Raw genomic sequence first — 42,858 nt, 5'->3', positions numbered from 1 at the left:
AAATGATGGGCTTTAGCAGTATAATGTAGGTGGTTCATTTGGATTACCTCTGCTGTTTTTTTCTCATTTGCAGTATAATCCAAATGAACTTTTTTGTTAACTGTTTTTAACTAGCACCACAGGTAAAAAATATAAAAACAAGAAATTTAATAATTCACCGATTAATCTAGTGATGGAGAGAAAATATGCAAAGTGGTACTCTACCAATGGTGGATTAGTAAATAGAAGTTATACTACTATTTTTGAGATTGATAAAGTAATTTTTGAATTAAAGGAAGAATTTATAGTTAGTGGAATTACTAATAGTGATTTAAAACGTTATATTAAATTCTTAAATGCTGAAAAAACTTCCAACAAGTATAGTTTTAAGGATATTTTGCTAGCCATTTTTGGAATGTTTGGAACGAATTCGCTTATTTCACAACTTTTTCCAAATCTTTCCTTATCATCGGTTTATAAGTTTATAGAAGAGCAATATAAAAATTATAGACTAATTATAGGGATTATTTTTACGCTGATATTACTTTTTTTGATTATTGTATTATTAATTTGGGTTATGTACTTAATTGCAAACGTTGATAAATTATATAAAAATAAGCAACGTTTATTCTTTTTGGAAAGACTTGATAGCATTTGGGACTTTAAGATAAATAAAGATCTTTCTGAGCATGAAGATATACTAAAACACTTTGAAAAGCATCCCAAGACAATATATACAAATGTACAGTTTTCAAGACATTGGTTTGATAAATTAATGGATAAATCTATTGGAAAGAATTCATCTGTCTATTTCAGGTATGTTGAGAATAAACTGTTGTTTATAAAAAGGGGACTACAAGCTGTTAGAAAACTTACTCTGAGTTATTTATTTCCAGTATTGTTAGGAATTCTTCTTTTAATTATAAGATCTGGGTGGAGAAGGGCTCCTATAGTGGAGAAGATAGCCATAAGTTTTCTTTACTTATGTATCTTGTTGTTTTTCTTTTTTATGTATAGCTCTCAATTAGATTTGTATACTAAAGGATTAGAGGTTTTTAAGATTGACTCGCACAAAAAATATAAATATAGTTTTAAAAAGAGTCATCGAGGGTGTAAAGTTTTTCTGATTACTTTTAGTTATCTTGTGATTTTAATAACATTTTGGTATTTTAAGATTATGTCAAACATAGAGATTATTTTAATTGTTATAATCCTAATTTATGGATATTGTAAAACAATAAATGCTGAAGAGATTAGCACGGAAGAAACAACATGATATTAGAAAGTATAGGATGCTTCTGAGAAATGTATGTGTAGTAAGAGATAGTGAGAAATTAAAAATGTTTTGTCCTACTTAGATTTTAGACTATTAAACTATGGGAGGCGAGAATGACCTACACTATCAGGGAGATGAGAGACAATGAGTTTGGACGCTTGGATGATTTCTTATATGAAGCGATTTTTATTCCGGAAGGGGCGGAAAAACCTGATAAAGAGATTATCAAGCTTCCAGACCTGCAGCTATATGTCAAAGACTTTGGCAGTCAGTTTGGGGATTTTTGCCTGGTGGCAGAAATCAATCAAGAGCTAGTCGGTGCTGTATGGAGCAGGATAATAGAGGATTATGGGCACATCAATGATGACACGCCTTCTCTTGCCGTTTCTCTTTTCAAAGAATACAGAGGGCAGGGGATTGGAACAGCCCTGATGAGAGAAATGTTGACTTTGCTCAAAATAAATGGCTTTAAGGCAGCTTCTTTATCAGTTCAAAAGGCCAATTATGCCGTTAAACTGTACCGGAAACTCGGTTTCCACACAGTATCTGAAAAAGATGAAGAGTTGATTATGGTGGTTGAATTATAGTAGGTTATTCTAGTTTTTCAATTCGATATGACTTTTGAGAAAGTTAAGTAATGGCAAGGTATAAAGGAGTGCGATATGAAGGCTATTGAAGATCATCAGGCAGAAAAATATCAGCAAACTAATTATGAAAAAGTTGAATCAGGCATTTATCAGACCAAAGATGAGAGCGGAGAACTTCAGTATGTGACTTCATTGTCTTTTGTACAGGAGCCCGACTTGGGTGAGGGAGCTGGTGAGGCTATATCGCAGTATCCTCTTGAGGATATTCTTGATAAATTTTATTGTTACATAAATGATTTTTATCCTGAAATTAGTCATCAAGATTCAGAAAAAGCATATCTAGAATTTGCCAGTACTGACTTAGCAGATATTCAAAATCTTCGTTCTATTATTGGGAAACATGTCTACAATGCCGAAGAAGATGGTTTTGTAAAGTTGATGATTGACGAAGCCTAAGGGATGGGAGACGCCCATGCGGATTAGAACAATGATAATAGACGATTATGAATCTGTATACCAACTCTGGCTTTCCTGCAAGGGCATGGGGCTTAATAATCTGGATGATTCAAGAGAAGAGATCGCTGTTTTTCTCAAGCGTAATCCGACAACTTGTTTAGTGGCTGTTGAGAAAAATACAGTTGTTGGTGTTCTTCTAGCAGGGCATGATGGCAGACGTGGCTATATTTATCATACAGCGGTTCACCCAGATTTTAGAGAACAGGGAATTGGACGACAGTTGGTTGGTCAAGGACTTGCTGAGCTTCAGCAAGAAGGGATTCACAAGGTGGCCTTAGTTGTTTTTGACCGCAATCAGGCCGGCAATGGCTTCTGGGAAAAGTGCGGCTTTACCGTTAGAGAAGATTTGGTTTACCGCAATAAGGCGCTGACGGATATTGTCAGGATTGATACTTAAAACCTAATGCGAGAGTAATCTAGGAAGAGCGTTCAATGTCAACGCCATCGCCGAATATGAGGTTACGGAATTTTTCCCAAGTAAGTTTGCAGAGGGTTTTGAAGACTTTGTTGAGTGAGAATATCTTAATCCGACAATCTCTGTTAGGCTTGTGCTGCCCTAGCTGCAGGAGCGATTGAACCATGAAAAATAATAGACTGTTTAAAATTCTATACTACGTACTGGAGAAGGGTAAAGTAACGGCTAATGAATTGGCTGAGAAATATGAAGTCTCAGTCAGGACCATATACCGAGATATCGATGTTATCAGCAGTGCAGGCATTCCGATTTATGCGACTCAAGGCAAGGGTGGTGGCATTGAAATTTCTGATGACTTTGTACTGAGGAAATCACTGCTCTCTGGGAAAGAACAAGAGCAGATTTTAATCGCCTTGAAAGGTCTGGAGGGAACAAGTAAAGAATATGAGAATGAGCTTCTGACAAAACTATCGGCTCTCTTTAAAATGAAAAACACTAACTGGATAGAGGTTGATTTTGATAGCTGGCAGGGGAATAAAGCCTATGATGAGTTATTTAGAGACATAAAGTCAGCTATTATCAATAAAAATATTGTGAGATTCCGATATTTTTCCAGCAGCAAAGAAGAGACCTATAGAGAAGTCAAACCCGTCAGGCTTTTATTTAAAAGCTGGGATTGGTATGTCTATGGTTTTTGTTTGCTCAGAAATGATTTCCGGTATTTTAAACTGTCTCGTATCAAAGGCTTTGAAACGTGTCGGGATTGCTTTAACGATCAATTCGACAGTATTGTTTTGCCAAGGGAAGTAAAGACTGAAGATACAGTAGCAATCAAAATGAAATTTGATAAAACCGTAGCTTTTAGGGTTTACGATGAAATGGCTGAACATGCTGCAGAAGATAAAGATGGCAACCTCTGTGCTGAGATAGAATTGCCCAATGACGACAACCTTTATCGTTATATTCTTTCATTTGGAGATGCGGTAGAAGTTTTAGAACCAGAGGATGTTCGAAAGCAAATGAGAGAAATGACTCATAAAATGGCCAAAAAATATAGAACCTGACAAATGGTGTCAAGTATCTTCCTGTACAATAGAACTATCAAAATACAGGAGGATTAGATCATGAAATACGAATGGAGAAAACAGGAAAAAGCTCTTTATGGTGTCAAGCAGACACCGGTCGTAGTAGAAGTACCCAAACAGCAGTTTATCCTGATAAAAGGCAAAGGTAATCCCAATGAAGCGGATTTTTCAGATAGGATATCCGCCCTATATGCGCTGGCCTATGCTATCAAGATGCAGTATAAGAAAGATATGAAAGACAGGTCCGATGCTGAAGTGACGGATTTTACCGTCTATCCTTTGGAGGGACTTTGGGAAAATGGTGATGAGTCAGCATTTGATAAAAACAAACTGACCTATACACTGATGATTAAACAACCTGATTTTATAAAGCAGAAGGATTTTACCAAGGCGCTTGAGACTGTTAGAAAGAAAAAGCCTAATGACTTGTATGATGAGATAGGCTTTGAAGAAGTAAAAGATGGCAAAGCTATTCAGATCTTACATATGGGAAGCTACGATGATGAACCCAAGTCTTTTGCATTGATGGAGCAACTTGCCAATGATCTCAACCTTACACGAACAGCCGATTTTCACAGAGAAATCTACCTAAGCAATCGCAACAGAACAGCTGAAGACAAGCAAAAAACTATACTTAGGTACTCCGTGAGGTAAATACATGGAAAACGTTATCCAATAGGTGTGTGAGGCAGGAATGATGAAAACTATTTATATGTACGTCCAAGATACTATGGCCGATTGGGAACATGGCTATCTAATGCAAGCTCTGAGTCTGCAGACTAAGCTGAAAAAGCCCAAAGTTTCTTTTAAGACGGTAGGCAGGACAAAAGCGCCGATTAGGACAGCCAGCGGAATGACTCTAGTACCAGATTTAAGTCTAGATGATATAGATGTTGCAAGTACAGCAGCTTTGGTGCTCATTGGCGGTGAGACTTGGCTGGATGAGGAACAAGCAGCTATTTTGAACCTTGCGGCCAAGTTGTTACAGGAGGGATTCTTGGTTGCCGCTATCTGCGGTGCTACCTTGGGGCTGGCTGACCGTAGTACCTTAAATACACGTTTCCATACGAGCAATGCTCCTTTTTACCCAGAAATGAGTCCTCATTATACTGGGCAGAGGTATTACAAAGAAGATGTGGCTGTTTGTGATAGCAATCTGATTACAGCAAGCTCTGCTGGTTCTTTACTGTGGGCAAAACTGATTGTTGAAAAACTGGACTTGTATGCTAAGAAAACTATCGAAGCCTGGTTTGACTATTTTTCTACGGGAGATGTTGCCGCTTATGCTAGATTGATGTCCTCATTTTCAGAGTAAGGAGAAAATTATATGCCAGCTTTTTACCTACTAGTTCTTTTCCTCTTCATTCGATTTATTTTTCTTTCACTCTTGGATAGGAAAGCAATAGGGCGGGCAGCCCATTTTGCTTCGATGCAAGGAAAAGAAATGATAGCTTACTGCCTTTATCAATTATCTACCCTGATGCTTCTGGTTGCTCCCTTCTTTCTAAAAGTCAGTCTTCATTTCTCTAGTTTTTTCTACTTAGGATTGGGAGTCTATCTTTTAGGCGACGTGCTTCTTATTTTGGTCATGAAGGATTTTGCCAACCCTGATGAAAAAGGATTGAATACCAAAGGGCTTTATGCTCTGTCCCGTCACCCAATGTATATCGCTTATTTTGTTTTCTTTTTAGGCGTGGCGATGCTGACTCGGTCATTAATGCTGCTTATTTTCTTAGCTATTTTTCAACTGTCAGCTCACGTTATCATACTAGCGGAGGAAAGAGAGTGTTTCATAAAATTTGGTGCTGCCTATCGAGAATACCAAAAACGTGTTAGGATGTATCTGTGAAGTTGCTTGTTACAAATCAGACTGTTTCTATAAGGAAGATTAGCTAATGAAAAAAATCGCCCTTTTACGCGGTGTCACACCTGTCGGACAAAATAAAATCCCCAAGATGGCTTATCTTAGGGAGATTCTAGAGATAGCAGGTTTGCAGTCCGTACAGACCTACATCCAGATTGGGAATATTATTTGCGAAACAGATTTAGCTGATGAGGACATCAAAAATCTCGTCCATGATACGATTTTTAAAAATATCGGGGCGAATTTATCCGTCATTATCAAAAGCCCTGAGCAACTAGCAAAGGTTACGCAGGAAAATCTTTTTGATGAGACCTATGATAGCTCACGTGTTCATCTGGTTTTCATCAATGATACCATTTCTTCCAATGAAATAGCAGAGCTTCTAGCACAAGATTTTGGTGATGAGGAATTTTACGTTGGAAGCCAGTGCCTTTATATGTATCTCCCCAGAGAAGCTAAAAAGAAAAAGCTGAATACGAATTTTTTGGAGAAATGGTTTGGTATTACCGCTACAATGAGAAAATTGGGAGTTGTGTTGAGATTGTTGCAGATGTAAAGAGGAGGAAATAGAGATGGGATTAACGACTAAAATATTTTTGATGGGGATGAGTATAGTTTTCAATAAATGATTAATTATTTATCGGAAAACCTGTTTTCTTTTAATAATAAGGCAAAATCATTTATATGAGGTAAAATAGATGTTGAAAAAGAGAACTTCAAAAGAGATATTTGCGTCTGTATTTCTTGAACTAGCTAAAAGTTACCCCGTTGACAAAATTACTGTTAGAATGTTGGTGGCTGAGAGTGGGTTATCTACAAAGACTTTCTATAATCATTTTCAAAATAAACTTGAACTGATGCTCTATGTAGAGGAGTCTGAGACAGAAAAAATATATAAAAAGCTCGAAAATAGTAATTACTCTTTTCATGACTTTTTAGTCATAGGTATCGAATCTTATAAGAAGATTCAATATTTTATAAAGAATGCTTTCGCCAATACCTCTGGACAGGAATCTTTCCAGACTATACATGCAAATCAGGCTTATGATGCCATTTTGGGATTGCTTTTAAAAATCAATAAAATAGATAAACTAGATTTTGAGATAGAAGCAGTACTTAGATTGTATGTTTGTGGCCTTGTAGAAATGTTTTACAGATTTTCTATGGATGAAATACCTATGTCAACTGAGAATTTTATAGAATTTTGTGAGGAAAATATGCCTCAAAAACTTAAACCATATTTATTATAATGACCATGTCGCTTTAACGACAAAATTACACACTTTCACATATTAGTGTAAAAGTACATATTTCAAATGTTTTGTTGATTGTTTTTGACTCTTTCATATGCTATATTCTAGCTAGGTATACAGACATATTTGGGAATCATAAAGTTACGATTTCTAGTCTTGTGAAAATAATTAGAGAGGATAGCAATTATGGGCAGAGTTGAAGGAAAAATAGCGGTCATTACAGGTGCAAGCTCAGGAATGGGGGAATCCGCAGCAAAGTTATTTGCCAAAGAAGGTGCATCGGTTGTTTTGGTTGCTCTAGAAGCTGATTTAATCGAAAAACTGGTCAATGAAATTAAGGATGCGGGAGGCAAGGCGATTGGTTTCGCTTATGATTTAAGCAAAGAAGAGGCTTGGGAAGATATCACTAAACAAGCTGAAGAGATGTTTGGGAAAATCGATATTCTTGTTAATAATGCTGGAATTAGCCCTAATGATGCAGGTATTGAAAATTGCAGCATGGAATTATGGGATAAAACAATGGATATCAATGTTAAGAGTGTTTGGTTGGGCATGAGAGCGGTTGTGCCTTATATGAGAAAAGCCGGCGGTGGCTCTATCGTAAACTGTGCCTCTGGTATTGTTCATCAAGGAGGCGTAGATACAGTAGCCTACTCAGCCTCTAAAGGTGGCGTTTACAGTATGAGTATTAATGCGGCTGTGACTCTTGCCAGTGATCATATACGTGTTAATTCGGTTAATCCAGGTTTCATCTATACGCCCCTCATTGAGAAAATGGGTATGGGTTCATTTGAGGAACTCTCAAATTCAATGAAGGGCAAGACTCCTCTACCGCCGTATGTTGGAAAGCCAGAAGATATCGCTTACGCCTATTTGTACTTGGCATCAGATGAGTCTTCATTTGTAACGGGAACTGAGATTGTTATTGATGGCGGTGCAAGTATTGTTTAAATATAATCATGTATTTTTAGGTGAGTCAATATAATAAAAGCATAGAATAAACGATTTTAACATCGTAATTCTATGCTTATTTTTTATCTTTTTAGGGAGCTGCGCTCACAAAGCGTGTGAACCAGTAAACCGCCCGCTATGCGGGGGTGGAGATGAAAAGTTAGACAAGTAGTTACGAAAAATTCTCTAAGTCATAGAGTAAAGTTATTGATGAGGCCTAAAACTTCACCCAGTATTTACCAACGATGATAGGCCTTCGGAGGAAATAGCAGAGCTCCTAGAGCAGGCCTTTAAAATAACCTAGTCCAATACAGTCACAATTGGTTCAGCTGATGACCAGTCAGACAATTGGTCGAAAAATTGGGTGAAGGCCGGTGTTTGGTTGTGGCTATCAATGGCTTCTTGATTTTCCCACTGTTCAATCATGATAAATTGATTGGGCTTGTCCACAGCTTGATAGAGCTGATAGCTGCGGTTTCCTTTTTCTTGTCTTGAGGATTCAATCAGTGGTTGAATCGCCTGCAAGAAATCTTGACGATTATCCTCTTTAATAAAGAACGTGGCGTTGATTGTTTTCATAAATGGCCTCCTTGTAATAGATAATACTGGTAACAGTCTATAAATTTATAGACTAAATGTCAATATTTTGTTGCTTTCTAACATAGAGGGCAGCTACATATTATCTTTACCCCATGTGTTGAGTTTGAGTAAAAGCTTCAATAGTTCTTGTCCTTTTGCTGTTAAGCGGTACTGAGTGTGAAAAGGTAAGGTTTGTAGGTCTGTTTTGAGCACTAGGCCATCGGCTATTAAATCGTTTAAAGCGCGTGTCAGCATGGTTTTGGTGATTCCCTCTACTTCACGCTTTAACTGGTTAAAACGAATAGACTCATGCTGTGAGATAATCCAGATAATATTGAGTTTCCATTTTCCCGAAATACTGTCCATTAATCTTGATACCCCACAGTTCCAGTGTGTGTTTGTTTGCATAGCAGGGTCTCCTAAGACAGTGGTCACAAAACAGTGACTACTGTTTTTTCATTATTAGCTTTATTATAATGAAATTGTTAAGAAACACAAAGGAGGATACAAGATTATGGAAAATATTTTAAGCTTTTTGGATGAACGTCGGTCTGTCAGACATTTTGATTCCCAAGCAATCTTGGAAAAAAGTGTGATCGTCGATATGCTGAAACATGCCAGCTATGCGCCATCTGGCAATAATTTTCAGCCTTGGCGCGTTTTAGTTGTTAAAAATAAAGAGAAGCAAAAAGAATTGAGGAAATTATCAGCTAATCAGCCGCAGGTTGAGACAGCCTCCGTAGTGTTTCTCTTATTTGGTGATAAAAAGGCCTATGACTTAGAGTGGTGGCAAGATTTTCATGTGGAAAAAGGTACTGTTACAAAAGTGGAGGCAGCTGTCCGCTCAGAGCGGATAGGTCAGTATTTTTCTCTTCACCCAGAGGATAAGGATGTTGAAGGCTTACGACTGGATGTTGGTCTCTTTGCTATGAACCTCATGCATGTTGTCCGTGCCTATGGTTATGACAGTGTGCCAATGAGAGGAGTGGATTTTGAAGCAATGAAGGACTACCTAAAACTCTCTTCTGATTGGGAACCTATTTTAATGCTGGCTGTGGGGAAAGCTTTGAAATCTGGTTACCCGCATATCAGACGTTCCCCAGACGATTTTGCGGTTATTATAGAAGAGTAAAGGGAGTAAGAGGGGAAGGGAAAGAATTCAAAAATGGAAAATTTGGGGTCGTATCCTCTTGTGTCAAGGGCTTACTCCAAATTAGGAAGACTGGACGAATTTTTGCCCAGTCTTCTTTTTATGGTAGAATAAATAGAAGATACTAGAACATCTTATGAAAATGACCTATTTAACGAGACAGACTGGCTTTTATTGTACTGTTACCAGAGGTAGTAGAAGCAATGAAAAGGAATCTAGAAGAAGTTTTATCTAGAGATAGGCTGCAGAAGGAAAACATTATAATGAAAAAACAAACATTTGTCTTTAAGGTTGGAACAAGTTCTCTGACTCAGAAAAATGGAAATTTGGATCGTATTAAACTAGCCCGTATCACTAACCAGCTGGCCCAGCTCCACCAACAAGGGCATGATATTGTTCTTGTTACATCTGGCTCTATCGCAGCGGGCTTTAGGCGTCTAGGATTTGAGAAGCGTCCCAGAAAAATTGCTGAAAAGCAAGCTAGTGCAGCGGTCGGTCAGGGGCTTTTGATTGAGGAATACACTCAAAATCTCATGAAAGACAGCATTGTGGCGGCCCAGATTTTATTGACTCAGGATGACTTTGCGGATGATCGTCGTTATAAGAATGCCTCTCAAGCTCTGCAGGTTTTACTGCGTCAGCGGGCTATTCCTATCATTAATGAAAATGATACCATTGCTATTGAGGAGATTAAGGTCGGAGACAATGATACGCTCTCAGCTCAGGTTGCTTCCTTGGTCAAGGCGGATCTTCTGGTTATCCTGACTGATGTCGATGGACTCTACTCTGACAATCCTAGTAAAAATCCTGAGGCTAAGCATTTTGATAAAGTCGTCAACATCACGGATGATCTCTTTGAAATGGCTGCTGGTACTGGCAGTAGCAATGGGACCGGTGGTATGACCACTAAACTTCAGGCTGCTCAGATTGCGACTAAGTCCGGTGTACCAGTTTATATTTGCTCGTCTAAGAAAGATACGGCTCTCCTGCAAGCGGTTGGTCAGACTAATCGGGGCACTCTTTTCTTGGCAGATGAAGCGGGGATGAGCCAACGTGAGCAGTGGATGGCTTTCTATGCCCGAACAGAAGCTTATGTAGAGATTGACAAGGGAGCCAAGGAAGCTTTGGATGACCATGGGAATAGTTTACTGGCAGCAGGCATTACCAAGGTCAGTGGTGATTTTGAGGTCGGCGATATTGTAGAGGTCTACAATCAGCCCCAGCATGATTTGCTTGGTAAAGGACGTGCCAAGATGTCTTCGCAAGAATTACGAGACCTGTTGCTTCAAGAGCATGCTAAGGGAGTTTTTATTCACCGCAATGACTGGGTGGCTCTATAAGAAAGGGATAATATGACATCAACACAAGAATTATTAGATAGTCTGCTAGCTCATAAAGCGGCTATCAATCTGGCCAGTACGACCCAGAAAAACGAGGCGCTTGAGGCCATGGCTGCAGCCTTGGAAGAGCATATACCAGCTATTTTGGCCGCAAATGAAGCAGATATGGCCGCAGCCCAGCAGGGTTCTATCAGTCCGGTTATGCAAGACCGCCTGCTGTTGACAGAAAAGCGCATCCAAGAGATGGCTGCAGGTATTCGAGCCCTGATCTCTTTGACTGACCCAGTTGGTCTGATTTTGGAAGAAAATATGGCTTCCAACGGGATGAAGATCGTCAAGCGCTCCCTACCTTTTGGATTGATTGGCATGATTTATGAAAGTCGGCCTAATGTGACCTCCGATGCAGCAGCCCTAGCCATCAAAAGCGGTAATGCTGTCATTTTGCGCGGCGGTAAGGAGGCTTTTCGCTCGGCCAATGCGATTGTTTTAGCCCTGAAGGCCGGTTTGGAAAAGGCGGGTATTGCTCCTGAAGTGATTGAATTGGTTCAGGATACCAGCCGTACTTCAGCGACTGAGTTAATGACTGCCAAGGGCAAGATTGATCTCTTAGTTCCTCGGGGCGGAGCAGGTTTGATTCGGGCTGTTGTGGAGCAGGCTACCGTGCCAGTTATCGAGACAGGGACGGGAATTTGCCATGTTTATGTAGATGCTGACGCTGATTTGGATAAGGCGGTAGCTATCGTTGTCAACGCTAAAACTAGCCGGCCATCAGTCTGTAATGCTGAGGAGGTCCTTTTGGTGCATGAGGCTGTTGCCAGCGACTTCCTGCCTAAGTTGGAGCAAGCTCTGGCCGGAGAGGTAGAGCTGCGTGCTGATGAGCAAGCTTTGGCCTATTTAAGCAGCGCTCATCCAGCCGGCGTAGATGACTTTGATACGGAATTTTTAGACTTTATTTTGGCTGTTAAGGTGGTTTCTGATGTAGCTGAGGCCGTAGAGCATATCGCCCAGCATTCGACGGGGCACAGTGAAGCTATTGTGACAGAGAATACTAAAGCTGCGGATTACTTTACCCAGTTGGTAGATTCAGCAGCTGTCTATGTCAATGCATCGACTCGTTTCACTGATGGCGGACAGTTCGGTTTGGGTTGTGAATTGGGAATTTCAACGCAGAAAATGCATGCGCGCGGCCCTATGGGCTTGCGTGAAATGACAACCTACAAATACATCATTACAGGTAATGGTCAAATTCGAGAATAGGAGACAGACATGAAGATTGGTTTTATCGGTTTGGGCAACATGGGGGGAGCTATTGCAGAGTCAGTAGCCAAGCTTGAAGTCCACGAACTCTTACTCAGTGATCATAACCAAGTCAAGGCCGAACAGATCCAAAAAGCCTGTGGTGGTGAGATTTTATCTAATGAGACGCTTATTGAACAGGCTGATCTAGTTTTTCTCGGCATTAAGCCACAATTTATAGCACCTATTTTGGAGGACTTATCAGAAACTATTGCTCATAATCCTGACACTGTTTGGGTCTCCATGGCTGCTGGTGTTACAATTGAGCAATTGTCAACTTATCTGCCAACTGAAAAGATTGTTCGTATGATGCCTAATACCCCAGTGGCTATCAGTCAGGGAATGACCACATTTACCACCCGCAATCCTCAATTGGAATTGCTTTTTGAAGAGGTGATGGTCGAATCTGGACAAGTTCAGAAGATTCCAGAAAAGCTGATAGATGCAGCAACAGCTATTGCTGGCTGCGGACCGGCTTTTGTCTATGAGATTATCGACACCTTGACTCAAGCTGGTGTACAAAATGGTCTCAGTGCAGTAACAGCTAGACGCTTGGCAGCTCAGACCCTGCTTGGAGCTTCTCAAATGGTGCTTGAGTCAGACAGGCATCCGTCTCAATTACGAGATGAAGTGACGTCACCCGGCGGTTCAACGATTGCTGGCTTGCTGGCTATGACTCAAGCTGGCCTGCAAGCTTCACTGATCCAAGGGATTAATCAAGCCTTGGAGCGCACTAAAGAACTGACTAAAGATAAGTAGCCCTCAGTTTACCAGTATTTAGTTCCTTAAGAGAAGAAAGATTAGTCATGAAAATCGCAGATAAAACCGTTACCCGCGCCATTTTAGAGCGTCATGGGTTTACCTTTAAAAAATCCTTCGGTCAGAACTTTTTGACCGATACCAATATTTTACAGAAGATTGTTGACGTGGCAGAGGTTGACCAGAACGTCAATGTCATTGAGATTGGCCCCGGCATCGGGGCTTTGACCGAGTTTTTGGCGGAGAAGGCTGCTGAGGTCATGGCTTTTGAGATTGATGAGCGTCTCATTCCGATTTTGGCAGATACCCTGCGTGATTTTGACAACGTGCAGGTAATCAATCAAGATATCCTCAAGGCGGACTTGCAAACACAAATTCAAAACTTTAAAAATCCTGACCTACCTATCAAAGTTGTAGCCAACCTGCCTTACTACATCACCACGCCAATTTTGATGCACTTAATTGAGAGTAGGATTCCCTTTCAAGGGTTTGTAGTCATGATGCAAAAAGAAGTAGCCGACCGGATTTCAGCCGAGCCTAACACTAAGGCTTACGGGTCGTTGTCGATTGCAGTGCAGTATTATATGGAGACTCAGGTTGCCTTTATTGTACCACGGGCGGTCTTTGTGCCTGCGCCAAATGTTGACTCAGCCATCCTTAAAATGGTACGCCGCAATCAGCCTTTGGTGGAAGTGCAAGATGAAGATTTCCTTTTTGATGTCGCAAAAGCCAGCTTTGTGCACCGTCGGAAAACCTTGTGGAATAATTTAACCAACCGCTTTGGCAAGTCAGAAGATATCAAAGCTAAATTGGAAGCCGCTTTGGAACAAGCTGAACTCCAGCCATCTATCCGTGGCGAAGCCTTGTCTATTATGGATTTTGCTAGATTGGCAGATGCGTTGAGAGAGACTGGATTAAAATAGAAATTGAGAGAGAAAATAATCAATGACCTTACAGCCTTTTACAAAATGAACAGGTGGGAAACGACAGTTACTACCAACATTACATGCCTACCGATCAGAAAGATTTAAAAGAATATATACAAGAAGGTCATTAGTCATATTATTTAGATTTAATTTGAAGACTTTTGTCACTATTAAAGTCATTTTGGGGTTCCTATGCAGTTACAATTCAATTTAGATTTAGTTGAAGGTTATAGCAATAATAGTCAAAAGGCTCGTATTCTAACTGAAGATTGGGTCGACAGGCAATCTTACTGTCCAAATTGTGGTCAAGAGCCTTTGACTCATTTTGAAAATAATCGTCCTGTGGCTGATTTTTTCTGTCCTAATTGTTCAGAAGAATTTGAGTTGAAAAGTAAACAGGGTAAATTTTCAACAATCATAACTGATGGTGCTTATACAACTATGCTTGAACGAGTCCAAGCTGATAATAATCCCAATTTTTTCTTTTTGACCTATTCAAAGAATTATGAGGTTCAAAATTTTCTAGTACTGCCAAAACAATTTATAACAAAAAGCGCTATTATCAAGAGAAAGCCTCTCGCACCAACCGCTAAAAGAGCAGGTTGGATAGGTTGTAATATTGATTTATCACAAGTACCCTCAAAAGGAAAAATATTTCTTGTTAAAAATGGTAAAGTTAGAGAACCTGAATTAGTTTCGAAAGAATTTGGAAAAACTCTCTTTCTAAGAACACAATCTCTTACTACTAGAGGGTGGCTTTTAGAAATCCTTAAATGCATAGACAAAATAGAAAAAAATGAATTTACTCTTGAAAAAATGTACAGTTTTGAGAGTGAATTAAAATTAATTTTTCCTAATAATAATCATATAAAGGACAAGATTCGCCAGCAGTTGCAAATTCTTAGAGATAAAGGAGTTATAGAGTTTATAGGGAGAGGACGATACAGAAAAGTATGAAATTGAAATTACTAAAATATTATCTCATGTTGTTTCGATTAAAAGTGATAGTGAAATAGAAGCAGGTGAGCTTATGAAACTAATAAAGATTTTAGCGGGTCTCTGTTCCAGTCTTTATATCATACAGGCTGGCTTACATTTTCTCATTTTGTTGGGACTTCCTTTGGGTGGCTTCTTTTTTGGCGGGCTTTATACCGTCTTTCCGCTTTGGCTAAGACCTGCCAATCTCTTTTTTTGTTTTGCCTGGTCGTTTTTTGCCTATTTTTATTTGGCTTATGGACAGATTCTTACCAGCTGCTGGACAAAAGAAGACAGGATCTTATCATGGTGATGATGACTAGTCTAGCCCTCATGGCTACTGTTTTTAATCTCTTTATTAGTAGCAGTCTGCTTGAGAAATATGGAACCGGCAGTATGACAGCCTTGACCTTTTTACTGAGTTGCTGCTTGCTCACCTTATCAAAAAAATCCCGCTGAACGAGCAGGATTTTTTAATTAGCTTAATTTTTCAGGCTCTTCCACAAAAAATCGAACAACCGTTCCACAGTTTTTACAGATTTCTAGGCAGAGCGATTGACCTAGCTTAGTGGCACTGCCCGAACGTGAAACACCAGCATAGCCTTTGTTTTGTTTAGCTGTAACAAATTGATTTTTCCCACAGTAAGGGCAAGTTTGTGTTTTCATGATTGTTCCTCCTTATTCAGTTGAAAAATATCTTCCACGGGCAGCTGGAAAATCTCGGCGATTTTGAGAGCCATTTCAAGAGAAGGATTATAGCGATTATTTTCCAGATGAACAATGGTTTCGCGGCGCACGCCGACTAATTGTGCCAGTTCCTGCTGGCTCATTTTTTTCGCCTTGCGTAATTCTTTGAGATTAGTTAGGATATTAGCCATCTTAACCACCTCTTTTCTCAAAGAGGAAAAAAGCAATATCAAAGGCCAAAATCATAACTGCGCCGAAGATCAAAATCATACCAGCTGTCAAGGTAAATGGGAAGAAGAAGACGATAACGCTCAAAATCATCAAGCAAGCTAAGATCAAACTCAAGGTCAGGCAAGCAGCCTTAGCCAAGTCAGCATAGAAGCGTTCATCAGGCTTTTCATCCACTTTTTTGAAAGCAAAGTAGAGGAAGAAAGCAACTAAAATCAAGAGCCCCAATCCTAAAAAGACATGCTTTATCCAGATAGGATTGCTATTTGGAGTAAGAGCCCAAATACCTTTGGTATAAACCCCCATAGCTGCAAAAAGTGTTAGGCTGTACAGTTTTTCAGTCAGTCCAAAATAACGATCTTCTGGATCTTGAAAGGCTTCTTTGCGAAAGAGCCAAAAAATGCCAGCTTGAAACAGTAAAACGATAATGAAGGCAGTAGTTTTTATCCAAGCAGGATGACTTTGCGGTGTTAGAAACCACAAAAGTAACATCAGAAGCCAGGAAATATAGAGCCATTTTTTATTTTTCATTAGTAAACAACCTCCCTATTCTTTTTTTGTGACGATTCATCAGCCAAACAGTAGTCGCGAAAATGACAGCTATCAAACCAAATGTTATGCCTAAAACAGCAAGCTTGATACTAACAGGATTTGAACTAACTGCGGCATTGACAATCATAATTGGGATAACAGATAAACTTGGTATCAAGTAGGTCCAGCGGAATTTTTGTTTTTGCTGAGGTACTTTTTAAGAGCAGACTTGGCAGGTTTATCAGGAAATTTGACGGTATTGACAATGATAAAAATAAGGAAAATCAAAGCCATTGTAATGCCAAAGGTGACATGTTTGATCCAGACAGGATGAGAGTCAGCTGAGATTAACCAGATGACAAATAGTTGAGGAAGCACAATAGCGAATGTCATCCGTTTGTAAATATCTTTTTTTATAAGTTATCCCTTCTTTCTATATAAGATAAATGTTAATTATTTCTAACTCTTTCTGTTATAAATATATCACTTCTTCAAAATACTGTCAATAAAAAGTGAATTATTTATCACATTTATGTCGTGAGCCATAAAGAACGCCCCCAATCCTTTTTATGACAAAAAACTCCCGTCTATATGAGACGAGAGCTCGCTAACAATAAGGAAAGGACGGGATTTGAACCCGCGCGTGAACAAAGTTCACTTGCCGGATTTCGAGTCCGGTGCCGTACCAAGCTGGGCCACCTTTCCAAAAGAGTCTTTTGAAAATGAATTGCTTCAGTATCAATTGTGAGTTACCTAAATCCATTTTTATCTGACTTTGTAAATGTATTGATTGAAAAGAAACATCACAGGAAGAAAACCAACCTGTGATTAATCTTTCTCAATCAAATGCGGAGAAAGGGATTTGAACCCTCACGCCCGTATGGGCACATGCGCCTGAAGCATGCGTGTCTGCCGTTCCACCATCTCCGCAGATAAAAATATTATACCTTAATTTTTTAAAAATGCAAGCTGTTTTACCCTTCCTAGCGACTGCCAGCCTTCTTTTTGTGATATAATAAGCCCATAAAATTGATAAAGGAGTTCATTTGCAAGGTAGAATTATCAAGGCTTTGGCCGGTTTTTATTACATCGAGGCGGACGGTCAGCTTTACCAGACAAGAGCCCGCGGAAACTTCAGAAAGAAAGGGCACACGCCTTATGTAGGGGATTTTGTTGACTTTTCGGCTGAAGAAAAATCAGAAGGATATATTCTGAAAATCCATAATCGCAAGAACAGTCTAGTGCGTCCCCCCATTGTTAATATTGATCAGGCTGTTGTCATTATGTCCGCCAAGGAGCCGGATTTTAATAGCAATTTACTCGATCGTTTCCTAGTCCTTTTGGAAGGGAAGCAGATTCGACCTATTATTTATATTTCCAAGATGGATTTGCTGGAAGATAGAGTAGCTATGCAAGAAATCCGTAGACAGTACCAGATTATCGGTTATGATTTTGTTTGGTCGTTAGATGAGCTGCTTCCTTATTTATCTGGAAAAGTGAGCGTTTTTATGGGGCAGACTGGTGTTGGTAAATCTACCTTGCTCAATAAAATTGCTCCTGAGCTAGACTTAGAAACCAAAACTATTTCTGATAGTCTGGGACGGGGACGCCACACTACTAGGGCAGTCAGTTTATATGACGCTTACGGTGGTAAAATCGCTGATACCCCCGGCTTTTCCTCTCTTAATTATGAGATTGGCAGTGCTGAGGACTTAAGCGAAGCGTTTCCTGAAATTCGTAAAGCTAGTCATGGCTGTAAATTCCGATCTTGCACCCATACGCATGAGCCTGACTGTGCTGTGAAGACAGCTCTTGAGGCCGGCCATATCTGGCAGGAACGCTATGATAATTACCTGCAATTCCTTAGTGAAATTGAGAATCGCCGAGAAGTCTACAAGAAAATTATTAAAAGAAAGTAGGAAATCCATGATAAAAAAGATTGCTCCTTCAATCCTTGCTGCTGACTATGCCAATTTTGCAAATGAGCTCAAACGTATTGACGCCACTAATGCTGATTATGTTCATATTGATATCATGGATGGTCAGTTTGTTCCGAATATTAGTTTTGGAGCAGATGTGGTTGCTAGTATGCGTAAGCACAGCAAAATGGTTTTTGATTGTCATTTGATGGTTGTTGATCCTGAGCGCTATGTTGAGGCCTTTGCTCAGGCTGGTGCTGATATTATGACCATCCACGTTGAAGCAACGAAACATATTCATGGCAGTCTGCAAAAGATTAAGACTGCAGGAATGAAGGCTAGTGTGGCAATCAATCCAGGAACGCCAGTATCGACGTTAGTTCCCTTGCTGCCCTTGGTTGACCAAGTGTTGATTATGACCGTTAATCCAGGTTTTGGGGGACAGGCCTTTATTCCTGAAATGCTGGATAAGGTTCAAACAGTAGCGGCTTGGCGGGAAGAAACGGGTTATGACTTTGATATTGAGGTTGACGGTGGTGTTGATAATCGTACGATTGCAGACTGTGCGGAGGCTGGAGCTAATGTTTTTGTGGCAGGCTCCTACCTCTTTAAAGCTGATGATTTAACAGCCCAAGTCCAAACCTTAGAGGATGCGCTCAATGACTGAGGTTGCCCTAGTTGCCGGTGGGAGGCCTTGCGCTCCTGCTAGGGATTTTGATGTTTATGTCGGAATTGATGGAGGCAGTCTCTGGCTTTTGCAGCATGGCTTTCCTTTAGATTTAGCAGTAGGGGATTTTGATTCTGTTACTGTCGAGGAGCTAGCCTTGATTAGGCAGCAGGCAGGGAAAATGATTCAAGCTCCAAGTGAGAAGAATGATACGGATACCGAACTAGCAGTCAAAACCGTATTGAGTCAGTATCCCAAAGCCGTCTTGACTATTTACGGAGCATTTGGCGGCCGTATCGATCATACCTTATCAAATATTTTCCTCCCTAGCGACCCAGCTATCGCTCCTTATATGCAGCAAATCAGTTTAGTAGATGAGCAAAATCGTATTTGCTTCCTTCCAGCGGGGACTCATCAACTCCAACCAGTGAGGGATATGACCTATATCTCTTTTATGACATCAGATAGCGCAGATTTAGCGATTAAGGGAGCTAAATATGAGCTGACGGGTGATAATTTTTTCAAAAAGAAAATATATTCCAGTAACGAATTTACGAATCAACCTATTGAGGTCACTGTAGCAACAGGCTACGTTATTGCTATTCAGAGTAAGGATAAGAAATGGTCGGATTTTTAATAATTATTGGTTTGGCTGGCTTGAGCCTTTCCGTTTATATAGTGAGGCACTTGATTGGTTTATCAGGTCAGTTGGAAAAAAAGCTGGATAATAATGCTGATAATCTCTCAGAACAACTTTCCTATCAACTGGATTTGGCAAAAAAAGATCAGGCGCTAGAACTTAATCAACAAATCGCTGCTTTAAAAACAGAGCTCTATCAGCAACTAGCAGATATTCGTGATGTCCTCCACCAAAACCTGACCGACAGTCGCGATCGTTCAGATCAGCGCTTGGAGCTTATTAATCAAAATTTGACGACTGCCGTTCAGGATATGCAAAGGTCAAACGAGAAACGTTTAGACCAGATGCGCCAGACTGTTGAAGAGAAGTTGGAGCAAACGCTTCAGAGTCGACTGAGAACCTCTTTTGAGACTGTATCGAAACAGTTGGAGTCTGTTAATCAAGGTCTGGGTGAAATGAAAAGTGTGGCTCAGGATGTCGGCACCCTAAACAAGGTGCTTTCCAACACTAAGACTCGTGGCATTATGGGAGAGCTGCAGCTAGGTCAGATTATTGAGGATATCATGACGGATAGTCAGTACGAACGGGAATTTGCAACAGTAAAGGGTTCTTCAGAGCGTGTAGAGTATGCGATTAAACTACCTGGCAGTCATGAGAATGATTACGTTTATCTGCCTATTGATTCTAAATTTCCGCTGGAAGACTACTATCGCCTAGAAGAAGCTTACGAATCTGGTGACAGTGAGCAGATTGACAATTATCGGAAGTCACTTTTAGCCAGCCTCAAACGCTTTGCCAAAGACATTCAAAAGAAATATCTCAATCCACCAGAAACAACCAATTTTGGTATCATGTTTTTGCCGACTGAAGGGTTATACTCAGAAGTGGTTCGCAACAGTACTTTCTTTGATGGTTTGCGACGGGAAGAACATATTGTTGTCGCTGGTCCTAGTACCTTATCTGCTCTTTTAAATTCCTTATCGGTTGGCTTTAAAACACTGAATATCCAGAAGAATGCTGATGATATTTCTAAAATTTTGGGCAATGTCAAAACGGAATTTACAAAATTTGGCGGTATGCTAACCAAGGCACAAAAGCAGCTCAATACAGCTAGTAAAACGGTCGATACGCTACTAACGACGCGAACGAATGCGATTATTAAGGCTCTGGATACAGTTGAGGATTATCAGGATGCTAGCACCCAATCTTTGCTTAGTATTCCGCAAATAGGAGGTGGAGATGACCATGAAGATTAACCAAATGAAAAAAGATGAGGCTTTCGAAGGTTTCTATCTGATCAAGAAAGCTGAACTTCGCAAAACTCGAGCCGGAAAAGATTATCTGGCGATGACCTTTCAAGATGACTCTGGTGAGATTTCGGGCAATCTCTGGGATGCTCAGCCTCATAATGTTGAAGAATTTACAGTTGGGAAGGTTGTCCATATGCAGGGACGACGGGAAGTCTACAATGGGACACCTCAAGTGAATCAAATTACCTTGCGCAACGTTAAGGAAGGTGAGCCTCATGATCCTGCTGACTTCCGTGAAAAATCACCTGTCGATATTGTCGAAATTAAAGACTACTTGGAAAATATGATGTTTAAGATTGAGAATGCGACATGGCAGCGAATTGTTCGTACCCTCTACCGTAAGTTTGATAAAGAGTTTTTCAGTTACCCTGCTGCAAAAACCAACCATCATGCCTTTGAAAATGGTTTGGCCTATCATACAGCCACCATGGTTCGTCTGGCTGACAGCATTGGTGATATTTATCCTACTCTCAACAAAAGCTTGCTTTTTGCCGGAATTATGCTCCATGATTTGGCTAAATGCATCGAGCTATCCGGTGTTGATGGGACAGAGTATACCATTCGCGGAAATTTGATTGGCCATATTGCTCTTGTCAATGAAGAAATTACCAAAACTATACTGGAGCTTAATATAGAAGATGAACGCGAAGATGTAACGCTTTTGCGCCATGTTGTTTTGAGTCACCACGGTCAGTTAGAATACGGCAGTCCAGTTCGTCCGCAGGTCATGGAAGCAGAAATCATTCACATGATTGATAATATTGATGCGGAAATGATGATGATGACAGCAGCACTTGCTCAGGTTGATGATGGCGAAATGACACGAAGGATCTTTCCACTGGATAATCGCGCTTTCTACAAGCCTAAATTATAGAATAAAAGACGAACATTCCTATAATGTTCGTCTTTTATTGATTTTTATGATAAAATAGAAATGAATCAATAGGAAATGAGAGTTAAAATGAAATTAAGAAGAAGTGAACGTATGGTTGTTATTTCGAATTACCTTATCAACAACCCTTATACTCTGACTAGTCTAAATACCTTTGCTGACAAATACGAAGCTGCTAAGTCTTCAATCTCAGAAGATGTTGCTATTATTAAGCGCGCTTTTGAGAATAGTCATATCGGTCATATCGAGACCGTTACAGGTGCCAGCGGTGGGGTTATTTTTACACCGACTATCTCAGAGCAAGAGGCCAAAGCAATTGTCGAAGGACTTTGTGAGCGTCTGTCGGAAAGCGATCGCATCCTACCTGGTGGTTATATTTACTTATCAGACTTGCTCAGTACTCCTCATATCTTGCAAAGTATTGGACGGATAATTGCCAGCAGCTTTGCGGGTCAAAAAATTGATGCTGTCATGACGGTGGCCACTAAAGGAGTTCCAATTGCGAATGCTGTAGCCAATGTTCTAAATGTTCCGTTTGTTATTGTTCGTCGAGATTTAAAAATTACGGAAGGCTCGACTGTGTCGGTTAATTATGCTAGTGGTTCCAGTGACCGTATCGAAAAAATGTTCTTGTCCAAGCGCAGCCTCAAACCCAGTAGCCGTGTTTTGATTGTGGATGATTTTCTTAAAGGAGGGGGCACAATCACTGGTATGATTAGCCTGCTTAAAGAATTTGAAAGTGAATTAGTCGGTGTTGCTGTTTTTGCTGACAATGGTCAAGAAAAACGTGATAATTTGTCCTATAAATCACTCTTAACAGTAACTAATATTGATGTGAAAGAGCAAAAGTTGGAAGTTGAACGGGGAAATATTTTTGATCAATAGAATGGCAGTTTCTTATTCGTATAAATCTCTCTTTGCTTGGTGCTGCTTGGAACTTTAAGGGTAAGTTTTGAAGCTTTAAAATAATCTTAAAATATTTCTTGTTTTTTTAGAAAGTTTATGATAGATTAAGATTATTATAAAAAAGGAGACTTTATATGAAAAACTTCCAAAAACTCGTTGTAACTGTTTTAACTCTAACACTGCTTGTTGGTCTTGCGGCTTGCGGTAATTCTAAAAAAGAATCTAGTGACAAATCTGATAAAACAGAAAAAACCAGCCAAAGCTCAGTGAAAAAGAGTGAAAAAAAGACTTCTGATGATAGTGCTGAGACCAACAGCGAGGACACTAAAGTCAGTGCTGGTGAAGAAGGCGTTGAAGTAAACGGCGGAGATTCCAACGTTAATGTTGGTGAAGAAGGTGTTGAAGTTAATGGTGGGGATACCAATGTCAAGGTTGGTGAAGATGGCAGTGTCGAAGTCAGTCCTTAGCGATAATTTGAGAGAACAGATATTAACCTATTTTAAAAGTTTCTAGCTGATTAAAATTATTAATGACTGCTTTCAAATTTTCTAATAAAAGCATTAAAAGGTAGGAGATTAATTCCGGCCTTTTTTAAAAAGTAAAGCAAGACATTGACAAAATAGTGCTACTGTAGTATTATGATAAATGGTACTTTTTACTTTTGGTCTCTCCAAAGTGTACAGGGACGTGCTGACAAATGTTGCAAAGTACACACAGATATAGGCTGTCACCAAGCGCTATATCAACCAAAAATAAAATTTTACAGGAGAAAGTGTAGATGCCTACAATCAACCAATTGGTACGTAAACCGCGTAAATCTAAAGTTGAAAAATCTGACTCACCAGCTCTGAATGTTGGTTATAACAGTCATAAAAAAGTAACAACAAATGTTTCTTCACCGCAAAAACGTGGTGTTGCCACTCGTGTTGGGACAATGACACCTAAAAAGCCTAACTCTGCCCTTCGTAAATTTGCTCGTGTGCGTTTGAGCAACCTTATCGAGGTAACTGCCTATATCCCAGGTATTGGCCATAATCTTCAAGAGCACAGTGTTGTCCTTATTCGTGGTGGACGTGTTAAAGACCTTCCAGGGGTACGTTATCATATCGTTCGTGGTGCGCTTGATACAGCGGGTGTAGCAGATCGTAAGCAAGGCCGTTCTAAGTACGGTGCAAAACGTCCTAAAGGATAAGAGAAGGGAGATAAGAACTAATGAGTCGTAAAAATCAAGCGCCTAAGCGCGAAGTATTACCAGATCCATTGTACAATTCCAAAATTGTGACACGTCTTATCAACCGCGTTATGCTTGACGGGAAACGTGGTACAGCTGCTACCATCGTTTATGGTGCTTTCGAACAAATTAAGGAAGCAACAAGCAATGATGCTCTTGAAGTCTTTGAGACAGCAATGGAAAATATCATGCCAGTCCTTGAAGTGCGTGCTCGTCGTGTCGGCGGTTCTAACTATCAAGTCCCAGTTGAAGTACGTCCAGAACGTCGTACAACACTTGGTCTTCGTTGGTTGGTTAATGCCTCACGTGCCCGTGGTGAACATACTATGAAGGACCGTCTTGCTAAAGAAATCATGGATGCTGCCAACAATACAGGTGCTGCTGTTAAGAAACGTGAAGATACTCATCGTATGGCAGAAGCAAACCGTGCCTTTGCACACTTCCGCTGGTAATTTAAGATGTGAGGACGTCAAGAAAATTCTAGGAAAAATAGGAAATGTGACGACGAGCCTTTGGGCTCTAGGAAGATTTGTCTTTTTTCCCGAATTTTAGTCCGAACTCAATTATTTAAGATACAGAGACGAAGAGAGCAGAGACAAAATAAGGGAAACTGCCAACAAAGTTGCAACTTCTAGGGGTTATCTTTTTAGACTGGTCGCTCTCGAATCGTGTTCAATTAAGCTGGTAAACAGTGGAAACGGGTAGGTCCCTGCCTATCCGTTTTTTACAAAAATTATAGATTATAGGAGAAAACCATAATGGCTCGCGAATTTTCATTGGAAAAAACTCGTAATATCGGTATCATGGCTCACGTTGATGCTGGGAAAACAACTACAACAGAGCGTATCCTCTATTATACTGGTCGTATTCACAAAATCGGTGAAACTCACGAAGGAGCTTCACAGATGGACTGGATGGAGCAAGAGCAGGAACGTGGTATCACAATCACCTCTGCCGCAACAACAGCACAATGGAATGATCATCGTGTTAACATCATTGACACACCGGGGCACGTTGACTTTACCATTGAGGTGCAACGCTCTCTCCGTGTCCTTGATGGTGCGGTAACTGTTCTCGATGCGCAATCAGGTGTTGAGCCTCAAACTGAAACGGTTTGGCGCCAGGCAACTGAGTACGGTGTTCCACGTATTGTTTTTGCTAACAAGATGGACAAAATTGGTGCTGATTTCCTTTACTCGGTAAGCACTCTTCATGACCGCCTTCAAGCTAATGCACATCCTATTCAACTTCCAATCGGATCTGAAGATGATTTCCGCGGTATTATTGATCTCGTTAAAATGAAGGCTGAGATCTATACTAATGACCTTGGAACTGATATTCTGGAAGAGGATATTCCAGCTGAATACCTTGAACAAGCGCAAGAGTATCGTGAAAAATTAGTTGAAGCGGTAGCTGAAACTGATGAAGACCTCATGATGAAGTACCTCGAAGGTGAAGAAATCACAATCGAAGAGTTAAAAGCAGGTATCCGTAAAGCAACGATCAATGTCGAATTCTACCCAGTTCTCTGTGGTTCAGCCTTTAAGAACAAAGGGGTTCAATTAATGCTTGATGCCGTTGTTGATTACCTTCCAAGTCCAGTTGATATTCCTGCTATTAAGGGTGTTAATCCAGATACGGATGAGGATGAAACACGTCCAGCATCTGATGAAGAACCGTTTGCAGCTCTTGCCTTCAAGATTATGACCGACCCATTTGTAGGGCGTTTGACATTCTTCCGTGTTTACTCAGGTGTCCTTAATTCAGGTTCTTATGTTATGAACACAACTAAAGGTAAACGTGAACGTATCGGACGTATCCTTCAAATGCACGCCAACAGCCGTAAGGAAATTGAAACTGTTTATGCTGGTGATATTGCGGCAGCCGTTGGTTTGAAAGAAACAACAACTGGTGATTCCTTGACTGATGAGAAGGCTAAAGTTATCCTTGAGTCTATCGAAGTTCCAGAACCAGTTATCCAGCTCATGGTTGAACCTAAGTCTAAGGCTGACCAAGACAAGATGGGTGTTGCCCTGCAAAAATTGGCTGAAGAAGATCCAACCTTCCGCGTTGAAACAAATGTTGAAACGGGTGAAACAGTTATCTCTGGTATGGGTGAACTCCACTTGGATGTCCTTGTTGACCGTATGAAACGTGAATTTAAGGTTGAAGCCAATGTTGGTGCACCTCAGGTATCGTATCGCGAAACTTTCCGTGCTGCTACACAAGCTCGTGGATTCTTTAAACGTCAATCAGGTGGTAAAGGTCAATTTGGTGATGTTTGGATTGAATTCACACCAAATGACGAAGGTAAAGGTTTCGAATTTGAAAATGCTATTGTTGGTGGTGTCGTTCCCCGTGAATTCATCCCAGCAGTAGAAAAAGGTTTGGAAGAAGCAATGGCAAACGGTGTCCTTGCCGGCTATCCTTTGGTTGATATCAAGGCTAAGCTTTATGATGGTTCATACCATGATGTCGACTCTTCTGAAACAGCCTTCAAGATTGCCGCTTCTCTGGCTCTGAAAGAGGCAGCTAAGTCTGCACAACCAACTATTCTTGAACCAATGATGCTGGTAACAATCACGGTTCCTGAAGAAAATCTCGGTGATGTTATGGGACACGTAACAGCTCGTCGTGGTCGTGTTGATGGTATGGAAGCACATGGTAACAGCCAAATCGTTCGTGCTTATGTACCACTTGCCGAAATGTTTGGTTATGCAACTGTTCTTCGTTCAGCATCTCAAGGACGTGGTACTTTCATGATGGTATTTGACCACTATGAAGATGTTCCAAAATCTGTTCAAGAAGAAATCATTAAGAAAAATTCAGGTGAGGCTTAATTCACCTGTGGTTAGCAGTAAAAGACCAGCGTGTTTGCTGGTCTTTTTGTCTGGTTGGGTGATAGTAAGTGGTTGCAATTTGCAGAAAAAGATTATATAATAATCATGTTGAAGGGGCTTTGTGAACGTTCGCAAGTTAACCTTTTCACAAATCGTTAAAGGGTTCGCCCTTAATAAAAAATTTTCTTGATTTTCATAAGGAGGAAATCACACATGGTAGTTAAAGTTGGTATTAACGGTTTCGGACGTATCGGTCGTCTTGCATTCCGTCGTATCCAAAACGTTGAAGGTGTTGAAGTTGCTCGTATCAATGACCTTACTGACCCAGCAATGCTTGCACACTTGTTGAAATACGATACAACTCAAGGTCGCTTTGACGGTACTGTTGAAGTTAAAGACGGTGGATTCGAAGTTAACGGTCAATTTGTTAAAGTTTCTGCAGAACGTGACCCAGAACAAATTGATTGGGCTAACGATGGTGTAGAAATCGTTCTTGAAGCAACTGGTTTCTTTGCTACTAAAGAAGCAGCTGAAAAACATCTGCATGCTGGTGGTGCTAAGAAGGTTGTTATCACTGCTCCTGGTGGATCAGATGTTAAAACAGTTGTATTTAACACTAACCATGATGTTCTTGATGGTTCTGAAACAGTTATCTCAGCTGGTTCATGTACAACAAACTGTCTTGCACCAATGGCAGATGCATTGAATAAAAACTTTGGTATCAAAGCTGGTACTATGACAACTATTCATGGTTATACTGGTGACCAAATGATCCTTGATGGACCACACCGTAAAGGTGACTTCCGTCGTGCTCGTGCTGCTGCAGCTAATATCGTTCCTAACTCAACAGGTGCTGCTAAAGCTATCGGTCTTGTATTGCCAGAATTAAATGGTAAACTTCAAGGTCATGCTCAACGTGTTCCAGTTCCAACTGGTTCATTGACAGAACTTGTTTCTGTTCTTGACAAGAAGGTTACTGCTGATGAAGTAAATGCAGCTATGAAGGCAGCAGCTACTGAATCATACGGTTACAACACTGACCCAATCGTATCTTCTGATATTGTTGGTATGTCATTCGGTTCATTGTTTGATGCAACTCAAACAGAAGTAACTGAAGGTGCTGATGGCACTCAATTGGTTAAAACAGTTTCATGGTACGATAACGAAATGTCATACACTTCACAGTTGGTTCGTACTCTTGAATACTTTGCAAAAATCGCTAAATAATTTTATTAATTAGTGATAGTAGGAGAGCCTGTGGGCTCTCTTTTTTGGTGTCTCTTTATCGAGTAGAATTTTGTGAAATGCTTCATTTGATTGTCTTATCCCCTTATGTTGTGATATAATACAGGTATTAATATAAAAAGGAGTCTTATGTAATGGCGAAATTGACTGTTAAAGACGTTGATTTGAAAGGTAAAAAAGTTCTCGTTCGTGTTGACTTTAATGTTCCTCTGAAGGATGGTGTCATCACTAATGATAATCGTATCTCTGCAGCGCTTCCAACCATCAAATACATCATCGAACAAGGTGGACGTGCAATTCTCTTTTCTCACCTTGGACGTGTGAAAGAAGAAGCTGATAAAGAAGGTAAATCTCTTGCACCAGTCGCTAAAGACTTAGCTGCTAAACTTGGTCAAGATGTTGCTTTCCCAGGAGCTACTCGCGGTAACGAATTGGAAGCAGCTATCAATGCTCTTGAAGATGGACAAGTTCTTTTGGTTGAAAACACTCGTTTTGAAGATGTTGACGGTAAAAAAGAATCTAAAAATGATCCAGAACTTGGTAAATACTGGGCTAGTCTTGGCGACGGCATCTTTGTAAACGATGCATTCGGTACAGCTCACCGTGCGCATGCTTCAAACGTTGGTATTTCGGCAAATGTTGAAAAGGCAGTTGCTGGTTTCCTTCTTGAAAATGAAATTGCTTATATCCAAGAAGCTGTTGAAACACCAGAACGTCCGTTTGTCGCTATCCTGGGTGGCTCAAAGGTATCTGATAAGATCGGTGTTATTGAAAATCTACTTGAAAAAGCAGATAAAGTTCTTATCGGTGGCGGTATGACTTATACCTTCTTCAAGGCTCAAGGTATCGAAATTGGTGATTCTTTGGTTGAAGAAGATAAGTTAGAAGTTGCCAAGTCTCTGCTTGAAAAAGCAAATGGTAAATTAGTCTTGCCGGTAGATTCAAAAGAAGCTAATGCATTTGCTGACTATACTGAGGTTAAAGACACTGAAGGTGAAGCTGTAGATGCTGGCTTCCTTGGTCTTGACATTGGCCCTAAATCAATTGCTAAATTTGACGAAGCTCTTACTGGTGCTAAGACAGTTGTTTGGAATGGTCCTATGGGTGTCTTTGAAAACCCTGACTTCCAAGCAGGTACAATCGGTGTGATGGATGCTATCGTTAAACAACCGGGTGTTAAATCAATTATCGGTGGTGGTGACTCAGCTGCAGCAGCAATCAATCTTGGCCGTGCTGATAAATTCTCATGGATTTCTACGGGTGGAGGCGCGTCAATGGAATTACTAGAAGGAAAAGTTCTCCCAGGACTTGCAGCACTTACTGAGAAATAGGCTTTGAAGGCTAGAAAAAAAGAGACGGATGTCTCTTTTTTTCTGTACATCGCGTAGAGTTTCTACGAAGCGGTGTGAGTTAGAAAATCTAGCAAGGTATAAAGTATTATCAGGCTTGGCTGCGTTGACAGAAAAATAAGATTGAGCCCGTCAGTCTCTGCAAAATCTTGATTTTGCAGAAAAGAAGCAGAGTCGATATCAAAAATAAGGCTGGAGGAAGTTCTCAGCCTTATTTATTTGGTTAATTTTATTTGCTAGGCCAGTGGTTGGGAAAAAAACTGGTTGGCCCTGTCAAGAAGTCTTTCCCTTGCACAGTTCATTAGGTGCTTTAGCACCAATGAACCACTGCTGATGGAGGAGGTCCTAAATCCTTGCTCCGCAATTGTTAGCGGCTATCCTAATCAACTGTGCGGAGGTGGGACGACGAAGTCGATTTTTTATATCAATTGACTTCTGTCCCACTCTCATTTTTGTGCTAATCCAAATAACCGTGATTACGGTACCATTTGATGGTAGCTAACATTGTCTCTTCAACTGGGCGGAAATATCCTCCCAGTTCTTTTTTGGTTTTAGTATGATCAAAGTGGGTGCGTTGGTATTCCTTGGCAAAAAGGCCTACTAAATCTTTACTGACTAAGACAGGTTTGCCGGTAATTGAATGATAGATTTCATTCCAAGTAGCAAGGGTTCGTAGCAAGGGACGAGGAATGTATCTTTTGGGGGCAGGAATTCCTGTCACGGCCTCCAAGGTATTCATTAGTTCCTGCATGGTCATGTATTGTCCAGCAGCCAAATAACGCTCGCCCTTGCGGCCATATTTCATAGCTCGGATATGGATGTCTGCCACATCTCTAGCATCAACTACGCTATAGCTGGCTTTGATAGTCCCTGGAAGTTTCTGTTGCATATAATTTAAAATCATCTGGCCTGTGGAAGTCGGTCCCATATCTCCCGAACCATACATGGATCCAGGCAGAACAAAGGTTAAAAATAAATCGGGATGCCTAGCCAGAAAATCTTTAGCAGCATTTTCACTGAGAATTTTACTGCGATAGTATTCTATTTTGGTATCGGGGCTGCGGGACATGGTCTCATCAATGAGCTGGTTAGGCTGGCCTGTAAGGACAGCAATGGATGAGGTGTGTACCACTTGGCGAATCCCAGCATCATAAGCGGCCTGCAAGAGATTTATAGTTCCTGTGATGTTGGTATCGTAAAGTTCTTGCCAGTGCTTGCCACCTTTATGGCTGTCACGAAAAAAAGCAGCTGTGTGAAAGAGGCTGTCACAATCGGATAGATGAGATTTATAATTTTCTGGATTGAGAATATCTCCTTGAACAAAACGGATAGGCAAGGTACCAAACTGTTGTCTAGCTTTGTCCATGGAGCGAACCAGAGCGGTCACTTGGATTTTCTCCTTCAATAGGGCGCGGACTAAATTGTTACCCAGAAGTCCGGTTGCCCCAGTAACAAAGGCGTGTTTGATAATTCGGGATGAAGTGGTTGTGGTCATGTAAGAGCTCCTTTTGATAAATCGCCAAATAGATGATATGTCATCTATTTAAATCTATTCTAGTTTTTAATTATTTTATTGTCAACAATTTACCTAATCTAGTGTAAAATAGTAGACAAGAATAATGAGGTGGGGAGAAACAATGGATTCGCTAGGAAAACAGTTTAGATATTTATTTAGAAGCGCTGATAATATAGCTATGAAGGAATACACTCACTTAATGTCATCTGCAGGTGTTACCCCTAATCAGAGTGAGGTTCTATTGGTGCTAAAGGAATATGGTCCATTATCTCTAAAGCATTTGGGAGAATTATTAATTTGTGAGGAAAGAAGCCCCAGTCGATTGGTGAAGAGTCTGATTCAAAAAGGATTAATCATAAAAGAAATATCGGAGTCCGATCGCCGCCGGTCTCTGCTGTCTTTGACACAAACTGGTGAGGATCTTATTGCTAAAATAAAAGAAGCTGAGCAAAGTTTTGATCGATCAATGGAAAAGCGCTATGCAACTGAGCTAAATATCCTTAATGACTTGTTGGCGGAGTATATTAAAGGAAGCCTCTATGAAGAAAAATTAAAGCGTCGAAGTCTGTGGGATGACTAAGGGAGATCTTATGAAAATATAGAAATTCGATAGTTCGATCGGCCCCGTTCTTCGTTAGAAAGCCTAACTATAAACTAAGTCTGACGCTTGAAAAACAGTATCCCCTTCTCTTAATGGCTGTATTATAAGTTGGAAATAGAGAAGGGAGGACAGCAGGAATTATCAGAAAATTTTGTGATTATCATCCAAAACTATGATAGAATGAATAAGGAAGTGAACTTTTGGAAGGTAGGATTCAATATTGGGACGATTTCGCTTTAATCCCCAAGAGTTTAAATTAGGGATGCGAACATTTAAGACGGGTTTAGCTGTATTTTTAGTTCTCTCCCTCTTTTCTTTATTTGGCTTTGAAGGGCTACAAATTGGTGCTTTAACGGCCGTATTTAGTTTAAGAGAGGATTTTGACAAGAGTGTCCATTTTGGGGCTTCTCGTATTTTAGGGAATACAATTGGTGGTGTTTATTCACTGTTATTCTTTGGCTTAACTGCTTTATTTGATAATCTCCTATGGGTGACGCTTGTATTCGTGCCGATTTTTACGATGTTGACGATTATGACCAATGTTGCTATGAATAATAAATCGGGTGTCATCGGTGGCGTTGCTGCTCTGTTAATTATTACTCTTTCAATTCCCGCAGGAGATACGTTTACCTATACTGTTGCTCGTATCTTTGAAACATTTATAGGAGTGTTTATAGCTACTTTAGTTAATATAGATGTGGATTGGCTACGTAAGCGCTTGATCAGGAAGGATTAATGTTATTGGAGCCAGATAACCAAACTAGACTAGTTACTTAAGCTTAGTTTTTATTTATAATCTGATCCTACTGACTTAAAAATACTTCTTATTATTGAAAACAGTTTTGCTGGTTTTTTCTCTTTGATTTTGTGTAGGAACCGTTCTTAATAAGGTTGTTTTGTCTATGTTAGAAAATGTAACATTCGAGCTTGACAAGACTGAATTTTCAGATATAATGGGATGTGAAAGGAGTTACAGTTATTATGCGAGAAAAAGAGTTCAGGCGTTCTCTAGCCGTTTTCCCAATTGGATCGGTTATGAAACTAACTGATTTAACTGCTAGACAGATCCGCTATTACGAGGATCAGGGTCTTTTAACTCCTGACCGTAGTTCTAGTAATCGTCGTCTCTATTCTTTAAATGATATGGATGTCTTGCTGGAAATTAAAGATTTTTTGGATGAAGGACTTAATATTGCTGCAATTAAGAAGGAGTACGAAAAACGTAAACAAGCAGTAAAAGACAAGCAAAAGCCATTAACTGATGCCGATGTCCGTCGTATCCTTCAGGACGAGTTGCGAAATCAGGCGCGTTTTACTTCACCCAATTCCAACATTGGTGGTTTTCGTATGTAAATGACGAAATCATATAGATTGATATTTTAGGAGACAGGGGCTTTACGTTTTTGTCTTCTATGGAAATTAGAAAAAGGAGGCCGTCATGGCAATCACAGCAGATGATATCCGTCGCGAAGTCAAAGAGAAAAATGTTACTTTCTTGCGTTTAATGTTCTCAGATATTGCAGGAACAATGAAAAATGTAGAGATACCTGCTACTGATGAGCAGCTTGATAAGGTTCTGTCTAATAAGGCTATGTTTGACGGTTCATCTATTGAGGGGTTTGTCCGCATCAATGAGTCAGACATGTATCTTTACCCGGATCTTAATACCTGGACCGTTTTTCCTTGGGGAGGGGAAAATGGGGCTGTTGCAGGTCTGATTTGTGATATCTATACTGCTCAAGGTGAACCTTTTGCAGGTGATCCTCGCGGTAATTTAAAACGTGCCCTTCGTCACATGGAAGAGTTGGGGTTCAAATCCTTTAATTTAGGGCCTGAGCCGGAGTTTTTCCTATTCAAAATGGATAGTATGGGAAATCCAACACTTGAAGTTAATGATAAAGGTGGTTATTTCGATCTTGCTCCAACTGATTTAGCAGACAATACGCGCCGTGAAATTGTTAATGTTCTGACCCAAATGGGATTTGAAGTAGAGGCTAGCCACCATGAGGTAGCTGTTGGCCAGCATGAGATTGATTTCAAATACAGTGATGTGCTGCAGGCTTGTGACCACATCCAAATTTTCAAGCTAGTGGTTAAGACGATTGCGCGTAAGCACGGTCTCTATGCGACCTTTATGGCTAAGCCTAAATTTGGTATTAATGGATCTGGGATGCATTGTAACATGTCTCTCTTCAATGCGGATGGTCAAAATGCCTTCTTTGATCCTGAAGATCCAAGAGGCATGCAGCTTTCCCAAAATGCCTATTACTTCCTAGGCGGTTTGATGGAGCATGCCTATAATTACACGGCTATTGTCAATCCTACAGTTAACTCTTACAAACGCTTGGTTCCCGGTTATGAGGCACCGGTATATATCGCTTGGGCAGGGCAAAATCGGTCTCCATTAATTCGTGTTCCAGCTTCACGCGGAATGGGGACGCGTTTAGAGTTGCGCTCAGTTGATCCAACAGCTAATCCTTATCTTGCTTTAGCTGTTTTACTTGAATCTGGTCTTGATGGTATTGAAAATAAGATCGAAGCGCCAGAGCCAGTCGAGTCCAATATCTACGTGATGACAGAGGAGGAACGTCAGGCAGCGGGAATCCGTGACTTGCCTTCTACTTTGCACAATGCGGTTAAGGCCTTGCAGGAAGATGATGTTGTTAAGGCCGCTCTTGGAGATCATATTTATCCTAACTTTGTAGAGGCCAAGCGTTTGGAGTGGTCTAGCTATGCAGCTTTTGTCTCTCAATGGGAAGTTGACAACTATTTAGATTTATATTGATCCTTAAGGAAAAAGTTCAGGGTTGGGGCATTTGTGTTTCAACTCTTTTTATATGTCATTTTGATTAAAAAAATAACAAATTTCAAGAGGAATGTCATTAGAATAACGATGTTTCTTAATTGGGAGTTAATGGAGTTGTTATTTTTTCCTGTTAAACTAATCACATAACCCAGTTAAAGAGTACTGAGCCTGTCTGCTAAGGCTCTTTTGCTGAGATTATAGTACTGATGAGAGGGAATAAACATGAATAAAAAATTAACAACTGCTAGCCTTTTTGCTGCAACAGCTGTATTAGTTGGTCTGGCTGGTCAAGTAGCTCACGCTGAGACTTACGCTGTTCAAAATGGTGATAGTTTCTTTAGCATTGCAGAACAGCACGGTATGGATCCTTATCAACTAGCAGCTAATAACGGGATGACTATTTCAAGTACGATTCTTCCAGGACAGACTGTTGAAGTGGCTGGTGTAGCAGCCCCAGCAGAAGCTGCAGCGCCTGCAACAGATGCAGCTGCCCCTGCAGCAGATCAGGGGTCTGTTGCATCAGTGGATACGGCTGTCAATACCTACCCTGTTGGTCAGTGTACGTGGGGTGTAAAACAGTTGACTGGTTGGGCCGGAGACTGGTGGGGTAATGGTGGTGACTGGGCTAGCAGTGCGGCGAATGATGGTTATACTGTAGGTTCAGCACCTCAAGTTGGATCTATCGTTTGCTGGACTGACGGTGGCTATGGCCATGTAGCTTATGTTACAGATGTTAGTGCTGATGGACAAATTCAAGTTCTTGAATCAAACTATAAGGATCAGCAGGAAATCGGCAACTATCGCGGTTGGTTCGATCCTAATAACAGTGTGACACCTGGTTCTGTTAGTTATATTTATCCTAATGCTTGAGATGAATTGCAATAATAAGTGAAACTTTTTTAAAACTCATTCAACAGTGCCTCAAAAGCTGTTCTGTAACCTAAACATTTTCGTGGGCGTTGGTTAATTTCAACTAAAGCTGAATACAATTCCTCATCGCTTATCAAGGATAAGTCAGTTTTCTTGGGAAAGTATTCTCTAAGTAGCCCATTTGAATTCTCGTTACTCCCTCTTTGCCAAGAGGAGTAGGCGTCTGCGAAGTAAAAATCAATACCTAACTTTTCGACCTTTGAGCTCTGGTGTACAAATAGATTTTCTCCCTTTGCGTTTAGCACGAAAATCATAGTGCTTTTGAGCTATGGAAGCTGAGTAGTTTCCCTGACACCTCTTCAATTCCCTAGAAATGGTAGACCTATTGACGCCTAATTTTGAAGCAATATGGCTGGGCTTCAGTCCTAATTCTAAGTAAGCCTCTATCTTAATACGTTTAGTTATGGTAATATGGTGGTAGCTCATAGATTCCTCTCGTGTACTGTTTAGTGTGGTTACTTATAGTTTACACGATTGAGGCTCTATGAGTTTTTTTGTTGCACTTTATTTTACAATCTATCTTGATAAAAAATAAAAAAGATAAAGCCTTGCTAAACAACCATCTTAGCAAGGCTTTTTGTGATAAAAAAGAAATTAAAATTCAAGACTGTTATCTTGGCCGCTTTCTTCCGCAATGGAGAGGCCAATCAACACTTAATACTGTTATTGTTAGTTGGTATCTGTAGTGATAAGCAACAGCCTTTTCTATAAAATTAGGGGAGTAGGAATAAAATGAACAGTGTTCATCGCATTCGTATAGTCTTACTCCCAACCACTTTTTGCTCAGTATCTTATTGAGCTAGTTATCATTATCAGGTGTTAGGACCATTGGAATAATAATTGGTTCACGTTCGGTCTGTTCATATAAGAAAGGACGCAGAGCATTGACGATAGCACCATTAACGCTTTGGATGCTAGCGTCTTTATTTTTAAGGGCGATGCGAATAGCGTTGAAGAGGATGCGCTGTCCCTGACGGATGAGGTCTCCTGATTCACGCATATAGACAAAACCACGACTGAGAATATCTGGACCTGCTAAAATCATTTTGCTCTTGAAATCAACAGTAGCTACTGCTAGAACAACACCATCCTCTGATAAATCGCGACGGTCGCGTAAAACAGCTGTTCCGATATCGCCAATACCGTTACCATCAACGTAAATATCTTGGGCGTTGAAGTGACCAGCACGCCGAGCTGAATCCTCAGTAAGAGCAAGAACATCACCGTTTTCCATGATAAAGATATTGTCACGTGGAACACCTGTATCTTCAGCGAGGCCTGCGTGTACTTTTTGCATACGATATTCACCGTGAACGGGCATGAAGAATTTAGGTTTGATGAGGCGGAGCATAAGTTTCTGCTCCTGCTGGCCACCGTGTCCAGAAGTATGAATATTATTGATTTTACCATGGATAACATCGACGCCAGCTTCTTGGATGGTATTGATCAATTTATTAACGCTGGTTGTATTACCCGGAATTGGACTGGACGAGAAGATTACAGTATCTCCAGGCTGCAGGGTGACCTGCCTGTGAGTTCCGTTGGCGATACGAGCTAGAGCAGCCATGGATTCTCCTTGACTACCTGTACACATAATTAAAATTTCACTAGCGTGATAATCCTTAATTTCATTAGGTTCAATGAAAGTATCTTTTGGAACCTTAATGTAGCCAAGTTCAATCCCATTGGCAATAGCTTTTTCCATGGAGCGGCCAAAAACTGCAATTTTACGCCCAGTCTTAACTGCAGCTTCAGCAGCCTGTTGAAGCCGGAAGATATTGGAAGCAAAAGAAGCGAAAATAATACGTCCATGAATACCTTCAATGATCTTCATAATGGATTGGCCGACAACTTTTTCTGAGTTGGTGAAGGTTGGAATCTCGGCGTTAGTAGAATCAGAGAGAAGGCAGAGGACACCATCCTCACCGAGGGCAGCCATTCGATGCAGGTCCGCTGGTTCTCCTACTGGGGTAAAGTCGAATTTAAAGTCACCGGTGCAGACAATTTTTCCTTGTGGTGTATGGATCACAATTCCAAGGGGTTCTGGAATCGAGTGGGTCGTACGGAAAAAGGTGACCTTAAGATTTTTGAAGGTCAACTCTGTATTGTCATTGATTTCGTAGAGCTTGGCTTCACGCAGGAGACCGTGTTCTTCGAGTTTACCGCGAATCAAAGCTAAAGCCAGAGGGCCTGCGTAAATAGGGACATTAGCCTGTTTAAGTAGGAAGGGGATACCACCTATGTGATCCTCATGCCCGTGAGTGATAACTAAGGCTTTGATGCGATTAACATTTTCGACAATATAGGAATAGTCGGGGATAACGTAGTCGATACCTAGAAGGTCATCCTCTGGGAATTTAATGCCGGCATCAACAATAATAATTTCATCTTGATATTCGATTCCATAGGTGTTCTTACCGATTTCGCCAAGTCCACCAATAGCATAAACCCCAACTTCTTCGGGTTTCAGATTGATGTTTGACATATTAAAACTCCGTTAATTCAAAGGCATCTGTCTCTTGTTCGTATTCAAGGTGTTTATCAGATAGTAGTTCAATAAATTCAATGTTATAGTCTGTATTTGCTTCTACTAATTTTCGAGCCTTGATATGTCCCTCTAATTCATCCTTGGCATCAATGCTAAGATAGAGGGCCTGAGTTGTTTCACGTCTTGGGCTGCGGTCGGTTGTTTCTTGATAAAAAACTTTATAGATCATGATTATCCTTTCTGATTGGTCAGGCAAACCTAAATGAAAGCAATCAAAGAAGACAGAAAAAAGCTGGTTCACTTTGATTGCTTTTTATGAAATTGTATAGAGTAATAGATTTGACCTGAATCGTTATAACTACCAAAATTATACCATAAAGTGAGGGATTAGTAAAAAGGATTAAGAAAGATAGGGTTGTCTTGGGTGCTAAGCCTTCTAATTTATGTTAAAATAGGAAGGAAATTGACAAGGGGAAATGATGAAATTATTAGCTTTTGATACCTCCAATCAGGCTTTGTCAGTAGCTCTGATGGAAGATGATCAGTTGGTGGCTGACCTATCCTTGACGGTTAAAAAGAATCATAGTATCAGCCTGATGCCGACAATTGATTTTTTAATGGCCCAAGCTGGCTGGAAACCTAGTGATTTAGATCGGGTTGCGGTTGCTCAGGGGCCAGGCTCTTATACGGGGTTGAGAGTGGCTGTTGCAACGGCTAAGACCTTAGCTTACACATTGAATATCGATCTGGTTGGTGTTTCTAGCTTGCTAGCCTTAACAGATCTTGATGAGGAGGGCTTGATTGTTCCATTGATAGATGCTAGACGCAATAACGTTTATGCCGGTTTTTATCTGGAGGGACACTCAGTCACTAAAGAACGCCATAGCAGTTTGTCTGATGTTTTGGCGTTTGTTAAAGAGTATCCTAATGTCACTTTTGTGGGGGAAGTGGAAGCTTTTCAATCACAAATTAAAGATACCATACCTTGGGCTAAGCTTGTGCCTAGTTTACCTTCGGCTCGGCTCATTGCTCGGGTAGGAAGAGCTTTATCGGCAGCGGATGTCGATGCTTTTATCCCCGATTATTTGAAGCGAGTAGAAGCAGAAGAAACCTGGCTTAAGACCCATCAGGATACGGATCCTGGTGATTATGTTAAACGTGTGTAGATGAAGCAGGAAGAATTAGCTCAGGCTGTTTTTGATATTCTAAGTGATGTTTATGAACAATCACCATGGACCTTACAGCAAGTGTTGACAGACCTGAAGCAGGATAATACGGACTATTTTTATGTCTACGAAGATCAGGCTATTATAGGCTTTATGTCTATTCAAAATCTGGTCGGCGAGTTAGAATTAACTAATATTGCTGTAAAATCAAACTATCAAGGTCAAGGATTAGCCAGCCGTCTGCTGGAAGAAATCATTCATAGGCCGGAGACAATTTTTTTAGAGGTACGCGCGTCTAATAGGCCGGCTCAGGAACTCTACCAAAAATTTGGCTTTAAAGAGGTGGCTCGACGCAAGGATTATTATCATCATCCTGTGGAAGATGCTTTGATTATGCAGCGTCTGGCAGAAGATTAAGACCTAAGTATTAAAAATAGGGCCTGTTGAATACGTCGAAGTGATTTTAAGGAACAATAGGCAGTCTGGAGGTTTATAAATATGACAAAGAATAGATATATTTTAGCTATTGAGTCTTCCTGCGATGAGACCAGTGTGGCCGTTTTGAAAAATGATGATGAGCTCCTCAGCAATATCATTGCGAGTCAGGTGGAAAGCCATAAGCGTTTTGGGGGTGTAGTGCCTGAGGTGGCCAGTCGCCATCATGTCGAAGTGATTACCCTTTGTATCAAGGATGCGTTAGCCGAAGCTGGTCTTAAGGCTGAAGACTTAGATGCGGTGGCTGTGACCTATGGCCCAGGTTTGGTTGGTGCCCTTTTAGTAGGAATGGCTGCAGCTAAAGCTTTTGCCTGGGCAAACAGCCTTCCTTTAATTCCAGTTAATCATATGGCAGGACATCTCATGGCGGCGCGTGAGTCAGGCCCCCTATCCTACCCACTTATGGCGCTTTTGGTGTCTGGTGGACATACAGAGCTAGTTTATGTCAAAGAACCTGGTGACTATAAGATCATAGGGGAAACCAGAGATGATGCTGTTGGTGAAGCTTACGACAAGGTAGGGCGTGTCATGGGCTTGACGTATCCAGCTGGTCGAGAGATTGATGACTTAGCCCACAAGGGACAGGATATCTATGACTTTCCACGGGCCATGATCAGGGAGGACAATTTGGAATTTTCATTTTCTGGACTGAAGTCAGCCTTTATCAATCTCCATCACAATGCCCGACAAAAGGGAGAAGATCTGGTGTTAGAGGATTTAGCAGCGTCCTTTCAGGCGGCAGTTTTAGATATTCTTATGGTAAAGACTAAGAAGGCTTTGGTGCAGTACCCTGTTGAGACCTTAATCGTTGCAGGCGGTGTTGCTGCTAATCAGGGGCTGCGCGAGCGGATAGCTCAGGAAATCAAGGATGTTAAGGTGAATATCCCTCCTTTGCGCCTTTGCGGTGATAATGCTGGAATGATTGCCTTAGCGGCCGCAGTTGAGTTTGAAAAGGGGCATAGGGGCGAGTTGTCTCTCAATGCTAAACCAAGTCTTGCCTTTGAAACGATGGATTAAGTAGATGTCAAAGCGCTTGTTTTGGCATTTTTGATTTGTTATAATGATAAAAATTTCAAAAAATTGAAAGAAGCATGATATGCGAGAAAAAGGATTTAGGGAAGGTGTCAAAGCTGCTTTACCAACAGCATTAGGCTATGTCTCGATCGGAATTGCGTTTGGCGTGGTTGCTGCCTCGGCTGGTTTGTCAATTCTAGAGGTAGGATTGATGAGTTTGTTGGTTTATGGTGGTTCGGCTCAATTCGCTATGGTAGCCATGCTGGCTGCTCAGGCTGATTTACTGACGATTACAGTGACGGTCTTTTTGATCAACTTGCGCAACATGCTAATGAGTCTACACGCAACCACTATATTCACTCGGACACCTTTTATTCAAAATCTTTTGATAGCTAGTTTAATTACTGATGAAAGCTATGGCGTCCTTTTGGGGGAAGTTGTTCACAATAAAGATATTACAGCGAATTGGATGCACGGAAATAATCTTCTTAGTTACTTAGCTTGGATTTTGGCAAGTGTAGCAGGTGCCTTAATGGGGAGTTTTATTCCTAATCCCGAGCTGCTGGGGTTAGATTTTGCCTTGATAGCTATGTTTATCGGTCTCTTAGTTTTTCAACTTGAAGCCATGCTACCGTCAGGAGTAAGGAAACTAGCACTTGTTCTTTTAGCTGTTGCTGTTTCCTACTTCCTTTTGGTCTTACTGGTTTCTGAGTCTCTAGCTGTTTTACTAGCAACCTTGGTGGGTTGTAGTGTGGGGGTGATGTTAGATGCAGCTCACTGATGATGTTTTGGCAGCTATTTTGTTGGGGTTTGTAGTAACTTGGCTTCCGCGCATAGCTCCTTTTATTCTAGTTAAGTATCGTGGCCTTCCTGATCTTGTTGTCCGTTTTTTAAGGTACCTACCTGTGACTATTTTATTTGCTTTGACTTTATCAAGTTTGGTCACAGAGAGGACCGGCCGTCTTCCTATACTAAATAGTTTAGAAATTTTGGCTAGCCTACCGACACTTTTTGTTGCTGTTCGGACAAAGAATCTTCTGTATGCGGTTCTTACTGGTATCGTCAGCCTTGCCTTGCTACGGTGGATAGTTTAAGCGCAATGATGATTGATCACTCATGCTATAATAACTAAGGTAGAAAAGAGTAGTGATATGGTTTTATCTAAAAAGCGGGCGCGCAAGGTTATTGAGGAAATTATTGCCTTGTATCCTGATGCTAAGCCCAGTTTGAATTTTAAGAATAATTTTGAATTGTTGATAGCTGTTTTGTTGTCAGCTCAAACGACTGATGCAGCGGTTAATAAGGTGACACCAGCCCTTTTTGAAGCTTATCCGACACCACAAGCCATGGCTCAGGCTAGTGAAGCGAACCTATCCCAATACATCTCACGCTTGGGTCTTTATCGTAATAAGGCCAAGTACATGCAAAAGTGTGCCCAGCAATTGGTTGACAACTTTGGTGGTATGGTACCTCAGACTCGTAAGGAGTTGGAGAACTTGGCAGGAGTGGGGCGAAAAACAGCTAATGTGGTCATGAGTGTGGGGTTTGGTATTCCAGCATTTGCGGTAGATACCCATGTTGAGCGCATTTGTAAACACCATGAGATTGTTAAAAAATCGGCAACACCGCTTGAAGTCGAAAAGCGTGTCATGGAAGTGCTCCCGCGAGAAGAATGGCTGCCAGCCCATCAAGCGATGATTCTCTTTGGTCGTGAAATTTGCCATCCCCAAAATCCAGAGTGTGGCCAGTATCCACAGCTCTATGATTTTTCAGATATTTAGGAAGGAGGATCTATGCTTCATTTTGAAAACGACTATAATGAAGGAGCACACCCTAAGTTGCTGGAAGCTTTATTAGAAACTAATGAGGAGAATTTGGCCGGTTATGGTCTGGATAGTTACACAGAATTGGCAACTCAGAAAATCAGAGAGGCTAGTGGCTGTCCAGAAGCGCAAGTGACTTTTTTAACCGGTGGTACACAGACTAATCAGATCGTTATCGATACAGTCCTTGCTCCCTATGAGGGTGTCCTTGCCGCCCGAACAGGTCATATTGCGACCCATGAGGCTGGTGCTATTGAATTCACAGGGCATAAAGTTTTGGAGTTACCGCAGGAGCATGGGAAAATTAGGGCTAGTGATGTCAAGCATTTTCTAGAAGATTTCTATGCTGATGGCAATCACGAGCACATGGTATTTCCGGGTATGGTCTACATTTCTCAGCCGACTGAATACGGTGCTCTTTATACTTATAAAGAATTGCAGGAGCTGAGCCAAGTTTGCCAAGTACATGAGTTGCCATTGTTTATTGACGGTGCTCGTTTGGGCTACGGTCTGGCAGCTAAGGAAAATGATGTGGACTTACCTGCTTTAGCAGAGTTAGCTGATGTCTTTTATATCGGTGGAACTAAATTGGGGGCTTTGCTGGGTGAAGCAGTAGTCTTTAC

Annotated in this window: 51 protein-coding genes, 2 tRNA genes and 2 pseudogenes (1 of these 55 cut by a window edge); 42 read left to right on the top strand and 13 right to left on the bottom strand. The window is 40.8% G+C overall.

Features of this window, described 5'->3' with window-relative positions; all coding sequences use genetic code 11:
• Window positions 1-172 precede the first annotated feature (172 nt).
• The 11 genes from AC4HAO_RS06895 (at window position 173) to AC4HAO_RS06845 (ending at window position 7,926) form a co-directional block, all read left to right on the top strand.
• Window positions 173-1,255 carry a hypothetical protein gene (locus tag AC4HAO_RS06895; protein WP_491134963.1) on the top strand — a complete coding sequence of 361 codons (1,083 nt, stop codon included), beginning with the start codon at window positions 173-175 and terminating at the stop codon, window positions 1,253-1,255.
• Window positions 1,256-1,368: 113 nt separating this feature from the next.
• Complete coding sequence (locus AC4HAO_RS06890; protein ID WP_491134962.1) at window positions 1,369-1,842, top strand: GNAT family N-acetyltransferase; 474 nt, start codon at window positions 1,369-1,371, stop codon at window positions 1,840-1,842.
• 75 nt (window positions 1,843-1,917) lie between these two features.
• Window positions 1,918-2,298 (top strand): hypothetical protein, encoded by a 381-nt coding sequence (locus AC4HAO_RS06885; RefSeq protein ID WP_491134961.1) that lies wholly within the window; start codon window positions 1,918-1,920, stop codon window positions 2,296-2,298.
• A gap of 16 nt (window positions 2,299-2,314) precedes the next feature.
• The gene (locus AC4HAO_RS06880; RefSeq protein ID WP_491134960.1) at window positions 2,315-2,755 is read left to right on the top strand and encodes a GNAT family N-acetyltransferase; all 441 of its coding nucleotides are present in this window, start codon (window positions 2,315-2,317) and stop codon (window positions 2,753-2,755) included.
• Between the two features lie 182 nt (window positions 2,756-2,937).
• A complete protein-coding gene (locus AC4HAO_RS06875) occupies window positions 2,938-3,837 on the top strand; it encodes a helix-turn-helix transcriptional regulator (protein ID WP_491134959.1) in 900 nt (299 codons plus the stop codon).
• 60 nt (window positions 3,838-3,897) lie between these two features.
• Window positions 3,898-4,512, top strand: a complete 615-nt coding sequence (locus tag AC4HAO_RS06870) for a GyrI-like domain-containing protein (RefSeq protein ID WP_491134958.1) — start codon at window positions 3,898-3,900, stop codon at window positions 4,510-4,512.
• Window positions 4,513-4,555: 43 nt separating this feature from the next.
• Window positions 4,556-5,173 carry a DJ-1/PfpI family protein gene (locus AC4HAO_RS06865; RefSeq protein WP_491134965.1) on the top strand — a complete coding sequence of 206 codons (618 nt, stop codon included), beginning with the start codon at window positions 4,556-4,558 and terminating at the stop codon, window positions 5,171-5,173.
• A gap of 12 nt (window positions 5,174-5,185) precedes the next feature.
• Window positions 5,186-5,707 carry a methyltransferase family protein gene (locus AC4HAO_RS06860; protein ID WP_491134957.1) on the top strand — a complete coding sequence of 174 codons (522 nt, stop codon included), beginning with the start codon at window positions 5,186-5,188 and terminating at the stop codon, window positions 5,705-5,707.
• A 46-nt stretch (window positions 5,708-5,753) separates the two neighbouring features.
• Window positions 5,754-6,278, top strand: coding sequence for a DUF1697 domain-containing protein (locus AC4HAO_RS06855; protein WP_491134956.1), 525 nt, complete (start codon window positions 5,754-5,756; stop codon window positions 6,276-6,278).
• 142 nt (window positions 6,279-6,420) lie between these two features.
• Window positions 6,421-6,972, top strand: a complete 552-nt coding sequence (locus AC4HAO_RS06850; RefSeq protein WP_491134955.1) for a TetR family transcriptional regulator — start codon at window positions 6,421-6,423, stop codon at window positions 6,970-6,972.
• Window positions 6,973-7,161: 189 nt separating this feature from the next.
• Window positions 7,162-7,926 carry an SDR family NAD(P)-dependent oxidoreductase gene (locus AC4HAO_RS06845; protein ID WP_491134954.1) on the top strand — a complete coding sequence of 255 codons (765 nt, stop codon included), beginning with the start codon at window positions 7,162-7,164 and terminating at the stop codon, window positions 7,924-7,926.
• A gap of 300 nt (window positions 7,927-8,226) precedes the next feature.
• Here the strand turns inward: AC4HAO_RS06845 and AC4HAO_RS06840 are convergent, their stop codons facing one another.
• Both AC4HAO_RS06840 and AC4HAO_RS06835 read right to left on the bottom strand, forming a co-directional pair.
• On the bottom strand, window positions 8,227-8,505 hold the full coding sequence (locus tag AC4HAO_RS06840) for a putative quinol monooxygenase (protein WP_491093567.1): 279 nt from the start codon (window positions 8,503-8,505) through the stop codon (window positions 8,227-8,229).
• Window positions 8,506-8,598: 93 nt separating this feature from the next.
• A complete protein-coding gene (locus tag AC4HAO_RS06835; protein WP_491093566.1) occupies window positions 8,599-8,913 on the bottom strand; it encodes a winged helix-turn-helix transcriptional regulator in 315 nt (104 codons plus the stop codon).
• 106 nt (window positions 8,914-9,019) lie between these two features.
• Here AC4HAO_RS06835 and AC4HAO_RS06830 point away from each other — a divergent pair, with 106 nt between their 5' ends.
• The 7 genes and pseudogenes from AC4HAO_RS06830 to AC4HAO_RS06800 all read left to right on the top strand — a co-directional run bounded on the left by AC4HAO_RS06830 (window position 9,020) and on the right by AC4HAO_RS06800 (window position 15,410).
• On the top strand, window positions 9,020-9,637 hold the full coding sequence (locus AC4HAO_RS06830) for a nitroreductase family protein (RefSeq protein WP_491134953.1): 618 nt from the start codon (window positions 9,020-9,022) through the stop codon (window positions 9,635-9,637).
• 281 nt (window positions 9,638-9,918) lie between these two features.
• On the top strand, window positions 9,919-10,995 hold the full coding sequence (gene proB / locus AC4HAO_RS06825; RefSeq protein ID WP_491093739.1) for a glutamate 5-kinase: 1,077 nt from the start codon (window positions 9,919-9,921) through the stop codon (window positions 10,993-10,995).
• Between the two features lie 12 nt (window positions 10,996-11,007).
• Entirely contained in the window at window positions 11,008-12,252 is a 1,245-nt protein-coding gene (locus tag AC4HAO_RS06820; RefSeq protein ID WP_491093738.1) for a glutamate-5-semialdehyde dehydrogenase, read from the top strand.
• A gap of 9 nt (window positions 12,253-12,261) precedes the next feature.
• The gene (proC, locus tag AC4HAO_RS06815) at window positions 12,262-13,050 is read left to right on the top strand and encodes a pyrroline-5-carboxylate reductase (RefSeq protein ID WP_491093737.1); all 789 of its coding nucleotides are present in this window, start codon (window positions 12,262-12,264) and stop codon (window positions 13,048-13,050) included.
• Window positions 13,051-13,097: 47 nt separating this feature from the next.
• Window positions 13,098-13,973: a 16S rRNA (adenine(1518)-N(6)/adenine(1519)-N(6))-dimethyltransferase RsmA gene (gene rsmA / locus AC4HAO_RS06810; protein WP_491093736.1), complete on the top strand. Its 876-nt coding sequence runs from the start codon at window positions 13,098-13,100 to the stop codon at window positions 13,971-13,973.
• Window positions 13,974-14,168: 195 nt separating this feature from the next.
• Window positions 14,169-14,933: a DpnI domain-containing protein gene (locus AC4HAO_RS06805; protein WP_491093735.1), complete on the top strand. Its 765-nt coding sequence runs from the start codon at window positions 14,169-14,171 to the stop codon at window positions 14,931-14,933.
• Window positions 14,934-15,006: 73 nt separating this feature from the next.
• Window positions 15,007-15,410, top strand: a pseudogene (locus tag AC4HAO_RS06800) (hypothetical protein).
• Between the two features lie 18 nt (window positions 15,411-15,428).
• On the opposite strand, the gene AC4HAO_RS06795 reads toward AC4HAO_RS06800, so the two are convergent.
• From AC4HAO_RS06795 to AC4HAO_RS06770, 6 genes are all read right to left on the bottom strand, one after another.
• Complete coding sequence (locus tag AC4HAO_RS06795) at window positions 15,429-15,617, bottom strand: hypothetical protein (protein WP_491093734.1); 189 nt, start codon at window positions 15,615-15,617, stop codon at window positions 15,429-15,431.
• On the bottom strand, window positions 15,614-15,829 hold the full coding sequence (locus tag AC4HAO_RS06790; protein WP_491093733.1) for a helix-turn-helix transcriptional regulator: 216 nt from the start codon (window positions 15,827-15,829) through the stop codon (window positions 15,614-15,616). The genes AC4HAO_RS06795 and AC4HAO_RS06790 overlap by 4 nt, the downstream gene beginning before the upstream one ends.
• Window position 15,830: 1 nt before the next feature.
• Window positions 15,831-16,397 carry a hypothetical protein gene (locus AC4HAO_RS06785; RefSeq protein ID WP_491093732.1) on the bottom strand — a complete coding sequence of 189 codons (567 nt, stop codon included), beginning with the start codon at window positions 16,395-16,397 and terminating at the stop codon, window positions 15,831-15,833.
• Window positions 16,398-16,571: 174 nt separating this feature from the next.
• Window positions 16,572-16,790, bottom strand: a complete 219-nt coding sequence (locus AC4HAO_RS06780) for a hypothetical protein (RefSeq protein ID WP_491093731.1) — start codon at window positions 16,788-16,790, stop codon at window positions 16,572-16,574.
• Window positions 16,791-17,013: 223 nt separating this feature from the next.
• A tRNA-Ser gene (locus AC4HAO_RS06775) sits at window positions 17,014-17,102 on the bottom strand.
• 142 nt (window positions 17,103-17,244) lie between these two features.
• Window positions 17,245-17,327, bottom strand: a tRNA-Leu gene (locus AC4HAO_RS06770).
• Between the two features lie 116 nt (window positions 17,328-17,443).
• Between AC4HAO_RS06770 and rsgA the strand changes: the two genes are divergently transcribed.
• The 12 genes from rsgA to AC4HAO_RS06710 all read left to right on the top strand — a co-directional run bounded on the left by rsgA (window position 17,444) and on the right by AC4HAO_RS06710 (window position 29,378).
• Window positions 17,444-18,316 (top strand): ribosome small subunit-dependent GTPase A, encoded by an 873-nt coding sequence (rsgA, locus tag AC4HAO_RS06765; RefSeq protein ID WP_491134952.1) that lies wholly within the window; start codon window positions 17,444-17,446, stop codon window positions 18,314-18,316.
• A 7-nt stretch (window positions 18,317-18,323) separates the two neighbouring features.
• A complete protein-coding gene (gene rpe / locus AC4HAO_RS06760) occupies window positions 18,324-18,983 on the top strand; it encodes a ribulose-phosphate 3-epimerase (RefSeq protein WP_491093729.1) in 660 nt (219 codons plus the stop codon).
• On the top strand, window positions 18,976-19,620 hold the full coding sequence (locus tag AC4HAO_RS06755) for a thiamine diphosphokinase (protein WP_491093728.1): 645 nt from the start codon (window positions 18,976-18,978) through the stop codon (window positions 19,618-19,620). Before rpe ends, AC4HAO_RS06755 begins: the two co-directional genes overlap by 8 nt.
• Entirely contained in the window at window positions 19,605-20,879 is a 1,275-nt protein-coding gene (locus tag AC4HAO_RS06750; RefSeq protein ID WP_491093727.1) for a DNA recombination protein RmuC, read from the top strand. Before AC4HAO_RS06755 ends, AC4HAO_RS06750 begins: the two co-directional genes overlap by 16 nt.
• Window positions 20,869-21,807 (top strand): 3'-5' exoribonuclease YhaM family protein, encoded by a 939-nt coding sequence (locus tag AC4HAO_RS06745; protein WP_491093742.1) that lies wholly within the window; start codon window positions 20,869-20,871, stop codon window positions 21,805-21,807. Before AC4HAO_RS06750 ends, AC4HAO_RS06745 begins: the two co-directional genes overlap by 11 nt.
• An 87-nt stretch (window positions 21,808-21,894) precedes the next feature.
• Entirely contained in the window at window positions 21,895-22,710 is an 816-nt protein-coding gene (purR, locus tag AC4HAO_RS06740) for a pur operon repressor (protein ID WP_447451791.1), read from the top strand.
• A gap of 155 nt (window positions 22,711-22,865) precedes the next feature.
• Window positions 22,866-23,198 carry a hypothetical protein gene (locus AC4HAO_RS06735; protein ID WP_491093726.1) on the top strand — a complete coding sequence of 111 codons (333 nt, stop codon included), beginning with the start codon at window positions 22,866-22,868 and terminating at the stop codon, window positions 23,196-23,198.
• A 311-nt stretch (window positions 23,199-23,509) separates the two neighbouring features.
• A complete protein-coding gene (gene rpsL / locus AC4HAO_RS06730) occupies window positions 23,510-23,923 on the top strand; it encodes a 30S ribosomal protein S12 (RefSeq protein ID WP_447451793.1) in 414 nt (137 codons plus the stop codon).
• Window positions 23,924-23,943: 20 nt separating this feature from the next.
• Complete coding sequence (gene rpsG / locus AC4HAO_RS06725) at window positions 23,944-24,414, top strand: 30S ribosomal protein S7 (RefSeq protein ID WP_447451794.1); 471 nt, start codon at window positions 23,944-23,946, stop codon at window positions 24,412-24,414.
• A 306-nt stretch (window positions 24,415-24,720) separates the two neighbouring features.
• Window positions 24,721-26,802, top strand: coding sequence for an elongation factor G (gene fusA / locus AC4HAO_RS06720; protein WP_491134951.1), 2,082 nt, complete (start codon window positions 24,721-24,723; stop codon window positions 26,800-26,802).
• 213 nt (window positions 26,803-27,015) lie between these two features.
• A complete protein-coding gene (gap, locus tag AC4HAO_RS06715; protein WP_447451796.1) occupies window positions 27,016-28,029 on the top strand; it encodes a type I glyceraldehyde-3-phosphate dehydrogenase in 1,014 nt (337 codons plus the stop codon).
• Between the two features lie 152 nt (window positions 28,030-28,181).
• On the top strand, window positions 28,182-29,378 hold the full coding sequence (locus AC4HAO_RS06710; protein WP_491134950.1) for a phosphoglycerate kinase: 1,197 nt from the start codon (window positions 28,182-28,184) through the stop codon (window positions 29,376-29,378).
• Between the two features lie 475 nt (window positions 29,379-29,853).
• On the opposite strand, the gene AC4HAO_RS06705 is transcribed toward AC4HAO_RS06710, so the two are convergent.
• Window positions 29,854-30,891: an SDR family oxidoreductase gene (locus AC4HAO_RS06705; RefSeq protein WP_491134949.1), complete on the bottom strand. Its 1,038-nt coding sequence runs from the start codon at window positions 30,889-30,891 to the stop codon at window positions 29,854-29,856.
• Between the two features lie 142 nt (window positions 30,892-31,033).
• Between AC4HAO_RS06705 and AC4HAO_RS06700 the strand changes: the two genes are divergently transcribed.
• The 5 genes from AC4HAO_RS06700 (at window position 31,034) to AC4HAO_RS06680 (ending at window position 35,189) form a co-directional block, all read left to right on the top strand.
• On the top strand, window positions 31,034-31,492 hold the full coding sequence (locus AC4HAO_RS06700; protein ID WP_491093721.1) for a MarR family winged helix-turn-helix transcriptional regulator: 459 nt from the start codon (window positions 31,034-31,036) through the stop codon (window positions 31,490-31,492).
• A gap of 283 nt (window positions 31,493-31,775) precedes the next feature.
• On the top strand, window positions 31,776-32,249 hold the full coding sequence (locus AC4HAO_RS06695) for an FUSC family protein (RefSeq protein ID WP_491093741.1): 474 nt from the start codon (window positions 31,776-31,778) through the stop codon (window positions 32,247-32,249).
• A 245-nt stretch (window positions 32,250-32,494) separates the two neighbouring features.
• Entirely contained in the window at window positions 32,495-32,866 is a 372-nt protein-coding gene (locus tag AC4HAO_RS06690; protein WP_447451801.1) for a MerR family transcriptional regulator, read from the top strand.
• Window positions 32,867-32,951: 85 nt separating this feature from the next.
• Window positions 32,952-34,298 carry a type I glutamate--ammonia ligase gene (glnA, locus tag AC4HAO_RS06685; protein WP_447451802.1) on the top strand — a complete coding sequence of 449 codons (1,347 nt, stop codon included), beginning with the start codon at window positions 32,952-32,954 and terminating at the stop codon, window positions 34,296-34,298.
• A gap of 243 nt (window positions 34,299-34,541) precedes the next feature.
• Window positions 34,542-35,189, top strand: coding sequence for a COG3942 and LysM peptidoglycan-binding domain-containing protein (locus AC4HAO_RS06680; protein ID WP_491093720.1), 648 nt, complete (start codon window positions 34,542-34,544; stop codon window positions 35,187-35,189).
• Window positions 35,190-35,218: 29 nt separating this feature from the next.
• On the opposite strand, the pseudogene AC4HAO_RS06675 reads toward AC4HAO_RS06680, so the two are convergent.
• The 4 genes and pseudogenes from AC4HAO_RS06675 to AC4HAO_RS06660 form a co-directional block, all read right to left on the bottom strand.
• A pseudogene (locus tag AC4HAO_RS06675) lies at window positions 35,219-35,434 on the bottom strand (IS30 family transposase); the annotation flags it as partial.
• Window positions 35,427-35,675 carry a helix-turn-helix domain-containing protein gene (locus AC4HAO_RS06670; protein ID WP_491134948.1) on the bottom strand — a complete coding sequence of 83 codons (249 nt, stop codon included), beginning with the start codon at window positions 35,673-35,675 and terminating at the stop codon, window positions 35,427-35,429. The pseudogene AC4HAO_RS06675 and the gene AC4HAO_RS06670, both read right to left, overlap by 8 nt.
• Window positions 35,676-36,048: 373 nt before the next feature.
• A complete protein-coding gene (gene rnjA, locus AC4HAO_RS06665) occupies window positions 36,049-37,734 on the bottom strand; it encodes a ribonuclease J1 (RefSeq protein ID WP_447451804.1) in 1,686 nt (561 codons plus the stop codon).
• A 1-nt stretch (window position 37,735) separates the two neighbouring features.
• Window positions 37,736-37,966, bottom strand: a complete 231-nt coding sequence (locus AC4HAO_RS06660; RefSeq protein WP_447451805.1) for a DNA-dependent RNA polymerase subunit epsilon — start codon at window positions 37,964-37,966, stop codon at window positions 37,736-37,738.
• Between the two features lie 250 nt (window positions 37,967-38,216).
• Here AC4HAO_RS06660 and tsaB point away from each other — a divergent pair, with 250 nt between their 5' ends.
• From tsaB to AC4HAO_RS06625, 7 genes are all read left to right on the top strand, one after another.
• Window positions 38,217-38,903 (top strand): tRNA (adenosine(37)-N6)-threonylcarbamoyltransferase complex dimerization subunit type 1 TsaB, encoded by a 687-nt coding sequence (gene tsaB / locus AC4HAO_RS06655; RefSeq protein WP_491093740.1) that lies wholly within the window; start codon window positions 38,217-38,219, stop codon window positions 38,901-38,903.
• Window positions 38,904-39,320: a ribosomal protein S18-alanine N-acetyltransferase gene (gene rimI, locus AC4HAO_RS06650; protein WP_491093719.1), complete on the top strand. Its 417-nt coding sequence runs from the start codon at window positions 38,904-38,906 to the stop codon at window positions 39,318-39,320.
• Window positions 39,321-39,401: 81 nt separating this feature from the next.
• Window positions 39,402-40,415, top strand: a complete 1,014-nt coding sequence (tsaD, locus tag AC4HAO_RS06645; RefSeq protein WP_491093718.1) for a tRNA (adenosine(37)-N6)-threonylcarbamoyltransferase complex transferase subunit TsaD — start codon at window positions 39,402-39,404, stop codon at window positions 40,413-40,415.
• Between the two features lie 79 nt (window positions 40,416-40,494).
• Window positions 40,495-41,193, top strand: coding sequence for an AzlC family ABC transporter permease (locus AC4HAO_RS06640; RefSeq protein ID WP_491093717.1), 699 nt, complete (start codon window positions 40,495-40,497; stop codon window positions 41,191-41,193).
• Window positions 41,180-41,506, top strand: a complete 327-nt coding sequence (locus tag AC4HAO_RS06635; protein WP_447451809.1) for an AzlD domain-containing protein — start codon at window positions 41,180-41,182, stop codon at window positions 41,504-41,506. The genes AC4HAO_RS06640 and AC4HAO_RS06635 overlap by 14 nt, the downstream gene beginning before the upstream one ends.
• A gap of 57 nt (window positions 41,507-41,563) precedes the next feature.
• Entirely contained in the window at window positions 41,564-42,193 is a 630-nt protein-coding gene (gene nth / locus AC4HAO_RS06630) for an endonuclease III (RefSeq protein WP_491093716.1), read from the top strand.
• Between the two features lie 12 nt (window positions 42,194-42,205).
• Window positions 42,206-42,858 carry the 5' portion of a threonine aldolase family protein gene (locus tag AC4HAO_RS06625; protein WP_491134947.1) on the top strand. The gene runs 373 nt beyond the window's last position, so the window shows 653 of its 1,026 coding nt (coding positions 1-653); the start codon lies at window positions 42,206-42,208; the stop codon falls past the right edge of the window.

The organism is Streptococcus sp. ELY_137, assembly GCF_058314515.1.
The sequence above is the reverse complement of the archived record's forward strand: the minus strand, read 5'-3'. Positions and strand labels throughout refer to the sequence as shown.

What these genes read in the sequence shown, in the direction of transcription:
- AC4HAO_RS06885 (WP_491134961.1), top strand. Translation starts at nt 1,918, where the DNA reads ATGAAGGCTATTGAAGATCATCAGGCAGAAAAATATCAGCAAACTAAT.
- AC4HAO_RS06640 (WP_491093717.1), top strand. Translation starts at nt 40,495, where the DNA reads ATGCGAGAAAAAGGATTTAGGGAAGGTGTCAAAGCTGCTTTACCAACA.
- AC4HAO_RS06670 (WP_491134948.1), bottom strand. Translation starts at nt 35,675, where the DNA reads ATGAGCTACCACCATATTACCATAACTAAACGTATTAAGATAGAGGCT.
- fusA (WP_491134951.1), top strand. Translation starts at nt 24,721, where the DNA reads ATGGCTCGCGAATTTTCATTGGAAAAAACTCGTAATATCGGTATCATG.
- proB (WP_491093739.1), top strand. Translation starts at nt 9,919, where the DNA reads ATGAAAAAACAAACATTTGTCTTTAAGGTTGGAACAAGTTCTCTGACT.
- AC4HAO_RS06805 (WP_491093735.1), top strand. Translation starts at nt 14,169, where the DNA reads ATGCAGTTACAATTCAATTTAGATTTAGTTGAAGGTTATAGCAATAAT.
- rpsG (WP_447451794.1), top strand. Translation starts at nt 23,944, where the DNA reads ATGAGTCGTAAAAATCAAGCGCCTAAGCGCGAAGTATTACCAGATCCA.
- AC4HAO_RS06755 (WP_491093728.1), top strand. Translation starts at nt 18,976, where the DNA reads ATGACTGAGGTTGCCCTAGTTGCCGGTGGGAGGCCTTGCGCTCCTGCT.
- gap (WP_447451796.1), top strand. Translation starts at nt 27,016, where the DNA reads ATGGTAGTTAAAGTTGGTATTAACGGTTTCGGACGTATCGGTCGTCTT.
- AC4HAO_RS06705 (WP_491134949.1), bottom strand. Translation starts at nt 30,891, where the DNA reads ATGACCACAACCACTTCATCCCGAATTATCAAACACGCCTTTGTTACT.
- AC4HAO_RS06785 (WP_491093732.1), bottom strand. Translation starts at nt 16,397, where the DNA reads ATGAAAAATAAAAAATGGCTCTATATTTCCTGGCTTCTGATGTTACTT.
- AC4HAO_RS06880 (WP_491134960.1), top strand. Translation starts at nt 2,315, where the DNA reads ATGCGGATTAGAACAATGATAATAGACGATTATGAATCTGTATACCAA.
- AC4HAO_RS06795 (WP_491093734.1), bottom strand. Translation starts at nt 15,617, where the DNA reads ATGAAAACACAAACTTGCCCTTACTGTGGGAAAAATCAATTTGTTACA.
- AC4HAO_RS06790 (WP_491093733.1), bottom strand. Translation starts at nt 15,829, where the DNA reads ATGGCTAATATCCTAACTAATCTCAAAGAATTACGCAAGGCGAAAAAA.
- AC4HAO_RS06660 (WP_447451805.1), bottom strand. Translation starts at nt 37,966, where the DNA reads ATGATCTATAAAGTTTTTTATCAAGAAACAACCGACCGCAGCCCAAGA.
- AC4HAO_RS06850 (WP_491134955.1), top strand. Translation starts at nt 6,421, where the DNA reads ATGTTGAAAAAGAGAACTTCAAAAGAGATATTTGCGTCTGTATTTCTT.
- AC4HAO_RS06865 (WP_491134965.1), top strand. Translation starts at nt 4,556, where the DNA reads ATGAAAACTATTTATATGTACGTCCAAGATACTATGGCCGATTGGGAA.
- AC4HAO_RS06710 (WP_491134950.1), top strand. Translation starts at nt 28,182, where the DNA reads ATGGCGAAATTGACTGTTAAAGACGTTGATTTGAAAGGTAAAAAAGTT.
- AC4HAO_RS06680 (WP_491093720.1), top strand. Translation starts at nt 34,542, where the DNA reads ATGAATAAAAAATTAACAACTGCTAGCCTTTTTGCTGCAACAGCTGTA.
- AC4HAO_RS06745 (WP_491093742.1), top strand. Translation starts at nt 20,869, where the DNA reads ATGAAGATTAACCAAATGAAAAAAGATGAGGCTTTCGAAGGTTTCTAT.
- rimI (WP_491093719.1), top strand. Translation starts at nt 38,904, where the DNA reads ATGAAGCAGGAAGAATTAGCTCAGGCTGTTTTTGATATTCTAAGTGAT.
- AC4HAO_RS06780 (WP_491093731.1), bottom strand. Translation starts at nt 16,790, where the DNA reads ATGACATTCGCTATTGTGCTTCCTCAACTATTTGTCATCTGGTTAATC.
- AC4HAO_RS06690 (WP_447451801.1), top strand. Translation starts at nt 32,495, where the DNA reads ATGCGAGAAAAAGAGTTCAGGCGTTCTCTAGCCGTTTTCCCAATTGGA.
- rpe (WP_491093729.1), top strand. Translation starts at nt 18,324, where the DNA reads ATGATAAAAAAGATTGCTCCTTCAATCCTTGCTGCTGACTATGCCAAT.
- AC4HAO_RS06695 (WP_491093741.1), top strand. Translation starts at nt 31,776, where the DNA reads ATGCGAACATTTAAGACGGGTTTAGCTGTATTTTTAGTTCTCTCCCTC.
- tsaD (WP_491093718.1), top strand. Translation starts at nt 39,402, where the DNA reads ATGACAAAGAATAGATATATTTTAGCTATTGAGTCTTCCTGCGATGAG.
- AC4HAO_RS06835 (WP_491093566.1), bottom strand. Translation starts at nt 8,913, where the DNA reads ATGCAAACAAACACACACTGGAACTGTGGGGTATCAAGATTAATGGAC.
- proC (WP_491093737.1), top strand. Translation starts at nt 12,262, where the DNA reads ATGAAGATTGGTTTTATCGGTTTGGGCAACATGGGGGGAGCTATTGCA.
- AC4HAO_RS06890 (WP_491134962.1), top strand. Translation starts at nt 1,369, where the DNA reads ATGACCTACACTATCAGGGAGATGAGAGACAATGAGTTTGGACGCTTG.
- AC4HAO_RS06845 (WP_491134954.1), top strand. Translation starts at nt 7,162, where the DNA reads ATGGGCAGAGTTGAAGGAAAAATAGCGGTCATTACAGGTGCAAGCTCA.
- AC4HAO_RS06735 (WP_491093726.1), top strand. Translation starts at nt 22,866, where the DNA reads ATGAAAAACTTCCAAAAACTCGTTGTAACTGTTTTAACTCTAACACTG.
- rpsL (WP_447451793.1), top strand. Translation starts at nt 23,510, where the DNA reads ATGCCTACAATCAACCAATTGGTACGTAAACCGCGTAAATCTAAAGTT.
- tsaB (WP_491093740.1), top strand. Translation starts at nt 38,217, where the DNA reads ATGAAATTATTAGCTTTTGATACCTCCAATCAGGCTTTGTCAGTAGCT.
- AC4HAO_RS06750 (WP_491093727.1), top strand. Translation starts at nt 19,605, where the DNA reads ATGGTCGGATTTTTAATAATTATTGGTTTGGCTGGCTTGAGCCTTTCC.
- purR (WP_447451791.1), top strand. Translation starts at nt 21,895, where the DNA reads ATGAAATTAAGAAGAAGTGAACGTATGGTTGTTATTTCGAATTACCTT.
- AC4HAO_RS06860 (WP_491134957.1), top strand. Translation starts at nt 5,186, where the DNA reads ATGCCAGCTTTTTACCTACTAGTTCTTTTCCTCTTCATTCGATTTATT.
- AC4HAO_RS06875 (WP_491134959.1), top strand. Translation starts at nt 2,938, where the DNA reads ATGAAAAATAATAGACTGTTTAAAATTCTATACTACGTACTGGAGAAG.
- AC4HAO_RS06830 (WP_491134953.1), top strand. Translation starts at nt 9,020, where the DNA reads ATGGAAAATATTTTAAGCTTTTTGGATGAACGTCGGTCTGTCAGACAT.
- nth (WP_491093716.1), top strand. Translation starts at nt 41,564, where the DNA reads ATGGTTTTATCTAAAAAGCGGGCGCGCAAGGTTATTGAGGAAATTATT.
- rnjA (WP_447451804.1), bottom strand. Translation starts at nt 37,734, where the DNA reads ATGTCAAACATCAATCTGAAACCCGAAGAAGTTGGGGTTTATGCTATT.
- AC4HAO_RS06870 (WP_491134958.1), top strand. Translation starts at nt 3,898, where the DNA reads ATGAAATACGAATGGAGAAAACAGGAAAAAGCTCTTTATGGTGTCAAG.
- rsmA (WP_491093736.1), top strand. Translation starts at nt 13,098, where the DNA reads ATGAAAATCGCAGATAAAACCGTTACCCGCGCCATTTTAGAGCGTCAT.
- AC4HAO_RS06855 (WP_491134956.1), top strand. Translation starts at nt 5,754, where the DNA reads ATGAAAAAAATCGCCCTTTTACGCGGTGTCACACCTGTCGGACAAAAT.
- AC4HAO_RS06635 (WP_447451809.1), top strand. Translation starts at nt 41,180, where the DNA reads ATGCAGCTCACTGATGATGTTTTGGCAGCTATTTTGTTGGGGTTTGTA.
- AC4HAO_RS06895 (WP_491134963.1), top strand. Translation starts at nt 173, where the DNA reads ATGGAGAGAAAATATGCAAAGTGGTACTCTACCAATGGTGGATTAGTA.
- AC4HAO_RS06820 (WP_491093738.1), top strand. Translation starts at nt 11,008, where the DNA reads ATGACATCAACACAAGAATTATTAGATAGTCTGCTAGCTCATAAAGCG.
- glnA (WP_447451802.1), top strand. Translation starts at nt 32,952, where the DNA reads ATGGCAATCACAGCAGATGATATCCGTCGCGAAGTCAAAGAGAAAAAT.
- AC4HAO_RS06700 (WP_491093721.1), top strand. Translation starts at nt 31,034, where the DNA reads ATGGATTCGCTAGGAAAACAGTTTAGATATTTATTTAGAAGCGCTGAT.
- AC4HAO_RS06840 (WP_491093567.1), bottom strand. Translation starts at nt 8,505, where the DNA reads ATGAAAACAATCAACGCCACGTTCTTTATTAAAGAGGATAATCGTCAA.